Raw genomic sequence first — 42,475 nt, forward strand, 5'->3', positions numbered from 1 at the left:
GAAAGCAATGGTAGTCTTCATTTTTATTGACAAAATGCCCCGCAACGAGCTTGCTTGGGGGGGGTGGGGGCGCAATCTCGCGTTTTTTAACCATCGACGCACGACCTCCTTTTTCGTAAGAGAGGAATAGTTTGTATACGCTATCCAACACGATACACGAGCTACTTGATATTGGACCATTATGAGGATTCATCACTTGAATGTGTCTGTGCTTTATGTTTTTCTCGCACATGATCAAGCCATTCTATCGTCAGAACGATAAGGGCGACGCCAATAGCGAGCGCTAAGCTTGTGTTTTTGCTCATCCGAAGGAAATGACCAATGAAAAATAATCCAACGATTCTAGTAAGGGCTAGGAAGAAAACGCCTGCAATATTGTTTCCTATCATATATTCAGTAAGCACTTCACAGACATTGTCTACTGTATATAAATAAATAAATGCTGCGATCGTAAAAATCATGAGCTGATTAGAGGTTATCTGTAATGAAAAAACATGGTTGATGATGCTTGTCGCACCGAACAAGGTAAATATAATGAGTGCAAAAGCGACTAAAAAAACAAGAGCAAACAAAAAAGCACCACCAATGACGAGAAACAAATGATCTTTATCTTTGTGTTTTTGATTCTCTTTAAAGAAGAAAAGGAAGATCAAGCCAAATGCGATAATGAAAATAATGCTTAAGGTGACGACCAATGCCATTTCTACACACCCTCATTTGTAAATAACATGATACAGTGCCTTCAATTTCTCATTCTAACAGAAGTTTATCAAGGAGAGGAAGGCAAGTTTTTCAACATGAAGCGTTATTAATGAAGCTATCATTCCAGCCTTTATTTTTGTATGATGGTAAATGGTTTAATAGAAGAGTGGCGATTAAATTGAACGATGAACCGATCTCATTAGGCTTAGTTAAAACTTTACATGCGCAAATCATTTATTCATTGTTGATCTAGTAAAATGTTTGATCAAGGTGCCGCACGGTAATTCACAGCAGGAAAAACTTGCAAAAAAGTCCTGCTGAAGAAGCAATGAGAGAGCTGAAGCCTACTAGCTTTCTATTGTAAATAAACACCGTGCGAGCGAAAGCTAGTACTGATATGACCGTCTGAGAGAAATACATTGTTAGAATTATAAGATAAATACCTTTGTTTTGAAAAATAACAGAAAAAATGAAACATAGAAAAAGGGGACACAAATGATGTACGAATGGATCATCGGTGTGATTACTGTTGGAATGGTTTTAGGGGTTATCGATGCAATTCGCGGACATAAGTGGGGAATCGGACAAGCGTTTGAAAAGGGATTTCATGCGATGGGACCCCTCGCGCTTTCGATGATTGGCATGATCTCGCTTGCTCCAGTCATCGCTAGTATTTTGCGTCCGATCGTTACGCCTGTTTTGACAGCCGTTGGCGTAGACCCCTCGATATTTGCCACAGTTTTTTTAGCGATTGATATGGGAGGGTATTCTCTTGCTGAGGAGTTAGCCCTTTCCAGAGACGCTGCTCTGTTTTCCGGAGTGCTGCTCGGGACGATGCTCGGTCCAACACTAACGTTTACAATCCCAGTGGCACTCGGCTTAATTGCTAAAGAGGATCGCTCGTTTTTTAGCCTCGGTGTGCTTTGTGGTTTGATAACGATTCCACTCGGCTTGATTGTCGGGGGACTTAGTGCGGGATTTTCCTTGGTTTTTATCGTGCTCAATACGTGGCCGGTCATGGTCGGCAGCCTGTTTCTTGGCTTAGGGCTATGGCGCTGGCCAGAGCGTATCCTTCAATGGTTTCAATGGTTCTCAAAAGGTGTCACCATCGTGATTCTGATTGGGTTGGCGGCGGTGATCGTTGAAACATTGCTCGGGTGGGTCGTCATTCCTGGGTTAACGCCGTTCTCTGAAAGTGCCGTCATCGTTGGGCGTATCGCCATAGTGCTCGCCGGTGCCTTTCCGCTTGTATGGATGTTAGAGAAAGCTCTTTATCGATGGAATAAAGGTTCGGAGCAATGGCGAACGGGCCTGCTTGGCGTCATCACGAGCATGGCCCATGCGATTCCGATGTTCCAGTTTACAAAAAAGATGTCGCCAAGAGGAAAAGTCGTCAATTTTGCTTTTTGTGTCAGCGGTGCTTTCGTTCTTGGAGGACATCTCGGCTATACAGCAACGGTCGCTTCGGAGATGGTCGGCCCTATGGTGATTGGGAAGCTTGCTGCTGGAGTCACCGCTATCGTTTTAGCTTTTTATTGGCCAATGGCGGCTTCTGTTAAGCATTAAGATGGACACTTACTTGTTTGAATCACCGTCGTGTTCGAACGTAACCATCATTAAGCCAGCACGAACCACATCATAACGTTTACGGTAAAAACGGTGCTTTTCGTACAAGTGAACGGCTGGCGTATTTGCCAGTGCCGTGCTGACGGTAAGGGCATATTCTGGCGGGCACGCTTCAATCGTGTATCGGAGCAGCGCCTTAGCAATGCCTCTTCGGAAAAAGTCAGGATGAACGACGAGACGGCTAATGTTCCAAGTCGTGCGATTACAGCATTCGTAAGCAAGCATGCCTGCGAGCGTTTCTTCAACGATATAACCGAAGAATTGCTCATGAGATGTTTGTATGTCCTTAACCGTGTCGCGCAAGGCCGGGATGCCTTTAAAACCAATACGCACTTCTTCGATTTCATAGGCAGGTTGTTGTACGTGTAAAATACGTTGTGCAACAGCCTTTTTCGTATGGTCTAATCGTTGAATCATCGCCTGATGCTCCTCTTATGAATGAGAGATATGCTCAAGGGTTTGAATGAAAATCTCCTCAATATGCGTATCGTCTAACGAGTAATACACGGTTTTGCCAACCTTACGGCGTTTTACGATACGTAAGTTGCGCAAATAACGCAGTTGGTGGGAAATGGCCGATTGCCCCATATCTAATAGTACAGTTAGGTCATGAACACAAAGCTCCTGCTGCAATAACGCATGAATAATTCGCAGTCGCGTTGAATCACCAAAAGCCTTAAACCAATCTGCCATCTGTCCAGATGTTTCAATGTCTAACATTTTTTCTTTAATATGATTAAGGTTATCATCTGTACCTTCACAATGGCTTTCACATTCTGCTGGGGTTGGAGAAAACTCTTCCATGATAAGAACACCTTCTTTCTGATGGTTACACGATCAATTGCAAGGACAGTAAACTTCTTTAAGTATAATCGACTTCAGATAAAAACGGAATCATATCGATTGAGACCACTAAAAAAGTCTTGACCTTGTAGCACATCATTCATACAATAAGCATAATAAATGAATAAGTGTTCATGTATAGAGATTTAAATAAGGAGGCGCTACTGTGTCGACGAAAAAAGAGCTCGTCTTAGACGGGTTAGATTGTGCCCATTGTGCCCAAAAAATAGAGACGCGTATTCAACAAGTGGAAGGCGTTGAGCAATGTTCAGTCAATTTTGCCACTAAAACGCTGCGCATGAATATTGCCGATCATCATGCTGATCAAACCATCTCAGAAGCAACTCGTCAAGTGTTAGAGATCGAGCCGAAATTAAATATTCAGGAAAAAGCGAATCAGCGCTCACAAAAGGATGAACCACCATTTTGGCTGCGACCGATTTTTATTCGACTTGCGATCAGTCTTGTCTTGTTTGCCCTCGGTTTATTCACAGATCATAACGTCGTTTCATTTATATTTTATTTAAGCGCTTATCTGCTTGCCGGTGGAGATGTTTTATGGCGAGCTGTGAAAAACATCGGTCGCGGGCAAGTGTTTGATGAACATTTCTTAATGAGTATAGCAACGATCGGGGCGTTTATTATCGGTGAATATCCTGAAGGTGTCGCCGTCATGCTGTTTTATCAAGTTGGAGAAATGTTTCAAGGCATCGCCGTCAATCGTTCTCGAACATCCATTCAGAAATTAATGGATATTCGTCCTGACCAAGCACGGCTCATGAAGGAAAGTGGAATTGAGCTTGTATCACCTGAGGAAGTCGTCGTTGGAGATACAATTGTTGTCCGACCGGGTGAAAAAGTACCTTTGGATGGTCGCATCATTTCTGGAGAGTCTTCTTTGGATACTTCTGCTTTAACGGGTGAATCTGTCCATCGGCCGGTAGAACAAGGGATGGAAGTGTTGAGTGGCTCTATTAACCAAAATGGGCTGTTAACGATCGAAGTCACGCAGCCGTTTGAAGAATCGACAGTGTCTAAAATTTTGGCACTTGTTGAAGATGCCGGAAACAAGAAAGCACCTACCGAGCATTTAATGACTCGTATAGCCAAGTACTATACACCGGCGGTTGTGTTATTTGCGATTGTGTTAGCAACAGTCCCGCCGCTCGTGCTCAACGAACCGTTTACAGACTGGATTTATCGCGCCCTCGTCTTCCTCGTTATTTCTTGCCCTTGTGCCCTCGTCGTTTCTATTCCGATGAGCTTTTTCGGTGGCATTGGAGCTGCGTCACGCACTGGTGTACTCGTCAAGGGAGGAAATTACCTGGAAGCCTTAAACCATGTCAAGACGGTCGTCTTCGATAAAACAGGGACATTAACCGTCGGCCGGTTTGAGGTGGCATCTGTCAATGCGGCACAAGGCTGGGATCAGGAAAAAGTTCTTGAACTGGCAGCCCTTGTTGAGGCAAATTCAACGCACCCCATTGCTGTCTCGATTACACGCGCTTATGGCAAGCCAGTTGATGAGGATGCTTTAGAGGCGTATGAAGAGGTTCCTGGCCGTGGTGTAAGAGCGGTATATGGAGAGAAAACATTACTCGTAGGAAATCGCTCATTCATGGAGCAAAATGATATTTCTGCGCCCGAGGAAAATCATGACGGGACCTCTGTCTATGTTGCGTTCGGAGGAGACTACATTGGACATATAAGTTTATCAGATGTTGTCAAAAAAGATTCAAGCCGTACGTTGAAAGAATTAACATCACTTGGCGTTGAACGGACGGTGATGCTTACTGGCGACCGTCGCCACGTCGCACATGCGATCGGTAAAGTACTTGGCATGAAAGAAGTGCACGCTGAACTCCTGCCGCATGATAAAGTAGAGCGGATGGAGAATATTCTTGAGACGAACACTTCAGGAAAAGTGATGTTTGTTGGGGATGGCATCAATGACACACCAGTACTTGCCCGTGCTGATATTGGTGTAGCGATGGGAGGCGCGGGGTCAGACGCCGCAATTGAAGCGGCGGATATGGTCATTATGAATGACAATCCACATTCGATCATCCACGCGATGCGAATTGCCCGGCAAACCCGCCGTATCGTCTGGCAGAACGTCTGGTTTACGATGGGCGTAAAGGCAATCTTTTTAATCCTCGGGGCAGCCGGTATTGCAACGATGTGGGAAGCCGTGTTTTCTGATGTTGGCGTCACCATTCTCGCTGTGTTGAATGCGATGCGTATTTTAAAGAACAAAGGTGACTTAGAATAAAGACAATGAAGAGGGATCCAGCCTGTCAACAACGCTTTCATCCGTCGTCCGCAGGCTCGCTCTTCCTCTCATGAACTTGAGATCAAATCGAGTCAGTGCTTCTTTTGCCCTTAGGTGACAAGCGTTTTCAAAACAACTGGGCGATAAAAAGTGAAGAGAAAGGTGCTCTAAGAAGAGGGGAGATTCCGATCCCCCTCTTTTTTGTGTTTCAAATAAAAGGAATATTTAAGGATAGAAGCGAAGAAAAACGATATATTGGCAAGGCGGCAATTGATTCTTGTGATGACATCAAAAGTTCCTTTCGTACTTTATAAGGCTTGCTGAAAATTGAAGCCTCTCTAGGGTAGGCAGTTTTTAAATCCGGCTAAAAAACAGGTGATGTACCGAAAAGGAGGCAGAAACATGCGTACGACAGAAGAAATGATGCGCTTGATCATTGGGACTGCTAAGGATGATACTCGCGTGCGGGCAGTGATGATGAACGGTTCAAGGGTAAACCCAAACGCACCAAACGATCGGTTTCAAGACTATGACATTGTTTATTTCGTCACTGACCTTTCGTCATTTACGCAAAATCATAGATGGGTGGACCGCTTTGGAGAACGTGTTATCATGCAAATGCCCGATGCGTTTGATTTATATGAAACAGATGTAGCACCAGACGATCGCTTTGCGTATTTAATGCAGTTTACAGACGGAAATCGAATTGATTTAACATTGCGTCATGTCACTGATGCCCAAGCTGTGCTGGCGTCAGATTCTTTGCGCGAGGTGCTGCTTGATAAGGACGGTTTGTTTCCTGATGACCTTCCACCATCAAATGATCGAGATTATCATATTCAAAAGCCAAGTGAGGAGAGGTTTCTTGCGTGCTGCAATGAGTTTTTTTGGGTGAGTACATATGTTGCTAAAGGCTTGTGGCGGCAAGAACTGTCATTTGCGAAGGCAGCAATGGAGGGACCCGTCCGCAAAATGCTCATTTTGCTGTTGGAGTGGTCAGCTGCAAAAGAACATCAATTTGCGGTAAGTGTCGGAAAGGATGGGAAATGGCTGCAGCATTTTCTCAATAAGGATATTTGGGAGACGTTCGTTGCAACGTATCCGGACGGTTCGTATACACATATGTGGAATGCCTTGGAGGAGATGTTTACGCTCTTCAGGAAAGTGGGGAGGGAGGTCGCCGAAGATCTAGGCTACACATACCCGCTTGCAGAGGATGAACGGGTCGTTCAGTATGTAGCACAGGTGAGAGCCTCTGCACATAAAACAGAAGAACATTAAAAGAAAGCGCATCATAAGCAAGATGCAACGTTCGTTTTTATCTATTTTTTAAAAGAGTGCAGAGAAATTCTAGAGTGACTTTCTCTGCACTTTTTTCGTACGAATAGACGTAGTACATACTTAAAATAGCTTCTTTATCATTTTGAGCATACGTGGTCCGCGCTTATATCTTCCCGGCACTTCGAATCGTGTCGACTGCTTGACGATACTTTTGTAGTGAGAAAATGTGTCAAAGCTATACTTTCCATGATATTGCCCTGTCCCACTGGAACCAATGCCGCCAAAAGGAAGCTCTGGTGAGGTTAGGTGAAGAATGGTGTCATTAATACAGCCACCACCAAATGAAATGTCGTGAATGAATTCTTTTTGGAGGGACGCTGTCTCCGTAAATAGATAGGCGGCCAATGGGTTAGGGTGCTTGTTCACTTGTGCCTTCACTTGTGTAAATGATCTGTATTGAAGAACTGGCAAAATAGGACCGAAAATTTCTTCTTCCATGATCCGGGCGTTGGAAGGAAGGTTCGTAAGAATGGTTGGCGCAAAGAAACGGCGGCTTCGGTCATGCTCACCTCCAAAGGCAATCGTCCCTTCATCTAAAAAAGAGACCATCCGATCAAAGTGTTTATCATGTACGAGTTTGGGATATTCGAAACCTTCTTTATCAATATGCTTCATCTGCTTTTGAAAGCTTTGCTTTAGCGCATCCAAAAGAGAGGTGTAGACATCTTCGTGGACCATAATGTAATCAGGGGCAACACACGTTTGCCCAGCATTTAACACTTTTCCCCACGCAATTCGGTCCGCTGTCTTCTTCATATCAGCATCTTTATGAACGATGGCAGGGCTTTTTCCACCGAGCTCAAGCGTGTGTGGAATGAGTTGTTTTGCTGCTGCCGCCATCACTTTTTTTCCGATAGCCGGACTCCCGGTAAAAAAGAGGTAGTCAAACGGAGCTTCTAGCAAAGCTTCCGCTGTGTGAACGTCACCTTGAACGACAGCTACGTAGCTTTCCGGGAAAGTCCGCGTAAGAAGCCAATGAAGCAGATGCGACGTTCGCGGTGTCATCTCAGAAGGCTTAACGACTGCACAATTTCCAGCTGCTATTGCTCCGATGAGTGGTGCGATGGCTAGCTGAAAAGGGTAATTCCAAGGGGCGAGAATAAGCACACTCCCATATGGCTGTGGATAAATCGTTCCTTTGCCGCCAGGAAGAAGAGGGCGGCTGTCAAGTGATTTTGGTTCACACCACTTTTTCAAGTGCTTTAACGTAAAATCGATTTCTTTGTAAAGGTAGCCAATCTCGGTCATAAACGCTTCTGAGTGTGACTTATGTAAATCGCCATGAAGCGCTTCAAGAATGGCCTCTTCATTATCTGAAATCGCTTGTCGCAACGCCATCAACTGTTTTTTTCGTTCTTTAACTGGGCGCGTATGCCCGGTTGAGAAATACGTTTGCTGGCTCAATACTAAGTCTGTATACATACTCATCTGTCATCACCTCATCCGATACTACTTCCACTATACCCGATTTTAGCAATGATTCATCGTATTTTGCATCTAAAGGAAACTACATGTCAGAATTTATTTAAGAGAAGCCGCTGATTTTGGTATTGCCACCGAATATCAAGTACGCTCTATCGAGGTTCAAAGAAATAACCAAAACCAAATTAAAAAAGCGATGAGCAAGCGGTAATAAGCAAAAGGCGCCAATTTAATGCGGTGAATAATCGAAAGAAAGAAGCGTATGCAAATGAGCGAGCAGAAAAATGCACTGATAAACCCGGTCGTCATAAACGGCATTGTTTCCCAAGTAAAGTAAGACCAGTTTTTAAACAGCGACAAGCCACTCGCCCCTGCTAGAATAGGGACTGCTAAGATGAAGGCATAATCAGAGGCCGCGCGATGGCTGAGGCCGACGAGAACACCTCCGGAAATGGTGACACCGGCTCGTGAGAAGCCTGGCCATAAAGCAAAGCATTGGAAAAGGCCGATGTACAAAGCTTGTCGATAGCTTAATTGATCAATTGTGACCGCTCCAGGCGCGTGTTTATTAAACCTGTCAGCTAAAAGTAAGAGGATGCTGCCAAGCACGAGTCCAACTAAAACGGTATCGATAGAAAAAAGCCGCTCGTCAATAAAGTCCTCTAGAAAAAACCGAGGACAGCCGCAGGGATGACGCCGATCACTACCTTTCCGAGTGTTAGCTTTGACGTTTTTTCTGTTTTTTTCCATGAAAAGCTAAACATCTCACGGAACCGTTCCTTAAAAACTAAAAGCACGGCCAAAATCGAACCTAGTTGAATGACAATTTTAAACGTATTGGCAACTTCTTGAGAAAAAAGTTCACTTGAATGAAGCAATAGGTCGTCTACGAGAACCATATGGCCTGTTGATGAAACTGGGGCAAATTCCGTAATTCCTTCAACGATGCCAAGAATGATCGCGACAAAGAGTTCCCACAACATGTACGCTCGTCCCCCTTTCCAATATGCTATGAAAAAAACGGACGAGACATCCCAAAAAATTCAATCCGATGAATAAAAGTTCAAGGTTTGAAAGTGAGAAGCGAGAGTGTGGTGGGTAGGTGTCGGACGAGGCTCGTCGATTTACACAAATGTCGTGACGGTTGTCCAAGCTACACTGATTCGTTCAATTTTTCATCGTTTGTGATAGAGAATGCGAAATGAATAAACACAGTATAGAAAAACGACGACAAGTCCAAAAAAGTCTTTGTCGTCGTTTTTTTAATTCTGATTATGCTAGCACGTGGCGTAAGAAGTGATCGACAAAACGATCTGCGTCAACTTCTAAGCATACATGAACTGAGCTTTCGGCGTTTTCTTCACCAAAAGTTTGTCCGTACGCCTCGCCCGATTCACCGACAGTCACATCCATTGGCACGGTTTTGACAAAGCTCGGATCGATGACAACACCGATCGCCAACGGGTCATGCAGTGAGCAGCCGCCGATGCCAGGATTGTTTCGTTCGTAAGCGGTGACGTAAAAGTCAACGATGTTTGCGAGTGTCTGCCCGATTTCTGATGCTGTGCGCCAATCTTCATATTGCGTTTTAGCAAGTAAAGTTTTCATCGTGACATCTAGCCCGACAAGTCGAATCGAGGCACCAGAAGAAAAGACGACATTTGCCGCTTTCGGGTCCGCATGAATATTGGCCTCAGCCAGAGGCGTAATATTTCCCGGATGGCGAACGGCACCACCCATCATGACAATTTCACGAATGTTAGTTACGAACGAAGGATCGGCTTCAATTGCGCGAGCAACATTTGTCATCGTACCGACCGCGACGAGCGTGATTTCCTTAGGGTGTTCAGCTGCCATCCGTATAAGGTAATCCACCGCCTCATCTTTTTGTACTTTTTGCGTGGAGGACGGAAGTGCGACGTCGCCAACCCCGTTTTCACCGTGAATTGCTGGTGCTCCATCTCGTGGATGACTGCCGTCGAAAGCTTTGTTTGTTCCGGCGTATACAGGAACATTGCGTGCCTCAAACAGTTCAAGTAAGTCGAGGGCGTTTTTCGTCGTCACGTCGACGTGGGCATTTCCAAAGCACGTCGTAAGCGCCAGTAGGTCAAGCTCTGGGTGATTTAAAGCGTAGGCGATCGCCATTGCATCATCAATACCAGGGTCACAATCTAAAATAATTTTTTTCATGATTTCATCTCGCTTTCTTTTCGTAAAAAAACGGTTAGTAGCTTAAGAACAATCCGATGACAGTAGCTGAAAGGAATGAGGCAAGCACGGAGCCGTATAACAGTTTAAGGCCGAATCCAGCAACGATGTCGCCTTTTTCACCATTCATGGCTTTGACAGCACCGGTGACGATCCCAATGGAGCCGAAGTTGGCGAAGCTGACAAGATACACCGTTAAGATGCCAATGGTACGCTCAGTAATGGCACCAGCTTCTTGCAAGCTAGACAATGCGCCTTGCGCAACGAATTCATTGGAGATGATTTTAGTCGCCATGACATTACCTGCTTCGATAAGATCTTGTGTCGGGAAGCCGAGTAAAAATGCGATCGGTGAAAAGACATATCCAAGTAACGTTTGAAACGACATTTGGATCGTGCCGAGAAATAAAGCATCAACAAAATTGATCAGTGCGACGAAACCGAGCACCATAATACCAACGATAACGGCAATTTTTCCGCCGTCGATAATGCTGTCAGCGATCACTTGAAAAAGAGATGGACGTTTTTCTTCACGCACCTCAAGTAAGTCTTCTTCTGGTTCGACCTTATATGGATTAATGATACTCGAAATAATGAGCGCTGAAAATATGTTTAATACGACTGCAATGACAACGTACTGTTCCGGCAAGACGTTCATAAATGCTGCGATAATTGGCAGACTGACTGACGAAATGGCTGAGGCACAAAGGGTGTACAATCGTTCTTTCGGCAAATTCGGAATAAGTGTTTTCGTCGTCAAAAATACTTCCGATTGTCCGAAAAATGCTGAGGCGACTGCAAAATAGTTTTCAAGCTTCCCAAGACCGTTAATTTTACTTAAAGCAAGTCCGACATATTTAATGACGAGCGGCAAGACGCGGATATAGTTTAAAATTCCTACAAGAATCGAGACGAAAATGATCGGCATTAAGACGTTGAAAACGAACGCCCCTTGGTTATTTTCAAATATCGATCCGAAGATAAACGCTGTTCCGGTATTGGCTAACTTAATCAATTGGTCAAACGCAGCGGCTATATAAGAAATAATCGTTACACCAATGGTTGTTTGGAGAAGAATGAAGGTAATGACAAGCTGCAAGCCTAATAAGATGAGTGCTGATTTGTAACGAACGGCTTTACGGTTACTGCTCCAGAGCCAGGCTAGACTAAATACGGTGGCAAGTCCGATGAAGAAGAATAAGATGTTCAAAATGTGTTCCTCCTTTAGTTTTTGTGTTGTCAGCGCTTTCAATTTGCTAAGACTCACTGGAGATACGACATGACAATAAGGCTATATATTGTCTCATAGTCATACATACCCAAATCAGTAGTTGATGATACTACAAATTTCTTAAGATGAAAAATAGAAATGTGCTTTTCGTCTGATGAAATAGAGTATGGGGAAATTGAACGGACATGATCGCTTTGTGGTACGATCATAAAAACAACCGACAATGGGGGAATGGCATTGACGATGAGAAGTATTTTTTCGTTAGGAGAAGCTTTAATTGATTTTGTACCTCTGCATAAAGGAACGGCTTTAAAGGATGTCAGCCAGTTTATTAAAGCCCCAGGAGGCGCTCCGGCAAACGTTGCCGTCGCCGTAGCGAAACTAGGTGGAAAGGCGGCTTTTGTCGGAAAAGTAGGGCAAGATGCTTTTGGTGATTTTCTCGTTGAAACCCTCGCTTCTTATGGTGTAGATACGGATTACATGCAACAAACTGCTGAAGCGAGAACGATGTTAGCGTTTGTGTCGTTAGATGAACAAGGCAATCGCGACTTTATTTTTTACAATCATCCTTCAGCCGATGAACTTTTACACCCTAGAGATATAGATCGCCTCCCACTGACAGCGCAAGATATTCTTCATATTGGGTCAATCTCAATGATTCAAAGCCCTATAAAGGAAGCCACTGTGAAGGCAATCCAGCTGGCAAAAGAGCAAGGGTCAACGATGAGCTTTGATCCGAATCTCCGCGAATTGTTATGGCCTAATTTAGACGTCGCCCGCCAAACAATTCTCGATGCGTTGCCAAACGCCGATATCGTGAAGGTGAGTGAAGAAGAATTGGCTTTTTTGACGAGTACAGCCGATGAAACAGCAGGCGCCAACACACTGTTAGCGTATGGAGTGAAGCTGCTGCTCGTCACAAAAGGTGCTGAGGGGTGTCGCTATTTTACAGAGAAAGTTCAAGGCACGGTACCGGTACCTGCCGTTGAGCCTGTCGACACGACTGGAGCGGGTGATGCATTTATGGGTGGTTTCTTATCCCAATTTGCCAGCCAAAATCAGTGTATACAGGCTATTTCGAAAGATGAGCTCGAAACGTGGATACGGTTTGCCAATCGTTGTGGAGCTGCAGCTACGTTAAAACCAGGAGCAATGTCATCGTCGCCTCATCAAAGCGAATTAGCATAAAGGGATAACGGAAAGCCACTTCGTGACCACAGACAAAGTCTTTTTGAGAGTTTGTCTAAATATATGGGCACGTTGACAGGCTTTCTTTTATTATCAACAAAGAAAAATGTCTAAATTTACATTTATTTTAAAAAATCTTTACAGTCAAACAACTCGTTATTCTAAAAATTTCGATAAACTAAGCTTGTCAAGAAAAAAATGGAATTGGGAGGGGACATGGTTGAGAGTAAAACAGTGGGTCAGGGCAGGTTTAGCTGCATCAATCGTTATGTTACCAACAACAGGACAGGCAACTGACAATGATGTAACGACATATTCAGGGGAAATGGAGCCGTCGTTTGCGGTTGAGATGATCGGGCGTTACACGAGTGGTGCCGAGCTAGACGAAGGTGGTGCTGAAATTGTGGCATACGATCAAGCTCGCAAGCAAGCGTATTCAATCAATGGCGCCGAAAAAGCGTTAGACATTATTGACTTATCTATTCTTGAAGACAATAAACCATTCAGTAAGCTCTCATTGAAGAAAAGAGTTGGTTTAAACGATGTTGCCGAGGAGATGGGGCCAGTAAATGGATTGACAAGTGTTGATGTTCATCCGACGGAGCCGTATCTCGCTGTGTCTATTGTCGCAGAGCCAAAGACAGACAAGGGCTACGTTGTTTTTATTTCTACAGATGGAGAAGTCCTTTCTACAGTACAGGTAGGCTCTCAACCAGATATGATCACATTTACTCATGACGGTTCTAGACTTCTCGTGGCTAACGAAGGAGAACCAAATGACGCTTATGATATCAACCCTGAAGGTTCTGTGAGCATTATTGATGTAGGTGAAGGCGTAGATCATCGTCAAATCGCGGACGCGAAAACGGTCAAGTTTGATGACGATGTCATCGATGACGATGTGCGTCAAGTGCACGAAGACTCCGACAGAGTGGCTGATCTTGAACCAGAATATATCGCGGTGACTGAAGACGATCGGACGGCTTATGTCGTTCTACAGGAAAGCAATGCTATTGCGACACTCGATCTAGCAACGGAGTCGTGGACGAGCGTAAAGTCGTTAGGCTACAAAGACCATTCACTTGCAGGAAATGGAATGGATGCTAGTGATAAAGACGGAAAAATAAACATTCAACCAGTGCCCGTTCTTGGTCAGTACATGCCCGACGCCATCTCATTACTTGAGTCAAATGGGAAGACGTATATTGTCACGCCAAATGAAGGAGATGCCCAAGATTATGAAGGGTTTTCTGAAGAGGTTCGTGTCGCTGATATTGCAGAGGAATATGATTTAGATGCATCTTTATTTGCAGGATTTACCGAAGAAGAGATCGATACGATGGTCGAAAATGGGCTGTTTGACGACGATCAGCTCGGTCGCTTGAGAACGACAACATCTTCTCCTGTCAATGAAGAGGGCAAGTACGAGGCTGTGTATGGGTACGGTGCTCGTTCGTTTACAATCTTTGATGCTTCTACGATGAAGCCAGTCTTTGACAGTGGTGACCAGTTTGAAAAAGCGATCGCTGAAGCGCATCCTGAGCTGTTTAATACAGACAATGCGGAAAATGCCTTTGACAATCGTTCGGATAATAAAGGTCCTGAGCCAGAAGCAGCGGTTGTTGGACAAATTGGAGACCGGACATACGCATTTATCGGTCTTGAGCGTGACGGTAGCATTGCAGTTTACGACGTGACACAACCGAGTGACGCGTCATTCGTTCAGCTGTTTAGTAGCCGAGATTTTTCAGGAAGTGAATTAGGTGGCGATATTGCGCCAGAAGGGCTTGAATTCGTTTCTGCTAAAGAAAGCTTGACAGGTCACCCGCTACTCATTGTCGGAAACGAAGTATCCGGTACAGTCGCTGTATATGAATTTTTAGAAGACAGCGAAGAAGGCACGTCTATTCAAATTATTCATTTTAATGATGTTCATGCTCGCGTCTTTTCCGAAGAGAATGCAGGTATCGGTTATGCAAAACTAAAAACGATCATTGAAGAATCAGAAGAAGAAAATCCAAACACACTTGTGCTCGATGCTGGAGACACACTTCATGGCACAACATTTGCAACGTTGATGAAGGGTGAAAGCATTGTGCAGATTCTCAATGCGATCGATGTCGATGCTTTGGCACCAGGAAACCACGATTTCAACTATGGCAAAGATCACTTGCAAGCTTTACAAGGTTTAATGGATTTCCCTGTTTTAGCAGCCAACGTGTTGAAGGAAGACGGTTCGTCTGAATTTCAACCGTATGAAATCCAAGAGATTGATGGGGTGCAAATAGGTATTTTTGGCTTAGCGTCCCCAGAAACGACTTATAAAACACATCCTGACAATGTGAAAGGTCTTACCTTTGAAGATCCTGTTGACGCGGCCAAGCGTACAGTTTCACAGCTTGAAGCTGAAGGGGCAGATATCATCATTGCTCTAGCTCACGTCGGACTTGATGAATCAAGTGAGGACACGTCAGATCAAATCGCTGCACAAGTGCCAGGGATTGACCTCATTGTCGACGGTCATAGTCACACGACGTTACCAGAAGGTATGGACGCAGAGAATGGCACATTGATCGTTAGTGCTGGAGAGTACTTAAAGAATGTAGGTGTTGTTGAACTTCAATGGGATGGCGATAAGGTCATTAAAAAAGATGCCGAGCTCATTACGAAAGAAGACGCAAAAGATGTCATCCCGAATGAAGACATTGTTGCTGTAACTGATGACATCACTGCTGAACAAGATGTCATTTTACAAGAAGTGGTTGGGACGACGGAAGTCGCACTTCATGGTGAGCGCGGTGATGTACGTACACAGGAAACCAACCTTGGGAATTTAATTGCTGATGCGATGCTTGATTTGACCGGAGCAGATGTCGCCTTAACAAATGGAGGAGGCATCCGGGCATCCATTGATGCAGGTGAGGTGACAAAAGGCGAAGTCGTCACTGTGCTTCCATTTGGCAACTATATCGTGACCAAGCAAATAAGTGGTACACAGCTAAAAGAAGCACTCGAGCGCGGCATGAGTTCATACCCAGAGTCTCTCGGGGCATTTCCTCAGGTTGGGGGGATGACATTTAAGGTAGATCCTAACCAGCCAGCAGGAAGTCGCGTCCACAGTCTGATGATCAACGATGAGCCAGTTGATTTAGAAAAAACGTATATGCTTGCTACGAATGACTTTCTCGCTGCTGGTGGAGACGATTACACGAGTTTGGCTCAGTCACCAATTGACAATGAGTACGATGCTTTAGACGAAGCTCTTATCGATTATATGAAAAAAATCGGTACGACTTCTCCAACGGTCGAGGGAAGAATTACAGAAGGTACAATGTCAATTTCTTCATCTGAGCAAGCTCAAGAAACAAGGCATGAACAGTCAGCCGAGCAAGAGCAGGCAAAAGCAGATGTTTACATCGTGCAGCCAGGAGACAACCTTTATGAAATTGGTTTGCAGCATGGTACGACTTGGCGCGTCCTTCAGCAAATGAACCAATTGCCAAACCCTCACATTATTCAAATTGGTCAGGAAATTCGTCTACCCTAAGACCCCTTTTCTAAAGGCTGGAAAATGAAAAAGTGATTGAGCGAACGTGAAAGACTTTATCTGCACTTTGAACACCCGCTATTTTTTAGCGGGTGTTTATTAATTATTCATCTTTATTTTTAGTCGTCCCAAATAGTGCGATCAGTTCATGAGGTGTGTGGCTAAGCTCATCGTCTTGATGCTGTTCGGCTTTGCCACTCTTTATTTCTTGATGAATCCTTTCCATTCGTCGATCCAATGCATTTACTTGTTCCGCAGCTTCTTTAATTTCTTCCTGCATTTTTGGTGGCGCACTGCCTTGATATTTGTAATACATTTTATGCTCAAGACTCGCCCAGAAATCCATCGCAACGGTACGAATTTGTACTTCTACACAGACTTCCTCGGTTCGGTCTGACATAAAGACAGGCACTTTTAAGAGCAAGTGCAGACTACGGTAACCATTCTGTTTAGGTTTTTTAATATAGTCTTTTGTTTGTAAAAGCTGAATATCTTTTTGCTGTTGCAGCATGTCAGCAATGGCATAAATATCTGAGATAAACGAGCATAAAATCCGAATGCCCGCAATGTCATGCACATGCTTTTCTGCGTTGTTTAATGTTAACTGTAACCCTTTTCGCTGTAGTTTGCTCAAAAGGCTTTCGGGAGATTTTAAACGAGACTTTGTATGTTCAATCGGATGATACGAATGCACATACTGGAACTCCTCCTGTAAAATTTTAATCTTTGTCATCATTTCGTCTAAAGCAAATTTATATTTCATGAGAAAACGCGTGACTTCTTCTTTTAAATTTGAAAATTGTTCGATGTCTTTAGGTAACGCATGATGGCGTTCTAGCATAAAAAATGCTCCTTCTTAGATAGTCTATGATGTAGTGTAGTAAAAAATGATGATTACTATAATGTACGAATGTCTAGGCAGAAAAGCTTCGTTTTTCACAGAAATTACATGATTTCACACAACTTTTCACTACGAATAGCTTTTGGCAAGTGTGACATACTACCCTAAAAATGACACAAAGCGAGGCATTCAGATGGGCGTATATCAATGGCTGTCAGAATTAGAAAAAGATACAAAGCGGATACCTGATATTGTGTATCGCTCCATCTCGTTAAGCAATGGTCAAGGGGCAAAGCTTGTATATATTTCGAATTTGGTTGATGCAGGTCGGTTAGCTGAAGAGGTTGTTTCCCCATTGCTTACTTTTGATGATTTCTCGAAACCTTTAACGGCAGAGAGGGCAACATTGACTTTGGAGTTATCCCATTTTTTGAAATAACCACCATCAATGAGCTAAAAGACGCCTTATTTACAGGGTATGCGATCTTGTTGTTGGAAGATGCTGAGACAGGCTTGGCCATCGATGTGCAGCATCATTTCCATCGCAATCTGGAAGAACCTGTTGCAGAATCGGTTGTTCGGGGAAATCGCATCGGCTTTATTGAATCCATTGATCAAAACATTGCGCTCTTAAGAAATTATTTAAAAACAGACGCCTTTTTGTTTGAAACGTTGATATTAGGAAAGTATACAAAAACGACTGTCGGCATCGCATATATCGATGGCGTCGCTGAACGAAAATTAATTGAAGAAGTGCGCATGCGTCTTGAACATATTGAGGCGGATGGTGTAATAGAGACCGGAGATATAGAGGAACTGATTGAAGATCATCCAAACTCTATATTCCCGCAAATGGTTGTCACGGAGCGTGTCGACGTCGTCGTGTCATCTATGCTTGAAGGAAAAGTCGCTATTTTAGTGAATGGGACCCCGTTTGTTCTCGTCGTTCCTGGGACGTTTTTCAGCTTGACGCAATCGCCTGACGATTACTATCAACGCTTTTTCGTCGGTTCCTTTATTCGTTTGCTCCGCCTCTTTTTTATTTTTATTGCTTTATGTTTGCCAGCCATCTATGTGGCGTTTTCGACCTTTCACCAGGAGTTAATCCCTAGTCAATTGTTACTGACAATTGTCGTTTCGCGAGAGGCGATTCCTTTTCCGGCTGTTGTTGAATTATTGATTATGGATATTACGTTTGAAGGGTTGCGGGAAGCAGGCTTACGTCTCCCGAAACAGATTGGTGCGGCTGTTTCGATTGTTGGAGCTCTCGTAATCGGTGAAGCCTCGGTAAATGCAGGGCTCGTTTCCCGACCAATGGTCGTCATTATCGCATTAACAGGGATTGCTTCCTTTATCATGCCACGATTTAATTTATCCACTTCATTTCGGCTGTTGCGTTTTCCTCTTACGTTAGCCGCCGCGAGCTTCGGTTTTATCGGTTTGTTTGCTGGCTTAATGATGATCTTAACGCATCTTTGTTCCTTGCGCTCGTTTGGCGTCCCTTTTATGGAACCCATTGCTCCTTTGCACACGTTTAGATTAAAAGACTCTTTTATTCGGAGAAAAATAAAATGATTTTTTAAGCCTGGAGGGAAAGGATGCCACAAACTCACTTATCTAAAACGTATCTTTATTTTCTTATTTTCACAGCAGTGATGGCGACGATGATTTTACTTGGCCCTTCAACTGTAGCTGTACATGCAAATAAGGACATGTGGTTTTCTCCTCTTGTCGCTGTCCCGTTTGGTTTGTTGGTAACGTTTCTCATTTACTTGTTATATCGCTACTATCCGAACTTGACGCCTGGGCAATACATGATTCGTATTTGTGGGCAGGTCGTTGGTCGCTTACTCATTGTTTTGTATTTTTTGTTTATCGTTCATTATTGTGCGCTCGTGCTTCAGGAGTTTTCTATATTTTCAAGTACGATCTTTCTCATTGAAACGCCGAATGCAGTCGTGATGGCGGTGATGATCATTACAGCTTCGTATGCAGTCTACAAAGGTGTAGAGGTGATGGGCCGTACGTGCTCACTGGTCCTGCCCATTTATCTCATCATATTCGCCCTTGGTATGGCTTTTTTAATTCCTGAATTTGATTTTGGAAACTTGTTGCCAATCTTTCCGATTGGCGTCTTCCCGTCGGTTCGCGGCAGCGTTCCATTAAACGCTTGGTTTACAGAAATCTATTTTGCAGCGTTTTTGCTTCCGCATTTAAAAAATAGACAAGGCGTCTTGCGGGGGTTGATCGTCACCAATTTGTTGCTATGTATGCTTATGGTTTTTGTTTCGTTAACCATTGTCCTCTTATTTGGCTCTTTAGCACCTGATTTTCCTTTCCCATTGATGAGTGCGTTACGCTACGTCAGCATCGGAAACTTTTTAGAGCATATGGAATCAATTGTTGTTGTGATGTGGTTTTTAGGCGTTTTTATTAAAATGAGCGTGCTGCTTTATTGTGCAAACTCATTGTTGAACGATTTATTCTCCTTTAAACGACATGAAGTTATGGTGTGGCCACTTGCTTTGTTTGTCGGCGTTGTTGCCAACTGGTCTTTTCCGACGACTCAGTTTCTTAGTCATTTTTATCAACTTAAAGTTGTTTTTTATTTTTATATCTTTGTCATCATCATACCGTTTGTTTTGCTTCTGATGACGATAGTGAGGAGGTGGCTTTCATCAAACGATTCTATCAGACCATCCTCGTCGTAATGGTGAGCTTCATGCTAACAGGGTGTTGGGATGCTGTTGAAATCAATGACCTTTCACTCGTACAAGGTGTAGGGATTGATTTTGTGGAAGATGAAAAATTTCCGCTTCAAGTGACATTAGGATTGATGACACCCCTATCGTCTGCTGCAGAATCTCAATCGTCCTCTCCGTTTGAAGTGACTACAGTGAAAGAAACAGGGGACTCCATAGCTACGGCGATTCAGAAGGCTAGAATTAACACAGGGAATGAGCTGTTTTGGGGCAATAATGATTCACTCATCATTTCAGGGGCAGTTGCCGAGAAAGGCATCCTTGGTATAATTGATTATTTTGCTCGCTTTCCAGAAGCCGTCTTACGTCAAAAGGTGTTTCTCACGAGCAAACGGGCAGAGGATTTACTCAACATCTCTTCCTCTCACGGAAAAAAGGTTCCTGATTTACTTCAATCATTTACGAGATTAGAGCCTGGCTTAGCGTCAAATTTATTAGAGCTGTTAGGCATGATTAACGATGTCGGAGAAACCGCTTTAATCCCATATATCGATTTATTTGAAGCGAATGATAAAGATATCGTGTTAAGCTTTTCAGGAATAGGTGTTTTGAAAAAAGGTGCTCTAAAAGCGGTTATCCCGCAGAAGCAGCATGATGAGCTTTTATGGTTACGGGGAGAACTTAATAGCAGTGTTGTTTATATACCGAATCCACAGAAAGAAAAAGAGGGCTTTTCGCTACATGTGTATAGCGTCGAGTCAACATTAAAGCCGGAAATCAAAAATGGGCAATGGATCATGACCGTTGAGATCATTAACCATGCGGAATTTTATCAAAATGAGACATATTTAAAGACCATATCGTATCAAGAAAAAGAAACGTTTCAAACGATGGCGCGCAATGAAATGCAAAAAAGGTTTGCCGAGTTGATTCAATATGCACAACAGGATATTAAGCTGGACATTTTTCAATACGCAGAGGAATTTTATAATCACTATCCAAAAGAGTTTAAGAACGTAGAGGATCAATGGGAAGACGTCTTTCAAAACATGGACATTCGTGTAGAACAAAAATGGATTATTGAACGGACGGGACTGATGAATGAAACGTCATTTCCCCCAGAAAGAGGTGAGTAAATGCCTGCTTTTTTGGTCATTTCCCTCTGGTTGCTATTTGTCGCTGTTTTCACGTGGTTTATTTATCGTTTTGTCACCGACGGGGGTAAGCTGCTGACGAAGAGAGAGAAAGCGATCTTCTTTTCTTTCCATCTGTTTGTTTTTATGCTCGGGACAGTACTGATCGTCTATCCTGAACTCCCTGGGCTCTCTGATGCGGTTTCGTGGATTTTTCAATGGGCATAGAGGATGGCTTGAAAAGAAGATCCTCATCTCATCGAATGTAAGGTTTGGGTGACAGAGTATAGGAAGACGTGAACGCTTCTCCTCTTGGAAAGGCAAGATCAATACTTTCATTTAATTTTCGCAGTAAAAAAGTGTAGGCAAAGCGAGCTGTTCACGGCTTTGTCTACACTTTTCTTATAAATGTTTAAGCAAATTTTACATCGTCTTGAAACCGCCTGTCAGTCGAGGGGTTATTCAATATAGGAGCAGGTGAACTTGTGAGCGTTTGTAAACAAGTTCATGAAAAAGACACTTTTTATGCTTGATCGAGCACTTTTTGGCGAAGGGCGTTGAGCTCCTTTAGGTCAGGTGGGGGGACCACTTCGTCTGTTAGTTTACCTTGCTCTTTCATCCGCAAAATGCGACGTACGCTCTCATTGAGCTGCTGTTCAGTGATGACGCCTTTCGCTACGGCTTTTTTCACTTCCTGAAAGGCCGAAAGCGTATTTTGGGAGCCGTGACTAATGAGGACGACGTCGTTACCCGCTTTGATTGCTTTTACCGTGGCTTCAGCAATCGTATATTGACTTAAAATCGCCTCCATCGTTAAGTCATCCGTCATGATAACACCTTGAAATTGCAGTGTGTCTCGCAGCAAGTGCTTGATCACGATTGGCGATAAGGAGGATGGCGTGTCTTGGTCAAGGTTTTTTACTAAAAGGTGTCCAACCATGAAGGCAGGCATTTCATCTTTAATTGCGGCACGAAATGGGACGAGTTCTAGCTGCTTTAATTCTTCCAATGACTTATTTACAATAGGTAAGGCAACATGCGAATCGACAATCGTGTCGCCATGACCTGGGAAATGCTTTCCGACTGGTGCGACATTTGCCTCTTGAAGCCCTTCGGCGAAGGCGAGGGCATGCTCGGTCACTTGAGTTGGCTCATGACTAAAGGCTCGGCTTCCGATGACGGGATTGTTTTGTTCACTATTGACATCCAGTACAGGTGCAAAATCGATGTTGATCCCAAGTGCTTGAAGTGAGCTACCGGTCGCCTCGCCAGCCAAATAAGTGACTTCTGGATCTCCTTGTCCAAAAGTTGCAGCTGCTGGAAAGGGGAGAAATGCACTGCTCGGGAGCCGACTAACGTCCCCACCTTCTTCATCAATTCCAATCCAAAGAGGAATAGGGGAGGTATGGTGCGATTTTAATTGATTCGTTAGGGCCAGAGTTTGTTGAGGTGATTCGATATTTCGAGAAAATAAAATAATGCCTCCAACCGGAAAGTCAAGTAATTGTCCAGCGGTGGCTTGGTTCCATTTTGTTCCTTCAATCCCGACGAAGAAAAGCTGTCCTATCTTTTCGTCAAGACTCATGCTTTCAAGCTGTTGCTCGACCTTTGATTGAAATAAAGAGGCGGGTGGTGCTGAGCGTTGTTGATAGACAATGTCACGTTGACCTTTCGAGCCTTGATTTGGTTTGGTGTTGTTTGCGCAGCCACTGAGTCCAATCATTATGCACAATAAGAACGTCAAATAGAACGCTCCGCGAAAAGCGGAGCGTTTGCTATATTGTGTCATGAAATGTCGTCTGCCCAGTTTCCATCTCTAAAGAGCGGAACGAGCGTACCGTCTGCTTTTTTTCCGTCAATATTTAAGTGTTCAGAACCAATCATAAAATCGACGTGTGTCATACTGACGTTTGCACCATGCTCTTTCAGTTCGTCCTTCGTCATTTCTTTTCCGCCTTCAATTGTGAATGGGTAAGCGGTGCCGAGAGCGATATGGCAGGAGGCATTTTCGTCAAATAATGTATTAAAGAAAATGATGTTTGATTGTGAAATCGGCGAATCGTGTGGGACGAGTGCAACTTCTCCAAGTCGTTTAGCGCCTTCATCGGTGTCTAAGAGCTCTTTGAGTGTATCAAGGCCTTTTTCCGCCTTAACGTCGACCACCTTCCCGTCTTCAAACGTAAAGGAAAAGTTCTCAATAAGTGTACCTCCGTAATGAAGGGGCTTCGTGCTCGTAACGGTTCCATGAACGCCGTCTCTCTTAGGCATCGTAAACACTTCTTCAGTCGGCATATTAGGCATGAAAGAATGCCCGTTATCGTTCGTAGAGGCCGCTGATAACCAGCGATGTCCTTTTGGCAACTCTAGTACTAAGTCTGTTCCAGGTCCTTTATAAATGAGAGCTTCAAACTGTGCATCATTTAAGAAATCGGCTTTTTCATGAAGCTTGTCATTATGAGTTTCCCAAGCTTTGACAGGATCGTCTTCATTGAGACGGTTGACTTGGAAAATTTGCTCCCATAGGCGTTCGATCGCTTTTTCTTCAGTTTCATTTGGAAACACTTTAGCTGCCCACTCTGGCGTAGGTGTAGCGACAATGGTCCAGCTCACTTTATCGTTCATGCGTGCATCTGTATACTTTTCCAATGCTTTCGAGGAGGCTTTTCTAGCACGGGCGACTTTTTTAGAGTCAATGTCTTTTAGAAGCTCAGGGTTTGGAGCGACTATGTTCATGAAGGCGGCGCCTTCTTCAGCAAGCTGCTCATAGGCACGTACTTTCCAAGTAGGAAATTCATCGAGCGCTTCTTCCGGAGCGTGCTGAAATTTAGTTAGCGTGAGTCCGTCGTCACTCCAGTCAACGTGGACATGGCGAGCACCAGCAAGGTACGCCTGTTCGACAACTTGACGGACGAAAGGTATGGATTGGGTGCTCGCATTAATGACAAGTGTTTGTTCAGGCTGGATGTTAATGCCAGTTTTGACAGCGAGTTCGGCATATTGCGTAATTTTCTTTTCAAAGTCTTGCATCGTAAAGACCCCTTTCACGAATAAAATGTGTGCGATTCGAACCTCCTCTTATCGTATCACATATTAAAAAAAGACTCTTTTTCGATGTCCCTTTTTTATAAAGAAAGATCGTTATGTAAGTAGAAAGAGCAAAGGAGGTGAAGTTCATGATAAAAACAAGTTTAAAAGAAACGCAGCTGCAGCTTATTTTTGCTGATGGTGTAGATCAAGAGGGAGAACCACAATTTGTGATCGATCGCTTTAACACTATCCAACCCGAAGTAACAGATGATGTGCTATATCAGGCTGCCCAAAAGCTTGCGGCACTAACAACACAAGAAATTGTCGCTGTACACCGGAGCAATGATTACGAGTTAACTTATGAAGAAGAGGGGGCTTCATGATGTCTAAACAGCTTGAATTAAAATTTGTCAACAGCATAGGGACGACGAATACGATCTCAATTGATCAGCCCATCGATCCCGTCGATTCGGCAGAAATTCAAGAAACAATGACTTGGTTTGTAGACAACGACATCTTTCAAACGTCTGGTGGTCGTTTTGTTTCATTAAAAGAAGCACGGATCGTCGAGCGAAATGTGCAGTCTATCCCGTTAGATTTGTAAATTGACTACATTCAGAGAAGGGGGACGGTTGTCCTCCTCCTCTGAACTCCTATTGCTGCCTATGTGTTTTTGTCTTCCTTCTCATAAAGGTATGAACGTTGTGTCTCATCTGTAAAATAAATGTCAAGTGCAATATTTTCCGCATTCCGGAGTAGAAACAGGTTCATCACTTGGCGAAGGGCATCTGCTTCAGACGTTTGCTTCTGGATGTTTGTTGCCCGAAAAAGTGGATCGAGCTGAACAACGGCACTGCTTCCAACGAGGCGGATATCATTTCTTTCATCATGAATGAAAGACTCGCCAAGGTTTTTATGATCATACATAATTGAATAAGTGGATTTTTCTGGAAAGGTTGCTGTTAAATAAAAAGCAGAAAAATAAGGGCTCTCTGTTTCATTTTCTTCAGCAAGCTCTTCCCGATCAAATGGGTTCGCCTCGTATGTTTTTACTTCTCCTGAGCTCAGGGTAACCTTAATATGTGCCTGTTTAAAATCATTTTGCAACGCAAAGGTTTGCAGCGTTTCATAAAGAATTTCTTTTGCTTTTCGGTTCTCGACAGAGCTTAAAGTTTCATGGAGTGGGCTTAGTCGCTCAATGGCAGCTTCTCCATGAAGTACTTCAGACGAGCGATCATCACGAAGTTCTATCATGTCAATCGTATCGTCATTTGTCCCGACAAACAAGGCAAACTCATGATCTTCTGGAAGTGTTGCGTTAAAGGAAAATGATTGAAAGGGGAGAGACGTCATTTGGTCTTTTGATTGATCATCCATTTCATTTGGAGGCGGTGCATCAATATCTTCGGGCTGTACTCCGCAACTAGTCAGACTAAGGCAAGCTACAAAAATCAGTAATAGACGCTTGAAATAATCCATTAATGTCTCCCCTTTCTGTGAACTGGCAATGTTTTGCATTTGAAATTTACTTTTCCCTGAAAACACATTTTTATGTGAAAAAGATAAAAAGATATTGAAAAGTGTTTTTCATTTTTGTACACTTTTTATAAACCGATTTACTAAATCGATTTAGGGTGATAAGTTGAAAAAAACGACAATGGCAGATGTGGCTCGCGAAGCAGGTGTATCAAAAAGTACCGTTTCTCAGTATGTAAACGGGCGCTACGACTATATGAGTGAGCAAACGAAGCAAACGATTGAACGAGCGATTGAAGCGCTTTCTTACCGTCCGAATACACTTGCAAGAAGCTTGAAGCAGAAGCAGACGTCAACGATTGGCGTCATTGTAGCTAATTTACTAAATCAATTTAGCTCTGAGGTTGTCCGTGTCGTCGAAAGTGTTTGTCATGACGAAGGCTTTCACGTCTTTGTCTGTAATGCTGAAGATGACCCGGCAAAGGAGAAGCAATACATTGAAATGCTGCTTGACAGACAGGTGGACGGACTAGTTCTTTTTCCGACAGAAGCGAACAAAGCATATTATGCCTCGCTACTTAAGCAAGGGTATCCGCTCGTCTGTTTAGATCGACTCGTCGATGGGTTAGACGCCCCGTTTGTACTGCTTGATCATGCCCAAGCGTCGATGCTTGCTGTCGATTATTTAGTTTCCAAAGGTCATCGAGACATTGGTTTTATCGGAATGCCTGTCGGTGAGGTGATCACAGCACGGATCGAGCGACGAGAAGCATTTGAGGCAGCGATGAGGCATCGGGATTTACGTATAAACGAACATTGGCTGCAAAATGTCCCTTTAGACAATATGCATGACGTTTTAGAAGACATGTTTTACGATGATGGACCAACGGCATTAATCGCGGCCAACGATCAAACGTTGAATGAAGTGTTGATGTATGCAAAGAAGAAAAAAATGAAACTGCCGGAAGCTTTTAGTGTCGTATCTATGGACCACGTTAGTTATGCACCATTTTTTACACCGAGCATCACGACGATTGCTCAGCCGGCAACGGAGATGGCTGAATGTGCTGCACATTGGCTTCTTCAATGGATTACATCAGGTGAACGGCCGAGTGAAGCTGTTATGCGCCGATTCGCACCGAAATTGACAATACGAGAAAGCTGTAAAGAGAACGGTGAATTAGGAGAGTGAAGAAGATGCCAGAGATCATAACCATTGGGGACGCAATGGTGACAATGAATCCGCTGCGCAGAGGACCTCTGCGCTTTAGCGATACCTTTGAGCGTACAGCGGGTGGCGCGGAGTTGAATGTAGCCATCGGCTGCGCCCGTCTCGGTTTATCGACAGGCTGGATCAGTCGTTTAGGCAAGGACGAATTTGGCCGATATTTAAAGCATTTTGCTCAAGGTGAAGGTATTGATATGAGTCACGTTTCGTTCTCTCAACATGCGCCTACTTCTGTGAACTTTAAAGAAATCAACGAGGATGGGAGTGGACGGACGTTTTATTATCGGCATCCGTCGCCAATCACATCTTTAAAAGCCAACGATATCGCCGATCGCTGGTTTGGCTCCGCACAGATTTTTCATATGACAGGGGTTTACCCAGCGATTCATCCGGAACACCGTGCCGTCATGATGGAGCTATTAAAGAAAGCGAAGGCTCATGGGGTCACGGTCGTGATGGATCCGAATATTCGTTTGAAATTATGGGATGCCGATGAAGCAAAAGAAACGCTGACCTCTTTTCTTCCTTATGTGGATGTGTTGTTAACAGGCGATGAAGAGGGAGAGCTCTTATTTGAAACGCAAGTGCCGGAAGAAATCGCTGCTCAGGCACAGGCGTATGGGATTCATACTGTAGCTGTAAAGATGGGTGCGCAAGGATCATTTGCCAAGCGTAAGGATCAACAACACTATTGTTCAGCGCGAAAGCCACGAAAAATCGTTGATACCGTAGGGGCTGGAGATGGCTTTGATGCAGGCTTTATTTACGGATTATTAAAAGGTTTAACGCTTGAGGAGACACTCACGTTTGCAAATACAATTGGCTCAATGGTGGTCAGTGTATCGGGTGATAATGAAGGGCTTCCATATCTTGAAGACGTTCTTGCAATCTTAAACGAAGAAAAAACGATTGAAAGGTAGGGGGTGTAAAGATGAAGCTTCAGCTTGCGTTAGATCGTTTGTCTGAAAAAGAAGCGTTTGCCATGGCGCAACAAGTGAAACATGAAGTCGATTGGTTTGAAGTGGGTACTGGTGTGATCAAGCAGTACGGCATGTCATTCGTTACGAAAATGAAAGAAACATTCCCGGAGCATACCATCGTTGCCGATATGAAAACGTGCGATGCGGGGAAGCATGAAGCTTTGCAAGCATTTGATGCAGGCGCTGATGTGACAACAGTGATGGCTTTCTCGCACCTCAAGACAATGACTGAAATGCTTGAGGTCGCTGAACGAACAAATCAACGCGTCATGGTCGATCTGCTCGGTGTCACAGACCGAACACTCGTCGAGAAAATATACGAGGCAGGAGCACGGTTTTTTAGCTTGCATGCAGGTAAAGATATGCAGCAAGAAGGCCAAACGGCAGCAGTATCACAGCACCGACTAGTGGCCGACCTTCCTGACGCTACATTTACAGTCGCGGGAGGAATCAACTTACAAACTGTCCCCGCATTTTTGCCCATCCAGCCTGAAGCGATCATAGTCGGGAGTGCGATTACAAAGGCGGCAGATCCCCAAGAGGCTGCCAGAGCAATTCGGGAGGTGATCAATCAGTGAAAGAGACGATGAAAACTGTAGCGAATGAAGTCCTTACAGTAGTAGAGAGAGTATCTGAGCATGAAGCTGAAGCGGTTGCTCACGCTTTGTTGGAAAGCAATCGTATCTTCGTTTCCGGTGAAGGCCGCTCCGGTTTAGTTGGAAAAACTTTTGCAATGCGGTTAATGCACGGTGGTTTTCCCGTGTTTGTGATTGGTGAAACAATCACTCCGAGTGTAGCTGAAGGAGATTTATTTCTTGCGATTTCTGGTTCAGGCTCAACAGGAAGCATTGTATCTCAAGCCGAGAAAGCGAAGCGTGCTGGAAGTCGGGTGGTTGCTGTGACAACAAACGGTACGTCGCCCTTAGCTCAATTGGCAGAGCATGTGCTTGAGATTCCAGCAGCAACAAAATACAGACGAAAAGAGGAGCCTCCAACTATTCAGCCTTTAGGAAACCAGTTCGATCAAAGTCTCCACTTAGTGTTAGACGCGATCATTATCTATGCCCTTGAAAAGAGCAAGATGGATCATGAAACAATGACAAAACGGCACGCCAATACAGAATAGGAGGACGAGGACATGGCAGATATCGTCGTAAACAAAGAAGAATTAGAAAAGCTGGTCGTAGATCGTTTGACAGAAGCAGGTTTGACAGAAGCAGTAGCGGTAAATGTGGCAGAAGTATTGGTGCATGCAGATGTCAGAGGTGTGCACTCGCATGGGGTTCTTCGGACTGAGCATTACGTGAAACGCTTAAATGAGGGTGGATTAAATCAAAACGCCAATTATACGTTCACAGCAACAGGTCCATGTAGCGGCATATTTGATGGGGACAATGGACTTGGTCACGACATTACTAAACAAGCTATGAATGAAGCGATCAAAATGGCAAAAACAAATGGACTTGGGGCAGTCGTTGTGAAAAACTCCAGCCATTGTGGCGCATTATCGTATTTTGTCCAGCAAGCTGCAAATGAAGGCTTGATTGGGATGGCGATGACACATACGGATCAAATCGTAACACCTTTCGGAGGAGCTAAGCCTTTCTTTGGGACGAATCCAATCGCTTATGGATTCCCTGCAAAAAAACATAAGCCAGTCATTATGGATATGGCGACAAGCAATGTCGCCCTTGGGAAAATTCTTCATGCAGAGGCAGCGGGAGAATCAATTCCCGAGCAATGGGGCGTAGATGAAAACGGAGAGCCGACGACCGACCCTTCACGTGTCAAGGCACTATCTCCTTTTGCTGGGCCAAAAGGCTACGGGTTGGGCATGGTTGTCGATATTATGTCTGGACTGCTTGCCGGCGCTGCTTTCGGGCCACATATAAAAACAATGTATGGCGATTATAATCAATATCGTCAGCTCGGTCATTTTGTTTGGGCGATCAATCCAGGTCAATTTACCGATCCAGCAGAATTTTTAACGCAAATGGATGCAATGATCGACGAGCTTCACGCTCAGCCTGCTGCCAAAGGGTTCTCTAAGGTCATGGTTCCAGGCGAGCCAGAGCATTTGAAGGAAGAACAGTCACTGAAAGAGGGGATTCCGGTCACAGAATCGGTTTATCAATATTTAAATGGAAGCAAATAAGTAACGAACTTATGAAGACTCCTAGGTTTGTCTGCCGGACAGCGCTAGGAGTCTAATTTCGTGACACGGTTTATGAAAAATTCATATTGGAGAAATCATTAAGCGAAAAAGCTGATGTTATCAATTGACAACCTTTAGACATATAAATTAATATAAACTACAATCAAAAAAAGAAAGCGCTTTCAAAAAAGGAGGGAATGACAGTGAACTTTGCTCGTATAATAATCATCATGACGTGTCTTCTAATGATGATCTCTGGCTGTACACCTGCGGCAGGAGAGCGAGGGGAAAAGCAAGAGATTACACTATGGTATTGGAATCGTAGTCTTGATGAAGACATTCTTGCCCAAGTTGAAGAGGTATTTCCCAATGTTGAATTAGATACCCAAAAAATTGGTGGAGATTTTAGATTGAAGCTGCAAACGACACTTGTAGGTCGTTCAGGAGGACCGGACATTATCGCTTTCAACGATTGGATTTCGCAATATTTGCCTTATGAAGAATATTTCGTCAATCTTTATGATTATGGAGCTAAGGATGTCGAAGAGCAATATTTAGAGTGGAAATGGAAGCTTGCCGAGACACAAGACGGAGAGAAATTGATCGCTTTGCCATTAGACACAGGACCTACAGGCTTATTTTATCGTGTCGATTTGTTTGAGCAAGCGGGGTTGCCTACGGACCCTGACGAAGTCGCAGAACAGTTAAGCACGTGGGATGCGTATATCGAGGCGGGGAAACAGCTGCAAGAAGAAACGGGCGTTCATATGTTTGATAGCGCCTTACAAGTCTTTCGTGCGCAATTGAGTCAAAGTCCAATGAAGCATTTTACATCTGAAAATGAATACATTGGAGACGAAGCGCACATGAAAGAAATGTGGGATCGAGCGGTCTCGGTAGCTGAGCAAGGCTTAACGTTTGGAGAAGTGAGTGGAACGGATTGGAATGCAGGATTAAATAACGGTCAGATTGCTTCCTTTGTGTCCGCTGTATGGCAAAAGAAAATTCTCGAAGATGCAGCACCAGATACAAGTGGGAAGTGGCGTATCGCAAGATCACCTGGGGGAGATGGCAACCAAGGGGGTTCGTTTCTTGGTGTCATGAACAGCTCCGAGCATAAAGAACTTTCTTATCAAATTATTGAATGGCTGATGAGTCCGGAAAATCAAACGACCGCGTACAAAACGTATGATCTATTTCCAGCAGCCAAGTCTTCGCTTGAGAGCGGTGAACTGTCTTCGGAGGAAGCATTTTTTGGAGGGCAGGACACTTCCGAGGTTTTTGTGGAATCAGCGAAAAACGTGCCAGAAACGTATTTAAGTGAATATAAACAGCTCGTAAATAGCATCTTTGAACAGGAGCTTCAGCTGGTGGAAAAGAGAGGAAAGGACCCTGAGCAAGCATGGAATGACGTACAGAAAGCCATTTCACGGGAATTGTCTCGACGATAAATTGTTAAAGAAGGGGATGAAATTCATTGAAAAACACGGTCGAAACGACGACACCCGAGTCTGTAGTTGTAAGACCACGAAAGAAAAGTCTTTATCATGACATTTGGAAGAACAGGGCGCTCTATCTGTTTATCTCACCGTTTTATATTTTGTTTTTAATTTTTGGATTATTCCCTATTTTGTATTCTGTGTTTCTTGCTTTTCAATCGTGGAACGGTCTTGGGGCCATGGAGTTCGTTGGCCTGGCACAATTTCAATATATGTTAACGGAGCCTGACTTTTGGCAGGCGGTCGGCAATACGTTTGCCATATGGTTTATATCAACAATTCCAATGCTGTTTTTTGCGATGATTCTTGCCGTCGTCCTTAATATACCGATGCTTAAATTCCGCGGAACGTATCGTACATTGTTTTTTGTAACGAATGTAACGTCGATCGTAGCTGTCGCGATTATCTTTCAATCAATCTTTAATAACGAATACGGCTTTCTTAATTATTTAATGACGTTGGTTGGTTTGGAGCCTCTGGAATGGATTAATCATGGGGTGTTGGTAAAATTTGTCCTCGCTTCTATGGTCATATGGCGTTTCACAGGCTATAACGCGATCATTTATCTCGCTGGGCTGCAAAGCATTCCGCAAACGTTATATGAAGCGGCGAAAATTGATGGTGCCAATGCGACGCAAACGTTTTTTAAAGTAACGATTCCGCTGCTGAAGCCGGTCATCTTATTCACCCTTATTATGTCAACGATCGGTGGTATGCAGTTGTTTACTGAACCTCAAGTATTGCTCGGTGACTCGGGAGGCGTTGGTGCTAGTGGGATGACCCTTTCCTTGTATATGTACGCACAAGCTTTTGTTGAAAGTCAGTTTGGATATGCAGCCGCGGTTTCGTGGGCATTATTTCTCTTGATTGGCGGTTTTTCATTCATCAATTGGAAATTTGTAAATCGGGTCTAAGGGGGGGCATTGATGGCTTCAAAACAAATGAAAATTGTTTTGCATACGATTTTACTCATCGGCGTCGTTGTGTCCATTTTTCCATTTTATTGGCTAGCTGTGATGTCAACAAACAGCACGAGTGAGATTCTTGCCTTTCCGCCTAATTTTCTTTTTGGCGACCAATTTATGACGAATGTGCAAAATGTCTTTGCGAATATTAATTTCTTCCAAGCGACGGCAAATACGTTGTTCGTTGCTGTCTTAACGACTGTCGGAACATTATTTTTCTGTTCTTTAGCCGGGTTTGCTTTTGCAAAATTTGATTTTCCAGGAAAGAATTTTCTCTTCATTTCCTTGCTAGCGACTATGATGATTCCTGCACAGCTTAGCTTTGTGCCTCAATTCCTTGTCATGGCGTTTATTGGGTGGGTAAATTCTTTTCAAGCCTTAATTGTACCTGGGCTAGCTGGTGCGTTCGGCATATTTTGGATTAGACAATACTGTCAGGAATCGGTACCTGATGAATTGCTTGACGCAGGGCGGCTTGATGGGTGTAGTCATTTTAGGCTTTACTGGCATGTGGCACTTCCTATATTGCGACCAGCGATGGCGTTTCTCGGTATATTTACGTTTATTGGTGTGTGGAATGATTACTTGTGGCCCCTCGTCGTGTTAAATGATTCGACCAAGTTTACGCTGCAGGTGATGCTCGCACAATTAAATGGTATTTATAACACAGATTACGGTATGGTCATGGCGGGTACGTTATTAGCGACATTGCCGTTAATCGTTCTGTTTGCGGTCTTCAGCCGCCAGTTTATTTCAGGAATTGCTGAAGGTGCCCTGAAAAGTTAACAGACACGCGAAAAACAGGATGCCGTCGTAGCATCCTGTTTTTGTTGAAGAAGAGGCTTTTTTACAGACAAGGTCTTACAGGTCACTGTCTTTCGTAGACACCCCCATCGTTGGTTAGCGACGTGTGATCGCAAAACTAAAAGATGCAAGTACGGACAGACAGATGCTTTTGTCCCTTTCAGACATCCTGATTTGGATAAGAAAAGCGATACTGCTTTACCTTCCAGAACGGGTCTGCTGTAATTAAACCTCTCTTCGTTGTTTAGATTATCCAGACATGACTGGAATTATTCATTTTTTTGCTTTATAAGGTTTGTTTCGTTTTTTGCTTGTTTTTTTGATACGATAAGAGAAAGTTTGACTTGATGGAGGGAAGACACAATGTCCTCATTATTATCGATACAGTCTTTAACTGGTGGGTACACACATACGAATGTCTTAAAAGATGTCACATTTGATATTAAAGCCGGCGAAATGGTCGCGTTAATTGGACTTAATGGTGCAGGAAAGAGTACAACGATAAAACATATCATCGGTCTAATGGAGGCAAAAAAAGGCCACGTCTTTATTAACGGTGAATCGTTTGTGCAATCTCCTGAGAGCTACCGACACCAATTTACATATGTTCCCGAAACGCCTTTATTGTATGACGAGCTGACGCTTCAGGAGCATCTTGAATTAACAGCGATGGCTTACGGTGTAGAGAAGAGCGTGTTTGAACAGCGGGTACCGTCACTTTTAAAAGAATTTCGCATGGAGAAGCGTTTAAATTGGTTTCCGGTCCATTTCTCTAAAGGAATGCGTCAAAAGGTCATGATCATGTGTGCGTTGCTCGTTGAACCATCTTTATATATCGTTGACGAACCTTTTGTTGGACTTGATCCGGTTGGAATCCAATCTTTTTTAACGATGATGCGTGAAAGAAAAGAAGCTGGCGCCGGTATTTTAATGTCGACACATATTTTGTCAACGGCCGAAAGGTATTGTGATCGTTTTGTCATTCTTCATGAAGGCACAGTACGAGCATTTGGAACATTAGATGAGTTGCGCCAGCAAATGAATATGCCTGAAGCGACACTCGATGATATGTATTTAAAACTGACGACTGAGGATGAAACGGTATGAATAACATCCATGATCTATGGAAAAGTCGTCTGAAAGGAACTGTACGTGAGCTAGCTCGTTACGGCAAGTATATTTTTAACGATCACTTTAAATTTGCGTTGTTGTTTGCCATTGGAGGAGGAGCTTACGTATATCAACAGTGGCTTCAAGCCTTACCTCCAGAATTCCCAACGGTGTTTGTCTGCGCCATTGTTATGGCGTTCGTTTTATCTTATAGTCCCGTATACACGTTTCTTAAATCGGCTGATATCGTGTTTATGCTTCCTTTAGAAAAGCAAATGGGATCGTATTTTTTCAAATCAGGAGGAGTCAGTTTTACGCTTCAAGCGTATGTGCTTATCATCGCCTTGGCTGCTCTTGCGCCCTTGTATTTAGCGACCGAGGGTGATGGACAAATGCTTCTGCTGGCTATTGGTGCAGCTGTACTGACAAAGATTTGGAATTTGGCCTCGGAGTGGGAGCTTTCTTATTATGTAGATTGGCGCATTCGAGCAGGAGAAAAGCTCGTTCGATTTACATTAAACGTCGTCTTCATGTTTTTTATATTCTCCGGAAGTTATTGGTTTGCCATCGTGATCGTACTGCTTATGCTTCTTTTGTATTTGTATATGAAAAGCAGTCGTAAACAACGATCGTTAAAGTGGGACCTTCTTATAGAGCAAGAGCAAGGACGAATGAAACTGTTTTACCGGATTGCGAACCTTTTTACAGATGTCCCTTCTGTGCAAGATAGAGCACGGCGAAGAAAGTATATGGATTGGGTCGTTAAACGTATCCCTTTTCAGCAGACAGCGACATATCGGTATTTGTATTGGCGTACGTTTTTAAGAACCGGAGAATACTTTGGCATTACATTACGTTTAATGGTCGTAGGCGCCCTTTTGATTTGGTGGCTTCCTTACGCCGTTGCTAAAATCGCTGTGGCGATTCTGTTTATTTATTTTATTGGTTTTCAGCTCAGTACGCTTTCCCGACATCACCGTGAGAAAATTTGGCTGTCCATTTATCCTGTATCTGAAGATGTCAAAGCACGTGCACTCGGAAGCGTCATCGAAACGCTGCTTATGACGGCGGCGATTTGCATGCCTCTTCCTTTAATCTTTACCAATTGGCTTATCGCTGTTGGAAGTATGGGGATTGGTCTTCTTTTTGCCTTAGCTTATGTACGATTGTATTTGGCGAAACGAATCCAACAGGCAGTTCGTACGTAACGTATTGTATTGTTAGGAAGGGAGCTGTTGTTTGGTTGGATGGACCGTTCATGGAGGATACTCGTTACTTAAAATATGTCTTGTTAGAATTAAGAGCGTGGGAGCAGGACATGTTGAAAAAGTCGTCATGGCTTCATCGAACCACAAAGTCAACACAGGTACGCCTACAAGCGCTGATTCCTGAAAAAGCCCACCAGGCGCTTACCGATGCAGTCCGCACGATGACTGAAACGTGTTTAACAGGATCAAAATGGACGACAAAGCCTAAAGACACATTATCATGGTCATTAGAACAGAAGGATCAGAAGGCGAGTGAGGTGTTGCGTCAGTATAAAAAATCAGCTGCCATTGAAGGTGCTGGTACTGGAGCTGGTGGCATTCTTTTAGGACTTGCCGATTTTCCCTTGCTGTTAGGCATAAAAATGAAGTGTCTCTTTGAAATGGTTTCCTGGTACGGCTTAGATACACGTTTGTACGAAGAGCGGCTGTTTATTTTGCATTTATTTCAGCTGGCGTTTTCCAGCGATTCGTATCGAAAACAGCTTTTTCCGGTCGTTAAGCATTGGAATCAGCATAAAGAGCGGCTTAAAGAAACTGATTGGCGAGCTTTTCAGCAGGAATATAGGGATCATATTGACCTCGTGAAAATGATGCAAATGCTTCCTGGCGTCGGTGCAATTGTAGGCGCATATGCCAATTACAACTTGTTAGATGTCCTCGGAAAAACAACGGTGAACGGCTGTCGTTTTCGCATACTTGCTCAAGAAAAGTTTTCAGAGGAGTAAAGGGTTCAGTCATTGTTACCAACCTTGACAAGTATTGGGTTAACTTGTTTCACCAATGAGGAGATATGTAAAAAGTCGTTGTTAAGAGGAAAAGCCCTGCTATGACTCGTGCCTGGCACAAATGACAAACCCCTAAACCGTTTTTGGCTTAGGGGCGTTGTCATTTTCTGTTTCAGGATCTATTAGGAAGCAGCAGCCAACGCCGACCAAGGCTAGACCAGTGAGTGTAAAAAAAAGCCCTTGCTTTGATACGTTCATTAGCACTGCTGTGATCGGTGGAGCTGCAGCTACGCCGATGAAACGAATGGACGAAAAGATGGCTGTCATCATGCCACGCTCATTTTTATCGATGCCTTCTGTAATAAAAGCATCAAGGCATGGGAGTGCGGCACCAATACCCAGTCCGCTAAAGAGAAGGCCCGCAAGTAGCCAGTATAGTCCATCAACAAAAGCAAGGCTGAAAACGCCAACGGTTGCCAAAATGAGCCCTGCCGTAGTCACCCATTTCATACGTATTTTTGAATGCTTAATCGTTCTACCCGCAAAAAAAGAAGCCCCGCATAATGCCAAAAGCGGCAAGGCAAGAACAAGCCCTTTTTGAACCCCCATGATCTGATACTGTTCCTCAAGTAGCGTGGATAAATAAAACAATACAGAAAAAATCACGAAAATACATAACCCTCCGATAGCAAAGACTGCAGTAAGCCAGCGTCCTTCTCTTTTAAAAGTCTTGCGAATGCGCCCGAGATAATCTTTAAGGGGAGGGGGCGAATCGGCGTCCGAAGGGGGAACTTTAACGAGAAAAACCAACGCCAGGAAAGAAAACAAGCAAAAGATAGGAAAGGCCCAAAAAGGCATAAACCATACCCATAACGCTAACGCTGCACCTATAATCGGGCTTAGCACTTTACCAAGTGTATTTGACGTTTCAATAATGCCTAACGCATTGGAGACCTCTTCGTCTTTCGTAAACATATCGCCAACCATTGGCAGCACGATCGGTGCTGCGCCTGCTGCTCCGATACCTTGTAGAAAACGTCCGCCTAAAATGACCATAAACGCAGCATCATTCATCTTCCAAGCAGCAAATCCAGCGATAAGACCACCAAGACCAGCAATGACTAAGCTCGGCAAAATGATGATCTTTCGTCCCCATCGGTCGGATAAATAGCCTGCCAAGGGAATGAGAAGGATGGCGACGATGGAGTAGACGGTTAAAATAAGACTTGATTGAAGTGCACTAATGTTTAACTCTTTTTCGATTGTCGGAAGGACAGGAATCAACATCGAATTGCCTAGAGTCATAACAAGTGGAATTGAAGCGACAGCCCCTAGCGCAAGCCCGCCATATTGTTTTTTCAATGACATTCCCTCATTTTTCTGAGATGAACATAGTGTTTGCTGAAGTCTTTGCTTTATTCATTGTTCATTGAGGGAAAACAAGGGATGCCAAACTATGCTTGTAAATAGGCGAGTGCAGCAGCAGTTAATGTTTTCGCAGCGATCAGCATGCCTTTTTCATTAATGTCAAATTTAGGGTGATGATGTGGGTAAGGAGTTTGTACCCCCTCAGGCTGTGCCCCTGTAAAGAAAAATGCGCCGGGGACGTGTTGCAAATAGTACGAAAAGTCTTCAGCTGGCATGACAGGCTTCATATAAGTGACGTCTTCTATGTCGGGTACTGTTGCTGCCCCTTTTTTAACAAAATCAATGGCTTTTGCATCATTGACAACGGCAGGGTAGCTCCGAGTATAGGTCAGATGAATATCGACATCATTATTTAAAGCTGTCCCTTGGCAAATGCGCCGAACCTCTTGCTCGACACGATCACGCACATCCGCTTGAAACGTGCGGACGGTACCGCTTAGTTTGACTTGATCGGCAATAATGTTAAAAGCGTTTTTACTTTCAAAAGAGCCAATGGTTAGTACCGCAGAATTGAGCGGATTGATGCTCCGACTTACGACAGTTTGTAAATTGGTGACTAGCTGTGAGGCTGCAAGGATGGCGTCTTTAGCAAGGTGAGGCTCGGCACCATGTCCGCCTTTTCCTTGTACAACAATATCGATACGGTCCGCTGCCGCCATCATCGGCCCCGGCGTCACCTGAACCGTTCCAGTCGGTGTTGTTGACCAGAGGTGGGTTCCGAAAATCATATCGACTCCTTCTAAACAGCCGTCTTCAATCATTTGTTTTGCCCCTCCTGGATGAAGCTCTTCAGCGTGCTGATGAATGAGAACGATTGTGCCTTTTAAGTCTTCCTTGTGTTGCCAAAAGGCTTCAGCTACATGCAGTAATGTTGACGTATGGGCATCATGACCGCATGCATGCATAACCCCTGGGACAGTTGATTTGTAAGGTACATCTTTTTCGTCTTGGATCGGAAGTGCGTCAAAATCGGCACGTAAGGCAACCGTTTTGCCTCGGTGCTTTCCGTCAATCGTCGCCACAACACCGTTGCCACCGACGTGTTCTCGAAAGGGAATACCCAATTTTCTGTAAGTTTCAACGATTTTTTCGGTGGTGTTTTTTTCTTGGAACGAGAGCTCAGGATGCTGATGGAAGTATCTTCTTATATCAACCATGCTCATAAACATCTCGTCAAGTGTAGTAAACATGTTTTGCAAAAGATCGACCCCTTTCTTTCTTGGCATTGTATCATACGAACAGAACATGTTTGATGAAAAGATGTGTCGGGAAACGGTCATTAAAATATGTTGCCTTAAGGAGTGGAGCAAAATGGCAAGCATTGCTGTTGTGATGACGAGTGAGTTTGAAGATATTGAATTTACAGCGCCGAAAAAAAGTTTTCAAGACGCGGGACATACGATGACCGTCATTAGCTTTGCGAAAGGACAAGAACTTAAAGGGAAACAAGGCGAGGCTGTCGTAACTTCGGACCTAAGCATTGACGAAGCAAACCCTCAACAGTTTGATGCGCTGCTCATTCCGGGCGGATTCTCGCCAGATCAGCTTCGGGCAGATCATCGATTTGTTTCCTTTGCTAAAGATTTTATGTTTGAGGACAAGCCGGTCTTTGCCATATGTCATGGTCCCCAGCTTCTAATTACGGCAGAAACGTTGCAAGGACGAAAAGTAACTGGCTATATCTCCATTCAGCAAGATTTAAAATATGCCGGTGCGACGGTGTTTGATAAGGAGGTCGTGACGTGTGGAAATTTAGTGACGAGTCGTGTGCCGGACGACATCCCTGCCTTTAATCAAGCAAGCTTGGCAAAGCTTGCGAACTAAGCAACATTACTTTCTTGCTGTACGGTTCAATATAACACCGTACAGTTTTTTATGTTCTATGATGGTGAAACTAAAAGCGATTTTTCCTCAACAAAAAGGAGAATAGATGTGCGTAACGAAGTAGTGGGGGTTGATTATACGTAAAAGAGGTGAATGATTGACGATGTTAATGCCTATAACGATACCAAAACGAGAAAAACTTTTGCTGTTAGAACAATTTCGTCAAGAAGTGGAAAAGGAGCTTGGGGAGGATCCCGGCCCTTTCGTTGGAGAACACCTAATGGACTTTATTTTAAAGCAGGCTGGTCCCTACGTGTATAATATGGCCATACAAGACGCACGAATGATGCTCGAAGAGAAATACGACAGTATGGTGGAAGAGTTGTATTCGCTTGAAAAAAGGCATCCTAAACTGTAAACAAAGTGCTATTGAAAAAGTTTCGCGCCTTGGTCTTCATCCATGTCATATAAATCTTCATTCGATTTGTTTGGACGAATGTGACCGATGTTAAACGGACAGATCCAAAATCAAATGTAGACAAAATCAAAAATGATCTTGTCTACAATGGAGCTGCCGGCTTCTTTGCCGGCGGCGTGAATTTTTAAACATCGTCGCTTTCTTCACGATCTTCTACTGGTTCATGATACACCTTCGTAAAGGATGGTTCAAACAACGAATGAGGTCCTTTTTGTAAAAAATGTTCATCAACTAAAGGGACAGAATGGTACTGGTAGCTCGTTTCTTTATCCCAGACACTCATAACGACATATTGGTGCCCTTTACGAGGGACGAGAACGTGTATACCGTGCAGTCCTGAACTAGGCTGAACCTTTTTATGAAGCTCTCGGTGACGCTGTTCGAAAAGCGGCTGACCTTCTTCAGTAATAGAAAGGTATTGAAAGGCAGCAAAAGCCCCTTGTAACGGTCCAGCGGAGGACAGTACGTCATACGTTTTTGCCTCCTTAAATTCTTTTGGAGGGGTATCATCGTTTATGACGAGGACAGCTGTCGGTCCGGAAATATAACAGGCCGTTTCTTTGTCAGGATGAGCCTCTCTCCATTTGCTTAAATAGTGATACGTCCCAATGGAAATGGCGATCATAATTTATCACTCCTTCTTTTTATGCTCTACCGACAGTTTACCCTTTTTTTTAATGATCCTGCAACCGTTTTTAAGTTTCTATAGGATTTTCCCAATGTCGAAAAAACAAAAAGAGGCTTGATTTTTTTGGCGATTCATGGGTTAATCGTAGCGGAGCTATAAAAAGGGAGTGGAATAATGCTGAGACGTCTTGGCAAGAGCGCTGGGGTTTTAGCGTTTTTTGTTTATTGCCATTACCGCTTATTTGTCGATTCTTTACGCAGGCGATTACATTATTGATGAAGAAAAGCTCGTTTTTGATGCGGCAAGTGAGCTCGTGGACGAAGATGGGCAATTGCTGACGAAATTATACGTACAAAATCGCGACCCTGTAACAGCGGATCATATACCTGATCATGTGAAGCAAGCATTTGTCGCTGTGGAAGATAGTCGTTTTTATGATCATCACGGTCTTGATCTTCGTTCGATAGGTCGGGCCGTTGTCAGAAATGTACAGGCTGGAGGAAAGGTTGAGGGAGGCAGTACGATTACGCAACAGTTGGCGAAAAATGTTTTTCTCTCTGCTGATAAGACGTGGCTGCGGAAAGCGAAAGAAGCAGTCATTGCGTTGCAACTGGAGAATCGTTACTCTAAAGAGAAAATTCTCGAGCTTTATTTAAATCGTATTTATTTTGGACACGGCGCTTACGGACTCGGTGCAGCTGCAAACACTTACTTTGGGAAAACAGTCGATGAATTGACCGTCGATGAAGGTGCTCTGCTGGCAGCCATTCCGAAAGCCCCAACACACTACTCTCCGATTGAACAGCCTGACTCAGCGCTTGAGCGTCGAAATCTTATTTTATCATTAATGGCAGATCAAGGGTTTTTGACCGCTGAAGAAGCTGTTCGTTATAAAGGGCGGACGATGCATGCGTCTCTTCACGGTCTTGGCGAAAATCCGGCTTTTTATACGTATATCGATTTAGTTTTAGAGGATGCAGCTAAACGTTATCAGTTGAGTCGGGAAGAGGTGTTAACAGGTGGCTATACGATTGAAGTTCCTCTAGACGAGGCGCTTCAGGAAAAAATTCATCAAGCCTTTGTCAATCAAGACAATTTTCCGCAGCTCGGTGAACAGACGAGTCAAGGTTCATTCGTTATGCTCGATAATAAAACAGGTGCTGTCATTGCTGCCGAAGGAGGACGGGAGTACGTCCCGCGCGGTTTTAATCGGATTTACGCCAAAAGACAGCCGGGCTCCGTTTTTAAACCATTAGCTGTGTACGGTCCTGCCCTTGATTTAGGCTATGGTCCTTATGCATTGTTAGAAGATCAGCAGCAATCTTATGGTTCCTATTCTCCGACTAATTATAATGGTGTTTATCAAGGGCAACAATCAATGTATGATGCAGTGATTTCCTCAGGCAATGCCGCTGCAGTATGGCTGTTGAACGAAATTGGCCTTGAACGAGGAAAGGAAAAATTGCTACAGGCTGGCGTACCGGTACAGGATGAGGGACTTCCAATGGCGCTTGGCGGAACGAAGGAAGGCATCACGCCGATGAGCATCGCCACGATGTATCGCGCTTTTGCGAATGAAGGAAAGACATCGTCTCCGCATGTGATCACAGCACTTTATGACCAGGAAGGTGAACTTGTTGAAGCTAAAGTGCCAGAGGACGTGTCTTTATTTTCGAAGCAAACGGCATGGTATATGACACGAATGCTTGAAGGGGTTATGGCTGAAGGAACGGGTGCAGGTCACGGCTATGGGGGAGCGATTGCCGGAAAAACAGGAACGACACAATATGATGCCGTCCAAGGAGGAAATCGAGACCTATGGTT

General features: G+C 43.9%; 41 protein-coding genes and 1 pseudogene (1 of these 42 running past the window's edge). 27 read left to right on the top strand and 15 right to left on the bottom strand.

Annotated elements, in window-relative coordinates; translation table 11 throughout:
- Window positions 1–94 carry the 5' end (the start) of a helix-turn-helix domain-containing protein gene (locus G4V62_RS07480; protein ID WP_165200816.1) on the bottom strand. 731 nt of this gene lie to the left of the window's left edge, so 94 of the gene's 825 nt are visible here — the first part of the coding sequence; its start codon is at window positions 92–94; the stop codon falls past the left edge of the window.
- A gap of 85 nt (window positions 95–179) precedes the next feature.
- Entirely contained in the window at window positions 180–701 is a 522-nt protein-coding gene (locus G4V62_RS07485; protein WP_165200818.1) for a hypothetical protein, read from the bottom strand.
- 110 nt (window positions 702–811) lie between these two features.
- Between G4V62_RS07485 and G4V62_RS07490 the strand changes: the two genes are divergently transcribed.
- Together G4V62_RS07490 and G4V62_RS07495 are read left to right on the top strand one after the other, a co-directional pair.
- Window positions 812–955, top strand: a complete 144-nt coding sequence (locus G4V62_RS07490) for a hypothetical protein (protein WP_165200820.1) — start codon at window positions 812–814, stop codon at window positions 953–955.
- 245 nt (window positions 956–1,200) lie between these two features.
- A complete protein-coding gene (locus tag G4V62_RS07495; RefSeq protein WP_246218313.1) occupies window positions 1,201–2,268 on the top strand; it encodes an ethanolamine utilization protein EutH in 1,068 nt (355 codons plus the stop codon).
- A 9-nt stretch (window positions 2,269–2,277) separates the two neighbouring features.
- On the opposite strand, the gene G4V62_RS07500 is transcribed toward G4V62_RS07495, so the two are convergent.
- Together G4V62_RS07500 and G4V62_RS07505 are read right to left on the bottom strand one after the other, a co-directional pair.
- Window positions 2,278–2,745 carry a GNAT family N-acetyltransferase gene (locus G4V62_RS07500; protein WP_165200824.1) on the bottom strand — a complete coding sequence of 156 codons (468 nt, stop codon included), beginning with the start codon at window positions 2,743–2,745 and terminating at the stop codon, window positions 2,278–2,280.
- Between the two features lie 15 nt (window positions 2,746–2,760).
- Window positions 2,761–3,132 (bottom strand): ArsR/SmtB family transcription factor, encoded by a 372-nt coding sequence (locus G4V62_RS07505; RefSeq protein ID WP_165200826.1) that lies wholly within the window; start codon window positions 3,130–3,132, stop codon window positions 2,761–2,763.
- Between the two features lie 205 nt (window positions 3,133–3,337).
- Here G4V62_RS07505 and G4V62_RS07510 point away from each other — a divergent pair, with 205 nt between their 5' ends.
- On the top strand, window positions 3,338–5,443 hold the full coding sequence (locus tag G4V62_RS07510) for a heavy metal translocating P-type ATPase (RefSeq protein WP_165200828.1): 2,106 nt from the start codon (window positions 3,338–3,340) through the stop codon (window positions 5,441–5,443).
- Between the two features lie 402 nt (window positions 5,444–5,845).
- Window positions 5,846–6,724, top strand: coding sequence for an aminoglycoside 6-adenylyltransferase (locus tag G4V62_RS07515; RefSeq protein ID WP_165200830.1), 879 nt, complete (start codon window positions 5,846–5,848; stop codon window positions 6,722–6,724).
- A gap of 120 nt (window positions 6,725–6,844) precedes the next feature.
- On the opposite strand, the gene G4V62_RS07520 is transcribed toward G4V62_RS07515, so the two are convergent.
- From G4V62_RS07520 to G4V62_RS07535, 4 genes and pseudogenes are all read right to left on the bottom strand, one after another.
- Complete coding sequence (locus G4V62_RS07520) at window positions 6,845–8,212, bottom strand: aldehyde dehydrogenase (protein ID WP_165200832.1); 1,368 nt, start codon at window positions 8,210–8,212, stop codon at window positions 6,845–6,847.
- Between the two features lie 156 nt (window positions 8,213–8,368).
- A pseudogene (locus G4V62_RS07525) lies at window positions 8,369–9,189 on the bottom strand (undecaprenyl-diphosphate phosphatase).
- Window positions 9,190–9,478: 289 nt separating this feature from the next.
- The gene (locus G4V62_RS07530) at window positions 9,479–10,396 is read right to left on the bottom strand and encodes a nucleoside hydrolase (protein ID WP_165200834.1); all 918 of its coding nucleotides are present in this window, start codon (window positions 10,394–10,396) and stop codon (window positions 9,479–9,481) included.
- 34 nt (window positions 10,397–10,430) lie between these two features.
- The gene (locus G4V62_RS07535) at window positions 10,431–11,624 is read right to left on the bottom strand and encodes a NupC/NupG family nucleoside CNT transporter (RefSeq protein ID WP_165200836.1); all 1,194 of its coding nucleotides are present in this window, start codon (window positions 11,622–11,624) and stop codon (window positions 10,431–10,433) included.
- Window positions 11,625–11,888: 264 nt separating this feature from the next.
- Between G4V62_RS07535 and G4V62_RS07540 the strand changes: the two genes are divergently transcribed.
- Together G4V62_RS07540 and G4V62_RS07545 are read left to right on the top strand one after the other, a co-directional pair.
- Window positions 11,889–12,833 (top strand): carbohydrate kinase family protein, encoded by a 945-nt coding sequence (locus G4V62_RS07540; RefSeq protein ID WP_165200898.1) that lies wholly within the window; start codon window positions 11,889–11,891, stop codon window positions 12,831–12,833.
- A gap of 220 nt (window positions 12,834–13,053) precedes the next feature.
- Window positions 13,054–16,380 (top strand): choice-of-anchor I family protein, encoded by a 3,327-nt coding sequence (locus G4V62_RS07545; protein ID WP_165200838.1) that lies wholly within the window; start codon window positions 13,054–13,056, stop codon window positions 16,378–16,380.
- Window positions 16,381–16,483: 103 nt separating this feature from the next.
- Here G4V62_RS07545 and G4V62_RS07550 read toward each other — a convergent pair whose 3' ends face one another.
- Window positions 16,484–17,221 (bottom strand): GTP pyrophosphokinase, encoded by a 738-nt coding sequence (locus tag G4V62_RS07550; protein WP_165200840.1) that lies wholly within the window; start codon window positions 17,219–17,221, stop codon window positions 16,484–16,486.
- A 193-nt stretch (window positions 17,222–17,414) separates the two neighbouring features.
- Between G4V62_RS07550 and G4V62_RS07555 the strand changes: the two genes are divergently transcribed.
- Genes G4V62_RS07555 through G4V62_RS07575 form a run of 5 tightly spaced genes read left to right on the top strand, consistent with a single transcriptional unit; the run spans window position 17,415 to window position 21,284 of the window.
- Window positions 17,415–17,660: a spore germination protein gene (locus G4V62_RS07555; RefSeq protein ID WP_165200842.1), complete on the top strand. Its 246-nt coding sequence runs from the start codon at window positions 17,415–17,417 to the stop codon at window positions 17,658–17,660.
- 47 nt (window positions 17,661–17,707) lie between these two features.
- Window positions 17,708–18,796 (top strand): spore germination protein, encoded by a 1,089-nt coding sequence (locus G4V62_RS07560; RefSeq protein WP_246218314.1) that lies wholly within the window; start codon window positions 17,708–17,710, stop codon window positions 18,794–18,796.
- 23 nt (window positions 18,797–18,819) lie between these two features.
- Window positions 18,820–19,932 carry a GerAB/ArcD/ProY family transporter gene (locus G4V62_RS07565; protein ID WP_165200844.1) on the top strand — a complete coding sequence of 371 codons (1,113 nt, stop codon included), beginning with the start codon at window positions 18,820–18,822 and terminating at the stop codon, window positions 19,930–19,932.
- Window positions 19,933–19,943: 11 nt separating this feature from the next.
- Window positions 19,944–21,059 (top strand): Ger(x)C family spore germination protein, encoded by a 1,116-nt coding sequence (locus G4V62_RS07570; RefSeq protein WP_165200846.1) that lies wholly within the window; start codon window positions 19,944–19,946, stop codon window positions 21,057–21,059.
- Window positions 21,060–21,284, top strand: a complete 225-nt coding sequence (locus G4V62_RS07575) for a hypothetical protein (protein WP_165200848.1) — start codon at window positions 21,060–21,062, stop codon at window positions 21,282–21,284.
- A gap of 295 nt (window positions 21,285–21,579) precedes the next feature.
- Here G4V62_RS07575 and nagZ read toward each other — a convergent pair whose 3' ends face one another.
- Window positions 21,580–22,845, bottom strand: coding sequence for a beta-N-acetylhexosaminidase (gene nagZ / locus G4V62_RS07580; protein ID WP_165200850.1), 1,266 nt, complete (start codon window positions 22,843–22,845; stop codon window positions 21,580–21,582).
- Window positions 22,842–24,083: an aminopeptidase gene (locus tag G4V62_RS07585; RefSeq protein ID WP_165200852.1), complete on the bottom strand. Its 1,242-nt coding sequence runs from the start codon at window positions 24,081–24,083 to the stop codon at window positions 22,842–22,844. Before G4V62_RS07585 ends, nagZ begins: the two co-directional genes overlap by 4 nt.
- Before the next feature lie 146 nt (window positions 24,084–24,229).
- Between G4V62_RS07585 and G4V62_RS07590 the strand changes: the two genes are divergently transcribed.
- Window positions 24,230–24,466 carry a DUF1659 domain-containing protein gene (locus G4V62_RS07590; RefSeq protein ID WP_165200854.1) on the top strand — a complete coding sequence of 79 codons (237 nt, stop codon included), beginning with the start codon at window positions 24,230–24,232 and terminating at the stop codon, window positions 24,464–24,466.
- Window positions 24,466–24,687, top strand: coding sequence for a DUF2922 domain-containing protein (locus tag G4V62_RS07595; RefSeq protein ID WP_165200856.1), 222 nt, complete (start codon window positions 24,466–24,468; stop codon window positions 24,685–24,687). The genes G4V62_RS07590 and G4V62_RS07595 overlap by 1 nt, the downstream gene beginning before the upstream one ends.
- A 59-nt stretch (window positions 24,688–24,746) precedes the next feature.
- Here the strand turns inward: G4V62_RS07595 and G4V62_RS07600 are convergent, their stop codons facing one another.
- Window positions 24,747–25,562: a YusW family protein gene (locus tag G4V62_RS07600; RefSeq protein WP_165200858.1), complete on the bottom strand. Its 816-nt coding sequence runs from the start codon at window positions 25,560–25,562 to the stop codon at window positions 24,747–24,749.
- Window positions 25,563–25,725: 163 nt separating this feature from the next.
- On the opposite strand from G4V62_RS07600, the gene G4V62_RS07605 reads away from it, so the two are divergent.
- From G4V62_RS07605 to G4V62_RS07655, 11 genes are all read left to right on the top strand, one after another.
- Window positions 25,726–26,751, top strand: coding sequence for a LacI family DNA-binding transcriptional regulator (locus G4V62_RS07605; RefSeq protein ID WP_165200860.1), 1,026 nt, complete (start codon window positions 25,726–25,728; stop codon window positions 26,749–26,751).
- Between the two features lie 5 nt (window positions 26,752–26,756).
- Window positions 26,757–27,707, top strand: a complete 951-nt coding sequence (locus tag G4V62_RS07610; protein WP_165200862.1) for a sugar kinase — start codon at window positions 26,757–26,759, stop codon at window positions 27,705–27,707.
- A gap of 11 nt (window positions 27,708–27,718) precedes the next feature.
- On the top strand, window positions 27,719–28,345 hold the full coding sequence (hxlA, locus tag G4V62_RS07615; protein ID WP_165200864.1) for a 3-hexulose-6-phosphate synthase: 627 nt from the start codon (window positions 27,719–27,721) through the stop codon (window positions 28,343–28,345).
- Window positions 28,342–28,893: a 6-phospho-3-hexuloisomerase gene (gene hxlB / locus G4V62_RS07620; protein WP_165200866.1), complete on the top strand. Its 552-nt coding sequence runs from the start codon at window positions 28,342–28,344 to the stop codon at window positions 28,891–28,893. Before hxlA ends, hxlB begins: the two co-directional genes overlap by 4 nt.
- A 12-nt stretch (window positions 28,894–28,905) precedes the next feature.
- On the top strand, window positions 28,906–29,922 hold the full coding sequence (allD, locus tag G4V62_RS07625; RefSeq protein WP_165200868.1) for an ureidoglycolate dehydrogenase: 1,017 nt from the start codon (window positions 28,906–28,908) through the stop codon (window positions 29,920–29,922).
- 203 nt (window positions 29,923–30,125) lie between these two features.
- Window positions 30,126–31,373, top strand: a complete 1,248-nt coding sequence (locus tag G4V62_RS07630; RefSeq protein WP_312855452.1) for an ABC transporter substrate-binding protein — start codon at window positions 30,126–30,128, stop codon at window positions 31,371–31,373.
- Window positions 31,374–31,399: 26 nt separating this feature from the next.
- Window positions 31,400–32,335: a carbohydrate ABC transporter permease gene (locus G4V62_RS07635; RefSeq protein WP_165200872.1), complete on the top strand. Its 936-nt coding sequence runs from the start codon at window positions 31,400–31,402 to the stop codon at window positions 32,333–32,335.
- A 12-nt stretch (window positions 32,336–32,347) separates the two neighbouring features.
- Window positions 32,348–33,172 carry a carbohydrate ABC transporter permease gene (locus G4V62_RS07640; protein ID WP_165200874.1) on the top strand — a complete coding sequence of 275 codons (825 nt, stop codon included), beginning with the start codon at window positions 32,348–32,350 and terminating at the stop codon, window positions 33,170–33,172.
- Window positions 33,173–33,553: 381 nt separating this feature from the next.
- The gene (locus tag G4V62_RS07645; protein ID WP_165200876.1) at window positions 33,554–34,297 is read left to right on the top strand and encodes an ABC transporter ATP-binding protein; all 744 of its coding nucleotides are present in this window, start codon (window positions 33,554–33,556) and stop codon (window positions 34,295–34,297) included.
- The gene (locus tag G4V62_RS07650) at window positions 34,294–35,508 is read left to right on the top strand and encodes an ABC transporter permease (protein WP_165200878.1); all 1,215 of its coding nucleotides are present in this window, start codon (window positions 34,294–34,296) and stop codon (window positions 35,506–35,508) included. The genes G4V62_RS07645 and G4V62_RS07650 overlap by 4 nt, the downstream gene beginning before the upstream one ends.
- 50 nt (window positions 35,509–35,558) lie before the next feature.
- Window positions 35,559–36,293, top strand: coding sequence for an EcsC family protein (locus tag G4V62_RS07655; RefSeq protein WP_165200880.1), 735 nt, complete (start codon window positions 35,559–35,561; stop codon window positions 36,291–36,293).
- A gap of 132 nt (window positions 36,294–36,425) precedes the next feature.
- Here the strand turns inward: G4V62_RS07655 and G4V62_RS07660 are convergent, their stop codons facing one another.
- Entirely contained in the window at window positions 36,426–37,661 is a 1,236-nt protein-coding gene (locus tag G4V62_RS07660; protein ID WP_165200882.1) for an MFS transporter, read from the bottom strand.
- 86 nt (window positions 37,662–37,747) lie between these two features.
- Window positions 37,748–38,911, bottom strand: a complete 1,164-nt coding sequence (locus G4V62_RS07665) for a M20 metallopeptidase family protein (protein ID WP_212508703.1) — start codon at window positions 38,909–38,911, stop codon at window positions 37,748–37,750.
- A gap of 121 nt (window positions 38,912–39,032) precedes the next feature.
- On the opposite strand from G4V62_RS07665, the gene G4V62_RS07670 reads away from it, so the two are divergent.
- Window positions 39,033–39,545: a type 1 glutamine amidotransferase domain-containing protein gene (locus tag G4V62_RS07670; protein WP_165200884.1), complete on the top strand. Its 513-nt coding sequence runs from the start codon at window positions 39,033–39,035 to the stop codon at window positions 39,543–39,545.
- Window positions 39,546–39,708: 163 nt separating this feature from the next.
- Window positions 39,709–39,963, top strand: a complete 255-nt coding sequence (locus G4V62_RS07675) for a DUF2164 family protein (protein WP_246218322.1) — start codon at window positions 39,709–39,711, stop codon at window positions 39,961–39,963.
- 184 nt (window positions 39,964–40,147) lie between these two features.
- Here G4V62_RS07675 and G4V62_RS07680 read toward each other — a convergent pair whose 3' ends face one another.
- On the bottom strand, window positions 40,148–40,648 hold the full coding sequence (locus G4V62_RS07680; protein ID WP_165200888.1) for an antibiotic biosynthesis monooxygenase: 501 nt from the start codon (window positions 40,646–40,648) through the stop codon (window positions 40,148–40,150).
- A 220-nt stretch (window positions 40,649–40,868) separates the two neighbouring features.
- Between G4V62_RS07680 and G4V62_RS07685 the strand changes: the two genes are divergently transcribed.
- The coding region (locus G4V62_RS07685; protein ID WP_165200890.1) for a transglycosylase domain-containing protein at window positions 40,869–42,475 on the top strand (1,607 nt) is incomplete at its 3' end.

Source organism: Litoribacterium kuwaitense (genome assembly GCF_011058155.1).
GTDB lineage: Bacteria > Bacillota > Bacilli > Bacillales > DSM-28697 > Litoribacterium > Litoribacterium kuwaitense.

Excerpts from the sequence above, each read along its gene's own strand:
- G4V62_RS07485 (WP_165200818.1), bottom strand. The coding sequence starts at position 701 with ATGGCATTGGTCGTCACCTTAAGCATTATTTTCATTATCGCATTTGGC.
- G4V62_RS07490 (WP_165200820.1), top strand. The coding sequence starts at position 812 with ATGAAGCTATCATTCCAGCCTTTATTTTTGTATGATGGTAAATGGTTT.
- G4V62_RS07495 (WP_246218313.1), top strand. The coding sequence starts at position 1,201 with ATGTACGAATGGATCATCGGTGTGATTACTGTTGGAATGGTTTTAGGG.
- G4V62_RS07500 (WP_165200824.1), bottom strand. The coding sequence starts at position 2,745 with ATGATTCAACGATTAGACCATACGAAAAAGGCTGTTGCACAACGTATT.
- G4V62_RS07505 (WP_165200826.1), bottom strand. The coding sequence starts at position 3,132 with ATGGAAGAGTTTTCTCCAACCCCAGCAGAATGTGAAAGCCATTGTGAA.
- G4V62_RS07515 (WP_165200830.1), top strand. The coding sequence starts at position 5,846 with ATGCGTACGACAGAAGAAATGATGCGCTTGATCATTGGGACTGCTAAG.
- G4V62_RS07520 (WP_165200832.1), bottom strand. The coding sequence starts at position 8,212 with ATGAGTATGTATACAGACTTAGTATTGAGCCAGCAAACGTATTTCTCA.
- G4V62_RS07530 (WP_165200834.1), bottom strand. The coding sequence starts at position 10,396 with ATGAAAAAAATTATTTTAGATTGTGACCCTGGTATTGATGATGCAATG.
- G4V62_RS07540 (WP_165200898.1), top strand. The coding sequence starts at position 11,889 with ATGAGAAGTATTTTTTCGTTAGGAGAAGCTTTAATTGATTTTGTACCT.
- G4V62_RS07550 (WP_165200840.1), bottom strand. The coding sequence starts at position 17,221 with ATGCTAGAACGCCATCATGCGTTACCTAAAGACATCGAACAATTTTCA.
- G4V62_RS07555 (WP_165200842.1), top strand. The coding sequence starts at position 17,415 with ATGGGCGTATATCAATGGCTGTCAGAATTAGAAAAAGATACAAAGCGG.
- G4V62_RS07565 (WP_165200844.1), top strand. The coding sequence starts at position 18,820 with ATGCCACAAACTCACTTATCTAAAACGTATCTTTATTTTCTTATTTTC.
- G4V62_RS07570 (WP_165200846.1), top strand. The coding sequence starts at position 19,944 with ATGCTAACAGGGTGTTGGGATGCTGTTGAAATCAATGACCTTTCACTC.
- G4V62_RS07575 (WP_165200848.1), top strand. The coding sequence starts at position 21,060 with ATGCCTGCTTTTTTGGTCATTTCCCTCTGGTTGCTATTTGTCGCTGTT.
- nagZ (WP_165200850.1), bottom strand. The coding sequence starts at position 22,845 with ATGACACAATATAGCAAACGCTCCGCTTTTCGCGGAGCGTTCTATTTG.
- G4V62_RS07585 (WP_165200852.1), bottom strand. The coding sequence starts at position 24,083 with ATGCAAGACTTTGAAAAGAAAATTACGCAATATGCCGAACTCGCTGTC.
- G4V62_RS07590 (WP_165200854.1), top strand. The coding sequence starts at position 24,230 with ATGATAAAAACAAGTTTAAAAGAAACGCAGCTGCAGCTTATTTTTGCT.
- G4V62_RS07595 (WP_165200856.1), top strand. The coding sequence starts at position 24,466 with ATGTCTAAACAGCTTGAATTAAAATTTGTCAACAGCATAGGGACGACG.
- G4V62_RS07600 (WP_165200858.1), bottom strand. The coding sequence starts at position 25,562 with ATGGATTATTTCAAGCGTCTATTACTGATTTTTGTAGCTTGCCTTAGT.
- G4V62_RS07610 (WP_165200862.1), top strand. The coding sequence starts at position 26,757 with ATGCCAGAGATCATAACCATTGGGGACGCAATGGTGACAATGAATCCG.
- hxlA (WP_165200864.1), top strand. The coding sequence starts at position 27,719 with ATGAAGCTTCAGCTTGCGTTAGATCGTTTGTCTGAAAAAGAAGCGTTT.
- allD (WP_165200868.1), top strand. The coding sequence starts at position 28,906 with ATGGCAGATATCGTCGTAAACAAAGAAGAATTAGAAAAGCTGGTCGTA.
- G4V62_RS07640 (WP_165200874.1), top strand. The coding sequence starts at position 32,348 with ATGGCTTCAAAACAAATGAAAATTGTTTTGCATACGATTTTACTCATC.
- G4V62_RS07645 (WP_165200876.1), top strand. The coding sequence starts at position 33,554 with ATGTCCTCATTATTATCGATACAGTCTTTAACTGGTGGGTACACACAT.
- G4V62_RS07650 (WP_165200878.1), top strand. The coding sequence starts at position 34,294 with ATGAATAACATCCATGATCTATGGAAAAGTCGTCTGAAAGGAACTGTA.
- G4V62_RS07655 (WP_165200880.1), top strand. The coding sequence starts at position 35,559 with ATGGAGGATACTCGTTACTTAAAATATGTCTTGTTAGAATTAAGAGCG.
- G4V62_RS07660 (WP_165200882.1), bottom strand. The coding sequence starts at position 37,661 with ATGTCATTGAAAAAACAATATGGCGGGCTTGCGCTAGGGGCTGTCGCT.
- G4V62_RS07665 (WP_212508703.1), bottom strand. The coding sequence starts at position 38,911 with ATGTTTACTACACTTGACGAGATGTTTATGAGCATGGTTGATATAAGA.
- G4V62_RS07670 (WP_165200884.1), top strand. The coding sequence starts at position 39,033 with ATGGCAAGCATTGCTGTTGTGATGACGAGTGAGTTTGAAGATATTGAA.
- G4V62_RS07675 (WP_246218322.1), top strand. The coding sequence starts at position 39,709 with ATGTTAATGCCTATAACGATACCAAAACGAGAAAAACTTTTGCTGTTA.
- G4V62_RS07680 (WP_165200888.1), bottom strand. The coding sequence starts at position 40,648 with ATGATCGCCATTTCCATTGGGACGTATCACTATTTAAGCAAATGGAGA.